Raw genomic sequence first — 40,608 nt, 5'->3', positions numbered from 1 at the left:
AAATGATACTCTTAGGGCATGACGGAGAACGATGGTTCGGGCCGGGCAGAGCAGGTAAACCCGCAGGTCGCGGACGTGGCGACCGCTCGGGAGGCGGTGCGCGCGGCGATCGGCGAGGCCGTCGAGGTCGGCGCGCTCACGGCCGAGGCCGCCGAGCAGGTGACGGCGGAGTTCGGCGAGCAGCAGGGCGACCTGTTCGGGCTGCACGAGTGGATGCGGACGACCCAGCCCAAGGCGGTGTGGTCGCGCTTCTGCGGCTACCCAGGCTGCTTCGAGGCGCCCCGGCCGCGCAAGCCGGGCGCGAAAGGCGGACCGGCGCCCGTCTACTGCGACGTGGTGCGCGACGCCGAGGGCAAGCCCGCGCACTCCGGGATGACCGCGTTCCGGCTCAAGGAGCGCCTGGAGGACGTCGGGCCGCGCGAGGCGCTGGCCACGCCGGTGCCCACCGACCCGAGCAACGAGCGCCCGGTGCAGCTGGCCCGCGAGACCGTGCCCGTCATCGTGGAACGCGTCGTCCAGCTGTTCGCCGACCAGCAGGCCGTCAACGCCCGTCACATGGACCAGCTGCGCAGCGCGATCTCCCGCATCGGCGACGATGACGCCCGGCAGGCCGAGTTCGAGTCGGTGCAGCACGACGCCGACAAACTCGTCGGCCAGGCCCGCGAGGTGAAGCTGGCCGCCGAGCAGCGCGCCCGCGAAGCCGCCGCCGCCGCCGACCGGGCGCGCGCCGGCGAGGAGGAGGCCCGGTCCGCGACCCTGGAAATGGCCGAGCGGCTGGAGCAGGTCGAGCGGGAGGCGGGCGAGCGGGTGGCGGCCGCCGAAGCCGCGCAGCGGGAGCAGGCCGAGCTCGACCAGGGCCGCGTCGAGAACGCCGAGTCCGCCGAGCGGGCCGCCGTCGAGGCGATGGGCGAGACTACGGCGCGGGCCGAACGGCAGGTCCGGGAGGCCGAGCAGGCCGCTGCCGAGAGCGTCCGGCTCGCCGAGGAGGCCGCCGAGGCGAAGGTGACCGAGGCCCGGGAGGAGCGCGACCGCGCGATCGTCGAGCACCAGGCCGCCGCCGACGAGCAGATCCGGCTCGCCGAGGAAGCCGCCGAGCAGGCGCGCCAGGACGCGGACCAGCGTGTTCGGGTCGCCGAGGAGACCGCCGCCCGCGCCACGCAGGCCGCCGAGGATGCCAAGACCGCCCAGGGCCAGGCGCAGGCCGAGCTCGGTCAGCTGCGCACGAAGATCGAGGCCGACGACGAGCGGCACCGCGGGGAGCTGGAGGCGCAGCGCACCCGGCATGAGGCCGAGCGCGCCACGCTCGCCGACGAGCTGCGCACGGCCACCGAGCGGGCCGGGCAGGCCCGGGAGGAACTGGCGGGCGTGAAGGCCCAGCTGGAGACCGAGCGCGGGGCGCACACCCGGGAGCTGCAGGCCGCCGAGCAGCGGGTGACCGACGCCCGGACCGCGGGCACCGAGGAGACCGAGCGGCGCCTGGCCGACCTGCGCACGACCTACGACCGGCAGCTCGCCGACCTGCGGACCCAGCTGCAGGCCGCTACCCAGCCCGGTGAAGGTTCCGGGAAACGTCGGTGACCGGCGGTACGCTGACCGGTTTTCCGTTGCACGCCAACCGATCGGACGACGACCGGCCCGCCGGGTCGACGAGGAGGAAGTCATGACCGATGCCGTCGAGGGCTACGCCGTGCTGCACACGGACGGGCGCGTGACGTACGGGCAGATCCCGGCCGGGGAGAGCGCCTACGAGGCGATCCGGCGCGAGATTCCGGATCTCGGCTCGCAGGGCATGGGCCGGTTGCGGGCGTGGTTCACCGATAGCTTCGCCGGGCAGCGGAGCAACCCGCTCGCCGACACGGTGCTGTCCGCGGTCGGCTACCACCACCCGACCGGGTGGGCCGGCCCGGTCGCCGTCTCCATGGAAGAGGTGGGCGAGGACTGCGTGGTTCCGCCGCTGACGTCCGAGGTTCGGGCGATGATCGACGAGCTGTCCCGGCAGCACGCGCCCAGGAGCTGACCGGCGGTGTCACTGACGACCGAGCTGCGCGACCCGCGTAGCAAACTGGCGGCCTGGTGCGCCGAGACGCTGGTCCGGACCCCGGCCGTGGTCGAGCAGGTCGCGGCCGCCATCCGCGACGTCGAACCGGTCCGTCCGCAGGTCCGGGAGGTCACCGGGCGCCACTGGGCTGAGATCGGCGGGGCGTTCGGGCAGCGCGTGGCCGACCTGGTGCAGCCCGCGCCGCCGTACTACGCCCTGCTCGGGATGATCCGGGCCGGGTGGGCGACGTGGGGATGGGCCCACGAGCAGGCCGCCCGGTACCCGACGCACCGCGACCTCCCGCCGGAGTACCGGGCCCGCGCGCTCGGCATCCGCCCGGGAGCGACGTCGTGGCTGGACCTCGGAGGCATCGGGGTCGACCGCAGCGGCGCCGTCCCGCCGGCGGCCGCGGGCGCGTGGGCGGAATTGCTCGAGCGCAGCCGTTCCTACCTCGCCGCGCACGCGCCGACCGGGACGCTGGGCTCGGCAGGCGCCGAGGCCGGGCTGGCGAGGTCGAGCTGGCTGCTCTCCGCCGCCGAGGACATCCACCGCAGCGGGCAGGTCGACGATCGGCTTGGCGCACTGTTCACCGGCGCCCGGCGCCCGAGCGTCGAGCAGCTGCGCGGCCTGGTCGACGAGCGCCAGGTGGCCGAGCTGGTCGCGCTCTCGGCGAAGCTGCACGCCACCGGCGCACACTGGGACCTGCGTAAACTCGGCGGGAACCCCGCCAGTGGCCAGCCGCTCGGCATCGCTGCGCCCACGATCGTGCCCCAGTGGGCCGACGCGGACATCCTGCTCGGCGCGGTCGACCCCGAGACCGGCATCGGCGAGCAGGGCAGCACGCTGATCGACGTCAAGACCGTGATCAGCACCCGCGACGCCGAGAAGGTCGGCCGCTGGGTGTGGCAGATCCTGCTCTACGCGTGGCTGGACACCGCCGACCTGTACCGCATCCGGCGCGTGGGCCTGCTGCTCGCTCGCCACGGCGTGCTCATCACCTGGCCACTGCACCGGCTGGTCGACCAGCTGCTCGGCCGCCGCGACGTCGGCGACCACCACCGCGACACCGCCCGCGAGATCGCCGGACAGATCATCACCCGCAACGGCCTGCAGTTCCCCATCGCCTGACCGAAAAGGACCCGATCATGAAGCTGTACGCCGTCGTCACCACCGACCGGGACACCCCGGACGAGCCCGAACTGATCGCCGCGTGGCCGGCGCGCTGGATCGACGACGAGCCCTCACCGCCGCGTGACCTCGACGAGAACGGCGACCCGTGGAGCTGCCTCGACATGGCCCGTGGCGACCCGTCCACGCTGGCCGCGGCCATCGTTGCCATCGACATCCCCGACGACCAGCTGCTCCCGCTGCTGACCCCCGCCGTCCCGACCGTGACCGGGACTGCCTCCGTCGTCGACTGACCCGGGCGTCCCGCCCGGGGTCTGAGTAGAAACCCGCTGGCCAAGATCCGTCCCAGGTGGACTATGGAGTCATGGTGGGGAGATTCGGCAGCGGCGGCCAGCAGGTACTCAGCGTCTTGGCCCCGGGGCAGGCCGGGCAGAAGATCCAGCGGCGCGTCCTGCTCGGCGTGGGCCTGCTGGCATTCCTGCTGTTCTGGTGGAGCGGGTGGGACTGGTGGCCGACCGTGGTCTACGCGGTCGTGCCGACCTTGATCGTCATCCTGCCGGGCGTCCGGCGCCTGGTGGACGAGTCGTGGGGCCTGATCGTCGGGCTGACCCTGGCCGCTTTCGTGCTGATGCCGCAGGTCCCGGGCTCGCTGGTTGCGACCGCGTGGGGCCTGGCGCTCGGCGCCGTCGCCGCGTCGACCATCAGGCGACACCGGTTCGGCTGGCGCAAGTGGGTCCCGCGCGCTGCGCTGGTGCCCGCGGTCGCGCTGGTCGTGCTCGGCGGGCTCGCCTGGTGGGCCGGGGCGCAGGACCGCGCCGCCGAGCAGGCCCGCCAGGCCGCCGAGGCGCACCAGCACAACGTGTCGAAGCTGCTGCCGACCAGCCCGCGCAGCGCCGTGTTCGCTCTCGTCGAAGCCGTTGCCGTGCCAACGAAAGCCGACCGGGTGTGCTTCGCGTTCAGCCCGACCGCGGCCGCCGAGTTCGCCGCCGCGCACCAGGCCGCGGACTGCATGGGCGCGCTGGCGAAGCTGCGCACGCAGGTCCGGACGTTCTACGACTACGTCAACCAGCTCGGCATCCCGACCCAGGCCGAGGAGACCAGCCCGCCGCCCGCCGGCGCCCCGCTGCACCTGGACGCCTGCCACCTGACGTTCACGAACTTCATCAGCGGCGGCGACGAGCACGCGGGTCCGCAGATCGGGATGCTGACGTTCGAGCGCCAGTTCGGCAACGGCTACCTCATCACCGACTACCAGCCGTGCCGTCCCTGACCGTGCCGCCGGCGTCGCCGTCGCGCACCGGGCGCAGGTCGGCGGCGGGCACCAGCTGGCCGGGCAGCACGACGCGCAGCTGGCCGCGCCGCGAGCCGAGTTCCATGCTCACGACGCCGTACCAGTCGTTCGTCTCCGAGCGGACCCAGGCGTAGAGCAGGCCCCGCACCGGGTGGAGGTCGATCCCGGCGACCCGCAGCCAGATCGGCCGCTCGGCCCACCGGGGTTTGCGGTCGGGCAGGAACGACGAGACCCTGATCTCGACCGGGACCGGCGGCTCGACGAGCCGCAGGGCCTGGCGCGGGTGCGGGCCGGTCTGCTCCTGTTCGTCGAGGAGGACCCGCCCAGTAATCTCGAACACGTGTTCGAGGGTAGTTCACGGGTAGCCGGGGAGAAAGTCCAGGTGAACGCGCCACGGCCCCGGCAGCTGGGAGGCGAAGCTGTGCGGGGCCGTGGCTTGCGGGCGCCAGGTGGTCAGGGATTGCCGCGTCGAGCGTGGTACTGCTCGCGCAGCCGTTCGAGGACGGCGTCCGCGTCCTCGGGCCGTGTGTCCGGGTCGGCGATGTAGGCCATCAGCGCACGCTCGGCCTGCTCCTTGCTCAGCGGCTGCGGTTCGTGCGGCACGAGTTCGTCGCTCACGGCTTGTCCCCGTCCTCGTTCTTCGGTGCCGCGGTGAACCAGATGTTGCTGTCCCACTTGGACAGTGCCGAGTCGTCGTCGGCGTCGCTGCCGACCCACATCAGCGCGAGCTGCAGCGGCACGACGTGGCGCCACACCTCGGTTCCGGTGGCTCGCAGGTCGCCCGGCGCGGGCCCGCCGGCGAGCCGGACGACCGTCGACCAGCCCGTCAGGGGAATGGTCACGATGTCCGTGCACGAGCCCGAGCTGCGGACCAGCGCGTTGTCGTTGCCCCGGTACAAGATCTGCGGCACGACGCGCCAGCCCAGTCGGACCGCCGTCTCGATCAGCAGGTCGAACTTCGCGGTCACGGTCGATCACCGCCGGGCTGGTCCTCGGCCTGCTCGACCCGGGCGAGCACGGAGTCGGCGGCGCGCTCGGCGACCTCGGCGGCCGCGATCGCCCGGGGTTCCCCGGTGGCGCGCAGCTCGAAAGCACGGTGTCGCAGGCGCAGCGCCGACTCGACGATGTTGTCCCGGCTCACCGCGAGCTCCGCCCGCTGTGCGACAGCAGCGCCTGCAGGCGGCCGGGACGCCGGTGCCGGGCGCGGCCGCGCGACTGCTCCGGGACCGTGACGTACACCGGCCGCTCCGGAGCGAGCCCGCGCGCGACGAGCAGCAGCTGCAGGCAGGCCGGGCAGGTCCGGCCGATCGGCGCGGTGCAGGGCGTCGGGCGGATCTCGGCACCGCACAGCGCGACGTAGTCCCCGGTCGTCGACTCGGCGAATGCTTCGTCCGTGAGTTCGTGCGCCAGCCCGTCGAACGCGCTGGTCATGGGCACGGTGTAGATCCGGTCAGCCACGGCGGCCACCTCGGGCGTCTTCACCAGGGGCGCGGAAAGAGCGGGCGATGTCCCAGCAGGTCCAGGTCCCGAGGCCGAGCGCGACGACCGTCAGCGGCGCCAGGCCGAGCAGTGTCTGCCACATCGGTGCCTCCAGTGGAAAGCGGCAACCCGCTCAACACGAGGGGGGTCGAACGGGTTGCCGCCGCTTGGGTCCCTGGTGGACCGAAAACGCAGGCCCGCGCCCCGCAGCGCGGCGTGCTCACCAGGGAGTTAGTGCTGGTCCTGGCGGTGCGGCTTCGATCAGGGGACAGACCCGCGCCCGAGCTCGCTACCCGGGAGGGGAAGGCCGTTCCGACTCACCGCACCGCCAGGGGCTACCGTTGTAACTGGTTCGGTTGGTAACCGTCTCTGAATGTAGACGCTCACATTGTGAACGTCTACATTCAGCGCATGGCCTATCCGGGTGAACCGTTGTCGCCGTTCGTCGAGGAGTCCGGAGGAGGTGACCCTGTGGGCACGCCAGGGCCTACCGCACTCAAGAACTACATCGCCATTGAGCTGCGACGACTACGCGAAGCCGCCGGGTTCAAACCCGATGACGCGGCGCGCAGGATCGGCAAGGCGAAGACGGTCATCTTCCACATCGAGACCGGCCGGAATCTGCCCGCTCCCGCCGATCTTGAGGTACTGCTGAACCTCTACGGCACACCGGAGCGCGTGCCGTTCTTCCGCGAGCTGATCAAGACCGCGAAGAAGGGCACCGACTGGTGGATGGGTTTCACCAGCACGGTTCCCGAGTGGTTCAACCTCTACTTAGGACTTGAGTCGGCTGCGGCCCGGATCAGCAGCTTTGACGCGTTGTGGGTACCCGGGCTGTTCCAGAAGCGTGAATACGCCGAAGCGCTCTACCGCGCCGGCGAGCAGCGGATGACCGACGAACAGGTGAGCAAGGCCGTCGAGCTACGCCTGGCCCGACAGGCCATCATCACCCGGGACGACGAACCACCCCGGATCTGGTGCGTGCTCGACGAGAACGCTCTGCGACGTCAGGTCGGCGGCCCCGAGGTCATGCGGTCGCAGCTCGATCACCTGATCAAGCTCAACGAGTTGCCCAACGTCGACATCCAGATCCTCACGCACCGCTCCGGCGCGCACGCCGGCGCCGAAGGCACCTTCGCCCTGCTCGACTACCCGACCGAGTTCGTCGGTGCCTCCGGCACCGCCTACGTCGAGAGCCGACAGCAGGGCATCTACTACGACCCACCGGACCAGGTGGAGGACTTCCGGCGCATCTTCGAGCGCCTGCAGGTTCAAGCCGAGAAGCCCGAGCGGACACCGGAACTGATCAGCATCGCAGCAAAGGACACGACGTAATGGACGCGGACGCGGCACGGGCCGCCCTCAGCACCACCGCCACCGGGTGGGGCAAATCCAGCTACAGCAACGGCGGCGCCAACGGGTGCTTCGAGTTCAATTTCTCCGTCCCCGGCTGGGCCGGGGTGCGCGACTCGAAGCTCGGGGACGCCAGCCCGGTGTTGGTGTTCAACGAACGCGAGCTCACGGCGATGTTGGCCGGAGCGAAGGACGGCGAGTTCGACAACAGGATCATCTGACGACGCCTGGCACACGAGAACGGCCCCGCTTCACTGCGGGGCCGTTCTCGTTGTGCCAGCTTGGGTTTAGCCGATCGACCGGTCGGTCACGGCCAGGGCGTCTCGGATGATCCGCTCGTGGTCGAACGCCAGCTGCTCGCGCAGCGCCTCGGCTACCGGCCACCAACGCGCCTGCCGGACCATGTCGCCAACCTGCACCGGGACCGGTTGCGGCAGTAGCACCGCGTACGACACGGTCACGTAGCGGCCTGCTGTGTCGCGACCTTCGTCCCGCGAGGAGGCATGCACCAGCTCGGCGCCGGTCAGGTCGATGCCGGTTTTCTCCCGGGCTCGCCGCACCGCGACCTCGGCCGGCGACTCCCCGGGCTGACACACCCCGCCCGGCAGCCCCCACTGCCCCGCGTGCGGCGCCTGGTCCCGCTCGACCAGCAGAACACACATCTCCCGGCGCGCGCTCGGCGCGAGCACCACGGCGTTCGTCGCGTGGTGCACCGGCTCACCCGTGCCGGTCTCCATGGCGCTGCTGGTGGCGGCCGCGGTGGTCTTCATGGCGTTCATCGCGTTCCTCGATTCTCGCTGGATTCCCGGGCTGTCCGGTGCTTCCAGCGTCGAGGCGACGGGCCCGAATGTCAGCAGGGTTGCGGTTGCACGTCCCGGCGTTTCCTGATGAAACAGCCCTGACCAGGGCGGCAGCGTCGTACTTGGAAACACGCAGCACCGGGCGCGGTCGAGCCCACCGGACAGAACCGCGACAGTGGCTTGGCGTGGTTCTGTCGTAGGGGTGAGCGGACTACCTCCCGCTTCGCGCCGCCAGGGTGAGCTCGTCGAGGACGGCCGTCTCGTCCATTTCGCGGACCTGGCTCACCTGGCCCAGCAGCGTCGTGGCCACCAGGGCGAGGCTGGCCACCAGCTCCTGAAGCCCGTCGACGCCGTGGCGCCGGGCGAACCCGTCGTAGGTCTCGATCATCTCCATGACGATCGGTTCGTCCGCGGGCATGGTCCCCGTGCAGGCAGCGCGGTTGCGCACCAGCGACAGGGCAGTGAGGTACGCGTCGTCGACAGTTTTGGTCACACGCAACAGTGTCCGGCACGTTCCCGAACGAGTGACGGCCTGCCTTGGGTCACTCAGCGGCGCCGCGCCACAGGGTCTCGGCCTGCCTGCCATCGAGCGAGGGCGGACGCCGAGACCTTCGAGTACCGGCCCAGTGAGTTGACGTTCGTGTGCCCGGACAGGGCCATGAGCATAGGCGTGCTCGCGCCGTCCTCGGCCGCGTGCGTCAGCGCGCTGTGCCGCAGCCAGTGCAGGTTCCACGGCCCCGACTGCAGGTCCGCGGTCCACTCGCCCAGCAGTTCCTCCGCGCGGCGGTAGGACAGCCGGGCCCGGCCGCTCGCCGGGTCGATGTCGCCCGACGCCAGCTCGACCCGGGCTCGCCGGTGGGTCAGGAACAGCGGGCCCTCGGTCCGTCCCTCGAGGAGCCGGGGCAGGAGCCGGGCCGTCTTGGTCTGCCAGGCGATCGTGTCGGCCGCGCCGCCCTTGCGCCGGACCGGGGCTCGGCGGTTCGGCCGGTCGAGGTCCGGGACGTCGAGCGCCAGGACTTCCTCGGTGCGGGCGGCTGACTCGTACAGCAGCTGCCACAGCGTCCGCTCACGCAGCGGCAGGTCCGGCCGCGCGAGGAACCGGCCCAGCTCGGCCCGGTCGATGGACTGGTCCCCGGGTGCCGGCGCCCCGCGACGCTGCAGCCGCCGCGTCGGGTCGCCGTCGAGCCACTGCTGGTCCTGCCACCAGGCCGACGCCGAGCGCAGCGCGTCCATCCGGGCGTTGAACGTCGTGGGCGCTGCCCCGCCCCACCGTTCGGTGAACCACTTCGCAAGCTCGTCGACGCCCTGCTCCGTGTCGAGCACGCCGATCGGCGTTTTGATGCCGAACTCGGCGGCCAGGCCGCGAACGGCGATGGCGTACGCCTTCGCGGTGTTCGGGTTGGTGACGCCGTTCAGGAACGCGTCCGCCGCGCGGCCGAGCTCCGGACCGGTGGCCACGATGCCGGGCAACCGGTGGATGGTTCCCATCAGCGCGCGGCGTCGTCGAGCGTGGTATCCGGCAGCACCCCGCCGGGGCCGAACAGCGGCTTGCCCCAGGCGCGGGCGATCTCATCCGCGCGGCGCAGCCAGCCCAGCCGGGTGTCGGGCCCCTCCATCGGGGTGCCCCAGATCTCGGCCACTTCGTCGGCGCGCAGCCGCCGGTTCCAGTCGTCGACCCCGATCTGCTCGGGCCGCGGGGCTTCGTCGAGCAGCTGCTGTACCAGCGCCGGATCCTCGGGCGGGAGCGTCGACATGCCGGGGAACATCGGTTCCGGGGCGAACACGACCCTCACGAGCGACTGAATCCGGAGATCGTCGGGGTAGGAGGGCCGGACGTGCTCGCCGAAGCGGCCGCCACGGCGAAGGTCGGTAGCGGCGGGTCGTCGGCGCGCCGGCGGGGTGCTCATGGGGCGAACATCTCCTATCGCAGATAAGCGAGCCGAGTCACCCCGGCCGCCGGGAGGCGTCCGCGCAGGTCCCCGCGGCCGCTATCGCAGATAATAGGGAACTATCTGCGATAAGGTGCGCCGAGGCCGCGACGCCGAATCTCATCCCGCGACGGGATGCCCGGCTCGATGATCAGGAAGGGTGAGCGCATGGCCATCTTCAGCCGCCGCCGAAGTGAGCCGCCGCAGCTGGTCACGACGCCGGCGCGCGCTGACGCGCTGGCGATCCGGATCAGCCAGGCCGAGCTCGAGCAGATCGAGCGCATGCTGGACGCCGCGTGGAACCTGACGCACCGGTACGGCACGCACGAGGAACGGAACGCCGAGTCTCCGGTCTCGGCCATGATGAAGGCCCTGCGCATGCGCGCCGGCGCCGCCGTGGCCGCCGCGGAGCACGCCGGCGTCGAGGCCGACGGCGCCATCCCGTTCTTCGAGCACGAGGTCGAGACCGTCGAGACGGCGTACCGGACACTCGTGGCCGACCGCGGCGCGGGCATGTTCACCGAGCACGAGAAGCAGCTGGTCGACCAGCTGCACGCCCGCCTCGGCTACGCCGCAGCCGTCTGCCACCTCGGCCCGCTTCCCGTCTTCCGCGAGCAGCTGCCGCGCTGACTCGCGCTACCGTCATCACCATGGCCGCCGAACCCGTCACCGCCGAGCAGTACCCCGACCTGGCCACCTTCGAGCTGACCAGCGAGCGCGGCGGCCACGGTCACTTCCTCGGCCGCGTCGTCGACCAGGATGTCCGGTGCGGGAAGTGCCGCACCAGCGGCAGCGCCACCGTGTACCGCGGGCCGCAGTACGGCCTCGCGTTCGACGAACCGGTGACACCCTTCGAGGTCGCCCCGGTCGAGCTGGAGCTGACGTGGTGCACCGGGTGCGGGCGCACCGGGATGACCCTGCGGAACCAGGACGGTTCCGAGCACACAGGCCTGTAGGCCCGTGCCCGGCTCGGCCACGACGCGGCCCGTACTTTCCTTGCGGCGCAGGCGAAACCGAGCACATCCAGCTCGGTCACTGCGGGCGGGCCGCCGCCCGGGCGAATCGCGGGACAACGCACGATCCACCCCGTGCGGGGCACCCTCCGGCCCAAGCTGGCCGTGCTTTCGCCAGCGGCACGCCGCAACGAGAGGACCAACCCGCGCGACGAAGTGACCTCGCCCGGCGATGACGAGCGGCCCCGCCTCGGCGAAGGCCTCCGCCGGCGGCGTGCCTGGCCGCGAGTCCCCGGGCACCGGCCCGGAGGCCGGACGGGGCCAGCCCGAACCCGCCGGGGCTCCGCCACCGGACCCCGACACCGCTGCGGAGAGGGGAAGGTCGCCCGTCGGCGCGCGAAAAAAGCGCTCGGACCTGCGGAAACTACTTGACTCTTAAGAGTCAAAAATCTAGACTGGAGGTACAACGCACCGGCCGGGAGCGGCCTCACCTCTCACAGTTCGACGCTCCCGACCGGGCTTCCCCACGAAGGAGGAGATCCCATTGTCGCTCACGTTCACGGACATCTTCTGTGGCGCTGGGGGTTCGAGCATCGGCCTGACGGGCGCGGGGTTCGAGCTCAAGCTGGCCGCCAACCACTGGGCACGCGCGATCGAGACCCATGAGCTGAACTTCCAGAACGCGCGCCACCTGTGCGCCGACGTCTCGAACTACGACATGCGCCGCTTGCCACGGACCGACATTCTGTGGGCGTCGCCGATCTGCACCGAGATCAGCCCGGCTGGCGGGCGAAAGCGGAAGAAGGCGCAGCTGGACCTGCTGGACATGCAAGGGCTCGACGAGGAGGAGAAGCCGCGCGACGACAGCGCGTTCGAGCGGACCCGCGCCACCTTCTGGGACGTCATCCGGGCGACCGAGGTGCACAGGTACCGCGCGGTGCTGGTCGAGAACGTGGTTGACGTGATCGACTGGGAGCTGTTCGACGTCTGGGTGAGCGCCATGAAGGTGCTCGGCTACAACTGCCAGTTCACCAGCGTCTCCTCAGCGCACATCGGTGACGAGACGAACCCGCACGCCCCGCAGTGGCGGGACCGGCTGTACATGACCCTCACGCGCACGGGCATCCGGTTGCCCGACGTCGCACCGAAGCCGCTGGCCTGGTGCTCGGAGTGCGCCGAGCAGGTCCGCGCGCGGCAGTCCTGGCGCGACCCGGACCCGACCCGCCGCAAGATCGGCAAGTACCGCCAGCAGTACGACTACCGGTGCCCGAACCGGGCGTGCCGTCACGCGCTGGTCGAGCCGTACGTCCTCCCGGCGGCCGCCGCGATCGACTGGTCGAACCTCGGGGTGAAGATCGGCGAGCGCCACCTGCACAAGCTGCCGGAGCTCAAGCCGAACACGCTGCGCAAGATCCGGCTAGGGCTGGAGATGTTCGCCGAGCCGACCGTGGTCACGCTGACCCACGGCACCGACGAGGACGGCCGCACGTTTCCGGCCAGCGCAGCGCCGTTGTACGCGCGGACGGTGAAGGTCGGCGACGGACTGACCGTGCCGCCGTTCGTGACGGTGCTGCGCAGGAACGGCACCGCCACTGGCCTCGACGACGCGCTGAGCACCGTGTCGGCGGGTGGCAACCACCACGGACTGACCATCCCGCCCGGCACGGAGGGCGCGTTCTACGTCAAGAACTTCGGCGGCAACCTGGACCCGAAGCACGCGGTGAAGGACGTCCGCGACGAGCCGTTCGGCGCGGTGACCACCCGCGATCACCACTCGCTGGTCATCCCGTACCGGCGCGGCGCGAAGCCGCACCGCCCGGACCGGCCGCTCTCGACCGTGGCCACGCGCGATGCGCACGGCCTGGTCCAGGACGTCGCGGTCGACGTCAACGAGGTCCGGTATCGGATGCTGCAGCCCCGCGAGCAGCTGCGCGCCCAGCGGTTCCCCGACTCCTACGAGGTCACCGGCAACCGGGGCGAGCAGACCATGCAGGCGGGCAACGCCGTCAGCTCGAACGTCGCCCAGTGGCTCGGCCAAGCCATCGCGAAGGTCTTGTAGTCCGCGCCCACACCGGGCCGCTCTTCCTGAAGGGGCGGCCCGGGGTGGGTGCAAGACCGGAGAAGCGGCGCAATACTGGCGGGCATGACCGATGATCAGCTCGGCGAGCCGTGGGAGCGCTTCGATGTCCTGCAGAAACATCAGCGCCTGATGATGGACCCGGACCGCAATCCGTGGACGAACACGGGCACGTCCATTCACGGCCCGCTCGTGATCACCGGGCCGGATGGACAGGACCGCACGGTCACGTGCCCGGAGTGCGGGCGCACCGAGGGACTGAGGATCACGCTGCTGGCGGAGGTGCGGTGCCCGTGCGGCGCGGACTTCAACGACCCGGACGTGACGGTCCCGTTCGCCACCGCGCTGTACAACGTGCCGAAAGCGGTGCGGCACCCTGGTGAGGACCAGGTGCTGAGTCTGCGCGAGGGTGATAAGGGCCTCGAGGCGACGCTGGCGCCGAGGACATAGGTCCGCGGCCGCCAGTCAGTCGAGCCAGCCGCGCCGCTCGAGTTTTTCCACCGGGACGTTCGTGAGCTCGTACCCGTTGTCGAACTGGACGGTCGCCCGCTCGCCGCCCAGCAGGCCACTGCTCGTCTCGACGATCCGGCCCGTCGTGCCGCGCTGCACGCTGGAGATGAAGTCCCCACCGAGCGCGCCGGTCGCACGCACCTTGTCGCCGCCCTGCAGCTTCCGCGGGTTGGCCTCGGTCCACCACGAGCCCCGGCGGCCGCCCTGGTCCGCGACCGCGCCCGGATTCCCGCTCTGCTGCTCCTCGGCCGGCGGGGCGGCCCGGCCGTCACCGGAACCCGGCCGGTAGATCTGGTCATCGAGAGCGTTCCCGCCGTAGTAGCTCGGCGGAGCTTCCCCGGCCGTCGAGGGATCACCTGGCCGCCAGGGCGTGAATTCCTGCCAGGCGTCGCGGTCGAAGTCGTCCGGGCCCCGGTCGTTGTAGCCGCCCCCGGTTGCTTCCGGTCGTCCGCTCACGTGTCCGTCCTCCCCGTCCCCATCCGTGATTGTCGAGCGTAACCGAGAAAACCCGCAGGTCCCAGGGGTTCCTGATCACTACCCCCACCGCGCGCGGCCCGCCGTTCGACCATCCCGGCGACGTGATCGTGTTCTCCCGCGAACAGGGCACACGGCGTGGCAGCATCCACCCATGTCTCGACGTCGATCACTGCCCGACTGGCGCGTCCTGTTCGCGGGAGCGTGCGCGCTCGGCGTGTTCGTGGTCTGCCAGGGCCTGAACTTCGGGTTCTTCGTGTCGGTGTTCCTGGCCGTGCTCGGCGCTGCGTTCGTGTACGCCGGCGTCCGGGCGCGTGGCCCGGCCCGGCCGAGCGTCGGCCGCGGGCGCGGGCCCGCGCCGCTGCCCCAGATCGCCGCCGGGCACGAAGTGATGACCGTCCGGAACCTCGGCGGTGGCTTCAGCGAGTTCGTACCCCAGGGCAGCAGGGGAGTGGTGACCGGCACCGGGTGGGGCAAGGTCACCGTCTCGTTCACCATCTACTCCCCGCTGGGCACCCGCCAGGTGCAGGTTCAAGCCAACCCGGACGACGTCCGCCGGATCTGACCGACCGGAATCAGCTCGCCGACGTCGTCGACACCAGCGCCGACGCGTCCACCGACGCGGCCATCCTGGACAGCATCAACGCCAGCCGGTCCGGAGTGCCCGGTGCGAAGCACGGCACGAGACGGCGGGTGCGTGGGTCCAGCTGACCACGCCACTGCTCGGCCAGCGGGCCGATCACCACCGACCGCGCGGCCGCCCGGTTCGCCGTCAGGTTCGAGTCGACGTCCGTCTCGACGTACCGGTCCATCACGGGAGACCAGGCCATCTCTTCGCGCTCACTCGGGTACCCGCCGTCCGGGTCGACCTGGCGCAGCCCGGCGAGGTCCGCATGCGACCAGGCCACCAGCCGCCGATCGGCCAGCGCCCGGCGAAGGCGGGGCAGTACCTCGGCCGGGTCGAGCGCGCCGGCGGGCAGCCACTGGGAACGCGGACCGACCAGCCGCACCGTCACGTCGAGCAGCCGCCGCCCGTCGAGCTCGCAGGCCCGGACGCGTCCGGCCGTGACAGGGCGACGTCGACCCGCGTCCGTCATCGGCGGTTCGTGCAGATCCACCTGGACCACCGCCACCGGCAGCCCGGCGAGCAGCGCGGCCACGTCGCCCGCGGTCCGTGCTCGCTTCCGTGCGAGCGTCGCCTGCTCGGCACGGATGAGCGCGATGTGCCGACATGCCGGACACAGCGGCCGGGCGTCGATGCCCTCACGACCGGTGCCGAGGGGACGCTGGCAGTGCGCGCCGCAGTCCTCGCACAACCCTCGCCGATGCCCGCTCGGCACGTTGCGCGGCCGAGCGCAGCTGGCCACCGGTCGAGCCGGTCGGCGCGCAGGACTGTGCGTCGTACAAGCGCGAACGTGTCGTCCTTGCCGCGCCACGCGTCGCGCGCGTCGACCCACCCCGCCGGTTCTGAGCCATCGGCCGTGCGTGGGTACTCCAGGTCCGCGAGGCTGGACTTCGTCATCAGGTGCGCGGGCACCGACGACCACCCCTGATAGCTGGTCACCGGACATCACCACGAGCCCGCACCGCGCGCCGACCGGACGGCAACTTCCTGCGGTCCATCCGGGCGGCCGTCGCCGACACCGGTCCCGACGACGAGCTCAGCGGCCGCACTTCGGCGTACACCCGCACGCCGAAGCCGCCCCGGTTCGGGTACGTCCGGCCGTTGCTCGCCATCTCCAGTACCGAGGCCAGCAGCTCGACGACCGCCGCCACCTCGTTCTCGTCCCCGTTCAACCGCAGACCCACACTCATGAAGTCAACGGTACGGCATCGCGTCAAGCGCAAACAAGCAGCTCAACGGGTGTTTCGAGGACCCGCAGCTGTCTTTTATCTGCCCAGATTTCATGCGTGCCAGCGTGTCAGGATCGCCGTTTCAAGAGCGGGGGAGAAGCTGGTCGGCGGCTTCCCGGATCAGGTCGCCGGTGGTGATGACCTGCGTGCGCAGCCGGGTGCGCTCGGCGAGCTGGTCGGCGGACAGGGTGCGGTACCCGGCGAGCTCCTGCAGCCGGGTCGTCGCCGGTGCCGACGTCCACCAGGTCGCCCGCCGCATGAGTTCGGCCAGGTCCGCGGGCAAGTGGACCCGGAGTCGGCCGCTCAGGTAGCCGCGCGAGTTCGGCGCGACACCCCATCGGCGGCCGGGCAGCTCACCCTCGCCGTGGGGGATCGGCCGCCAGCGACGGCCCCGCCAGCCCTTCCCGTCGAGCACGGCGAGCAGCTGGTAGACGATGACGGACGACATGGTGTCGAAGTGTTCCCCGGCGGCCCGCCGGCGGTCGCGCTCGGCGCGGAGCTTGGCGAGCTCTGCCCGGCGCACCGCCGGTTTGCCGATGGCGTGCACCGCGGCGAGCTGGCCGGACCACCAGGCCGTCGACTCTTCGATGTGCGCCTCGACCACGGCGCCCACCCGCTCGGCGACGTGGTCCTCCACGGCTACCTCGAACTTGGTCACGCCGACCAGTGTCTCTTATCTGGGCAGATAAGCAACGCCGGTTCGCGCCGGGCATTCGGGCTAGGCTTGTGGTGATCACTGTCGGACCAGCAGGAACGGACTTGGAGCACGAGATGGCGCAGCAGGGGCAGGGCAAGCCGGGGACGTTGGCGGAGCTGAAGGCGCGGCGGGACGCGGCGGACAAGGCGGCGGCGGAGCGCAAGACGCGCGAGGACGCGGCGCTCGCTCGGTACGCGTCCGCAGTCAAGGCGGGCGATGGGGTCGACGCCAAGCTCGCCAAGGACTTGGCGGCACTGGAGGCGAAGGCGGAGCAGCTGCGGACGGCCGCCGTGTCTCGGCGGGTGGCGAGCGAGCGCGACGCCGCCAGGTCGCTGGCCGAGCTGACCGAGCTCGGCCGGTCGGTCGAGGAGGTTGCCGGGTGGGTAGGCCTGTCGGTGAAGCGGGTGCGCCGGATGGTCAAGGACGCCAGGGGCGAGGGGGAGGCGAAGGGCACGGCTGCGTCGGAGCCGAGTCCGGTCGGACGTCCTGTCGCGAGCGTTCCATCCGCCGCCGTGGCGGGCGTGACCGAGCCGCCTCCGGTGGAGGACGTGCAGCAGCGTCCCGTCTCAGACGGGCTCGCCAGCGGGGGCACTGCATCCAAGGAGGATGCCGCCAGCGCGTGACCTCCCGGTGCGAGCGAGGGTCGGCTGCGGTCGGCCCTTTTTCGCGTTCCAGGGCCGCGTGTGAGCGGCCGGGGACGAGCGTCACTGGCCGCGAGACGACGGCCACCTTGTGTCTGGCTTTGGTGCACGATTTTCGGCCGGAGATCGGTCAGCGAAGGGCGCCGAGCAGGAGGGCCGGCGGGGCGGAAGCGGTAGAGCAAGATATGCCAGAGAGTTACTCTCTGGCCGCGCTCAGCCGCTGGGCCGGTAGAGCAAGATATGGCAAAAGGTGCCCTTTTTCGCTGAACCCTTGGTTCAGTCCTCGGGCCGGACGGCCGCCGAAGCTGGCCGGGGGCGGGGGAGGGAAGAACCGACCCGGGACCGTTGCCGCCCTCCGGTCAAGCGGGGGCTCTGCTCGCGGTCGAGGCACGCGACTGGGGGCGGGGCGAGCTGGCGCGGGCCGCTGCATTGCGGATGCCGTGTCTGGGTTGGGGAGCAGCAGGCGGCGGCTCGGGGGGAGGCCCGGCCCAGCCGCGCGGGGCGCGTCCGGGCCGGAGGTGCGGGCCAACCGGGGTGCCTTCCGCCCTGCCCTGCTGTCACCCTGTGTGTTTATGTCCACTTTCTGTCCCTCACCTGTGTGTCCGCCTGTTTTGTGCCCTGCTAGTTCTCGATTGCCGTTCCGGTTGTCATCTGCTCACCCAAGAGATAAAAGGATTCAAGATCGTGTGCCAATGCATCAGCGATGCGCCTGGTAAGATCGCTTCATGCTCCGCATGACCGCGATCTCGGCCGGGATGGCAGGTGCCGAATACCTGCTGCGGGCCGCCGGCTGCGCGGAGCACGATCACGCTGCGCATTCACGGGACGCGTCGAGCCACGGTGCGGAGTACATGCTCAAGGGTGCCGAGCTCGGCGAGCCGGACGGCGTTTGGGCTGGTAACGGCCTGGAAATGCTCGGGTTGGCCGATGGCCAACAAGTTACGGCGGAGCAGATGCGCGCCGTGTACGGGCGCCTGGAGCACTTCGACAAGACCGACGCCGAGGGCAACGCGGTCCCGCTCGGCCGCAGGCCGCGGACCTACGCGAGCCAGGCCGACCGGCTGGCCGCCGCGCTCGCCGCCGAGCCGAACGCGGGCGAGGAGCGGCAGGAGCAGATCCGCCGGGAGGTGAGGGCGACCAAGCGGCAGGCCGTGAGCTACTACGACCTGACTTTCTCGCCGGTGAAGAGCGTCAGCGTGTACCGCGCGGCGCTGGAGGCTAACGGCCAGCACGAGCTCGCAGCGAAGGTCACCGAGGCACACAACCGCGCGGTCCGCGAAGCGCTCGACTTCATCCAGAGCGGGGTGACGACGACCCGCGTCGGCCGCCACACCACGGTCACGCGCGAGGATGGAACCCGCGCGACGGTCGGCGAGTACGCCAAGGTCAAGGGTCTGGTCATGACGCTGTGGGAGCACTCCTCCAGCCGTGAGGGCGACCCGCACATCCACACGCACGCCGCGATCCTGAACCGCACGATGACCGAGGACGGCCGGATCTACGCGGTCGACGGCCAGCAGTTCAAGCCGCTCAAGGGCGCGGCGGACGTCGTGTACGAGCGCCGCGTGGAGGAGCTGGTCACCGAGGCGACCGGTGCTCGGTTCGCGTGGCGCGCGGACGGCAAGACCCGCGAGATCGTCGGCGTCGACCGCGTTCTGTGCGACGAGTCGTCCGGCCGGCGGGCCGCGATCGACAAGCGACTCGAGACCCTGGTCGAGGACTACCGCACCGAGCACGGCCACGAGCCGGGTCGTCAGGCGATGGCCGCGATGCGGCGCGAGGCGTGGGCCAACACCCGCAAGGCGAAGAGCGTCGAGTCGCCTGCGGCGCTGGCCGAGCGCTACGCCCGTCGCCAGGGCGAGGACGTGCTGAAGGACCAGGTCGCCAACGTCGCCGCCGCTGCCGAGAAGATCGCGAAGGACGGCCTGCCCGCCGGTCAGCCGAAGTTCGCGACCGAGGACGAGCTGATCGTCGAGGCCGTGAACCGGACGCAGGGCATGCACGCCACGTGGGACGAGACGGCCTTGGCGTTGGAGTTGAACAAGCTGATCGGCGAGGTCTCGTGGGGCCAGGCCGCGCCCGAGGAGATCAACCGCCTGGTGGCCCGCGCGGTGTCGCCGGAGGGCCCGGCCGACGTCCTCGCGCTCAGCGGTCGCGACCGGGTGCGCGTCCCCGACGCGCTGCGCGAGGGTGGCGTCGCTGAGGGCCAGCCGATCTACCGGGCCGCGTCGTCGCTGCGCTACGCCACGCGTGACCAGATCTCGGCCGAGAAGGCGCTGGTCGCCGAGGCGCACACGGTCGCCGGTCCGCAGCTGGTCGCCGAGCGGGTCGCCGCGGTGCGGGCCGACCTGCAGGCCGCCGGACTGTCGCCGGACCAGCTGAACGCCGTCGTCGGCATCCTCACCAGCGGCAAGGCCGCCGACACGTTGATCGGCCCGGCCGGGACCGGCAAGTCCACGACCGTGGGCCAGCTGGACCGGCTGTGGCGCGAGCAGTTCGGCGCGCCGGTGATGGGCCTGGCGACGAGCCAGCGCGCTACCGACGTGCTCGAAGGCGAGGGCCTGGAGGCGCTGAACACGGCCATGTTCCTGGCGAAGTACATGCCCGAGGACGGCAGCGCACCGAAGGAGGCACTGGCGCGCGGGACCATGATCGTGGTCGACGAGGCCGGGATGGCCGACACCGACAAGCTGGCGAAGATCGCGCGCCTGGTCCGCCAGGCGGACGGCAAGTTGCTGTACACCGGGGACCACCACCAGCTCGCCGCCGTGGGCACCGGCGGCCTGCTCGACCTGATGACCCGCGACGCGACCCCGTTCGAGCTCGCGCAGGTCTGGCGCTTCCGTAACCAGTGGGAGCAGGACGCCAGCCTGAAGTTCCGCGTCGGCGACGCCGAGGCGCTGACCGCCTACGAGCAGCACGGTCGACTGCGTGGCGGCTCGAAGGTCGAGATGGGCGAGGCCGCGGTGCGCGGCTACATGGCCGACGTCCTCGAAGGCCGCGAGTCCGTCCTGGTCGTCAAGTCGAACGAGGACGCCGCCGAGCTTTCCCGGCGCGTTCGGGATGAGCTGGTCGCCCTCGGGAAGGTCAGCGGCGAAGAGATCGCGCGGCTTAGCGATGACAACGCGTGCGGTGTCGGCGACGTCATCCAGACTCGACTCAACGACCACAACCCGGTCAGCGAAAACGGGCGGATGGTCGTTAACCGCGAGCTCATGACCGTGCTCGGGGTCGACGAGCGCGGCCGCCTGGAGGTCGAGCGCCACCGCGACGGCTCGAAGGTCTGGCTGCTGCCCGACTACGTCGAGGACCACGCGACCCTCGCATACGCGGGCACTGTGCACTCGGTGCAGGGCCGCACCACCGACACCTCGCACTCGCTGGTCGAGCGCGGCATGTCCCGCAACTCGGCCTACGTCGAGGGCACCCGAGGCCGGGACGCGAACTACTTCTACGCGGTTACCGAGTCCGACGCCGACCAGCACGACCCGGAGACCTACAGCGTCGCCGCGACCGACGTGCTGCGCGAGGTTCTGGGCAACGACGGCGCGCAGGTTTCGGCCACCGAGACCTACCGCGCGGCGCTGGAGTCGGCCGACTCGCTGCAGGAGATCGGCGCGGTGTGGACGCTGGCCGCGCGCGACGCGATGGCCGACCACCACAACGACGTCCTGCTCGCCGGGCTCGGCCCGGACCGGCTGGACTGGATCAGCAAGGAAGAGGGCCACGAGCGGCTGATGACGTCGCTGCAGAACGCCGAACTGCGCGGGTTCGACGTCGAGCGCGTCCTGACCGCCGCGCTGGCCGCCGACGAGCGCTCGCTGGACAACGCCACGTCGATGAGCGCCACGCTCCGCTCGCGGATCGAGAAGATCGTGGCGGCCGCCGGCGACCGGCCGGTCCCGGGCCGGTGGACGCGCCGCCTGCAGTCGGCCGCGGGCACCGTCAGCGAGTACGCCCAGGAGCTCGGCCGCAAGATGGACGAGCGGACCGAGATGATGGCCCGCGCCGCCGTGCTCGCGCCGCCGGACTGGGCACTGATGGAGCTCGGCCCACTGCCCGACGAGACCGACATGGCCGCCCGCCAGGACTGGGCCGCGCGCGTCGCCGCCGTGGGCACGTACCGCGAGATGTACGGGATCGACGACGACCAGATGACCATCGGCTCGGCGCCGTCGCGCGAGCAGGACCCGGTTCAGCACATCACGTGGCACCGGGCGTGGGAGGCGCTGGGACGGCCGGAGCAGCAGGCCGACCACCAGACACTCTCGGTCGACGAGCTGCGCGCGCAGGTCGACCGCTGGGAGCGCGAGCAGGAGTGGGCGCCGGTCTACGTCGCCCGCGAGCTGGAGCAGGCCGAGATCCTGGCCGAGGAGTACCGGCGCGAGTCGGTGACCCGCTGGGCCCAGGTCGAGGCCGAGGCCGCGGTGACCGAGGGCGAGATCACGCCGGAGCTGCAGCAGCTGGTCGACCGCGCCGAGCGCGCCGACCGGCTGCGCGAGCGGCACGCCGCCGCGGCCGAGCGGTACGAGCGCCTGGAGGAGGCCCGCGAACGGTGGGCCGCCCACACCACCGAGGTGGCCGACAAGGCCGCCATCGCGACCGAAGAGCTGGACCGGCGGGGCGAGCTGCAGGTCGAGCAGCCCGACGAGGCCGAGCAGATGGCCCTGCTCGGCGAGCGCGGCCGCGCGAACACCGACTACGCCCGCGTCGCGGCCGCCGAGTACGACGCTTCGGCCGTCGAGGGCGAACTGCTGCCGATGGATGAGGACCGCCCCGTCGTCGAGCCGCAGGTCGAGGTCGTCGACGCCGAGGTGGTCGAGCCCGAGGCCGTCGAGGCCGAGCAGGACACGGCGGCAGGTCCGGACGTCGAGGCCGACGAGCCGACGCTGTTCGAGACCGAGGTCAGCACGGACCCGGCCGTCGACGCCGACGCGCCGGTCGCGGGGACGGAGCTGGCGGTCGACGACGCGCTCGACGGCGAGCTGCTGCCCGCCGAGCCCGAGTCCGCCGACGAGCGCCAGGTGCAGGCCGAGGCCGACATCGAGGACGCCGACGTCGTCGAGGACGTCACGTGGGACGAGCTGGACCAGCAGCGCGAGGACGCCGAGAAGGCCAGCAAGCCCGCCGAAGCGGACCGCGAGGACGAGCGGGGCGACTACGGCACCCGGTACCGGCTCGACGAGATGGCCGAGGTCGACGAGGAGCGGTTCCCCGCGCCGGTCGAGGTCGACCCGGCCCAGGAGCAGCTGTTCCCGATCGAGGCCGAGGCCTCCGACCGGGTGGCGCTGGGCAAGGTCCGCGACGACGTGGACCTGACCATCAAGAACGCCGAGACCGTCGCGAAGCTCTCGGACGAGACGATCGCCGGGCGGGACCTGCGCAGCGGGTGGGACACCGACCGCGACGAGGCCGCCGAGCAGGAGCGCCGCCGGGCCGACCGCGAGCGCGTCGACCGCGAGGCCCAGCAGGAGAACCAGCAGCAGCGGCTGCGCGACCTGGCCGCTCAGCAGGCCCGCGAGCAGTCCCGGAACGCCGAGCGCGAGATGCACCTCTGACCGGTCCGGCGCAGGTCCGGCCGGTCAGAGGGCTGGTGAAGAAGGTCCGAGCAGCGGGTCAGCTGGCGCGCCGGCGGCGCTGTTCGCGCTCCCGCCGGTGCAGCTCGACGATCGCCTCGTAAGCCGCAGGTGGGTCGTGCCGACCAGTCGCGTCACGGTAACCGCGTTCGATGCCCGCCTCGCGCCGCAGAAGCCGCTGCTGACGTTCAAAGGCGCGCACGCAGGCGTCCGCTTCGACTTCGTTGCGCGAGACCGTGCCTTCGATCCGGCGGGCGTTGTCCATATCGTCGCCGCTGTAGGGCAGGCCGTCCGGCAGGAGGCCGGCGGGCATCACCAGGGGTGGGCCCGGCCAGTTCCGATGAGGGCCCGGACCTGCGATTTCGTGCTCTTTCGCCACGGTGCTGTAGTCCGGCTCGACCCACGGAGACGGGTCCTGCAGGGCGCCGGCGGCCGCGATCGAGTCCGGGCTGGCGAGACGACGAAAAGCGCCGTCCGGGTCGTCCGGATCGACGCTGTGCTCGCTGAAGCTGACCGGCATGGCCGCGCCCTTTCGCCGCTGGCTTGCCCTTCAGGATACGGCGGACGTCCAGCGCGCGGCACCAGCCGAGCCGTAGCGCCGGAGTGAACGGTCGATACCTCCCGCTGAGACGGCAGTTTCGCGTCGCTGTGCCGTGGAGTACATCCGTGTGCAGTCATGTGCAGTGACGTGCTAAAGTCTTCTTGCGGACCTGCCCCACACATGTGGATTGGCAGGTCTAGCTTTATTTCGGGGGTCTTTCAGACCTCCACCGGGCCGCCGTTGACGTCGCAGGCCCGCAGGTACCGGTCGTACCAGTCCCAGGTGAACCGCTTGCCCGGGTGCCGCTGCAGGCCCTGGTACGTCGTCCAGGCCACGAAGTCCGCCATCTGGACCCAGGCCGAGCGGTGCGCCGGGACGAACAGCGGGTCCTCGATCAGGTTGCGCGAGCTCAGCTTGAGCCCGCGGTGCGCGGCGTAGTAGGCGCCCGACGCGGTGCCGTTGCCGTCCATGATGATCATTCCGTTCTCCCCCGCCGCGCCGAGCCGGGTGTCGAGGTGGTCGACCAGGCCCACGTAGGTGGCGTCCCGCTCGGTTGCGTACGCCTTCCTGCGAGCCGGTGTCTGGCGGTAGACCGCGCCGACGTGCAGCTCGGCGGACGCGCAGATCGTCGCCAGCGCCTGCTCGGCGACCGCCTGGCGCGCTCGCTTGGACATGTTCACCCCGGGGTTCTGCGAGGGGTTCCCGCGTCCGTTGATGAACTGGGTCGCGTGCAGCTCGGCGGATGGCGGGATCTGGTACTGCGCGTACAGCGATTTCCGCAGGTCCAGCCACGCCCGAAGGCCGTTCGACCAGTTGGGGAACGTGCACTCGATCCAGGCGAACACCGCCCATCCGGTGTCTTCCGCGCCGGAGTCGTCGATGTAGAACAGCCGCACGGGGGCAGCGGGCGGCAGCGCCGCGGGCGGGGTGCCGGCGGATCCGCCGGGGGGCGGGGTGCTCATGCGGTGGTCTTCTCTCTGCTCGGATCGGCGGGCGCCGGCGCGTCGAATGTCGCCAAGGCCTGCGCCATGAAGTCTTCGGTGGTCGGCGCCGTGCGTGCTTGCGCGAACGGGCCGAGGAGGTAGTACTGGTTGACCTCGGTCAAGCCAGTGGGGCTCAGCGGTGCCTTCTTGGACCGCATGAACACCTGCAGCAAGCCGAGGTCCCGCAGCGTCTTGAACCCGCGCTCGGCGGTATCGGCCGACCAGCCGTACCAGTGCAAAGGACCATACCCGGCTGCAGGGTGATCATGGAGAACCCGGCGGCGCCGTGGGTCTGGTCCGGGCGGGACCAGGGCCCGCCGGTGCCACTTCACCCCGCCGACGTCCCCGCCCCGGCCCGGATACGGAAAAGGCCCCTGGACCAGCGGATACGCCGGTTCAGGGGCCTTAGTGGCCGGTGATTCAGTTGTTGGCGGCTTCCTGCTCGGCGGCCTCCTTGGCCAGCCGTTCGGTCTCCCGCCGCGCGGCGACGTCGACCTCCCGGGCCCGCACCAGCTGTGGCCACCAGAACTCCCGCCGGGCCAATTCCCCCGCCGGGTCGTCCTGCGTGTAGTTCGGACCCGAGGGCTGCCCGCCCGGCGGAACCGGGAGCGGAGCGGTACCAGGGCGCGGCTCGAACTGCGGCGGACCCTGCTGTTGCCAGGGCGCCGGCGTTCCGGGCATCGGCGGAGGTCCGTACGGTCCGGGGCCCTGCTGCTGCCCCGGGGCGTGCCCGACCGGAACTCGAGGAGGGACCTGCCCGCCCGGCTGCGGCGCCCCCGGGACTCCGGGCAGCGGCTGGTCGAAGTGCATCCCCAGCGAGCACTTGCGCAGCCCTCGGGTGGAAGTGTCCCGCAGCACCGACGCCTGCAGCTCGGCGAGCCCGTCGCCGTGCCAGCGCACGTTCCACTCGGCGGCCGGGTTCGGCCCGGCCGCCTGGTCGTAGGCGGCCTGGTACGCCGTCCACAGCCACGACAGGTGCCGCACCGCGGCGGGGTGCAGTGGCCAGCAGTCCGGCAGCTGCGCCCGGCTGGCGCTGTAGACGTCGACCAGCTCGGCGGAAACCCATTCGCCGAGCTCGACCCACAGCACCTCCGCCTCCTCGGCGGTCAGCGCCCGCCAGTCGATCGGCTGGTACTTCGCCTTGCGGCGCAACTCCTTGAGGATGGCGTTGATGTCTTCGCGCAGGCCCGCCAGCAGCTCGGTGTCCTTCTCCAGCTGCTCGGCGTGCTCGGCCAGCGCGTCGGTGTGCGACTCGATCACCGGGCCGGTTTCCCCGGCCCAGCCGGACACCTGCCGAAGGTCGTCGGTGACCTTCGTCAGGTGCCCGTTGACCTCGGCCGCGAACTCGCGGTGCTCGGCCGTGAGGTCTTCGACTTCGCTCACGCCGTCACCTGCGCGTTCACGGTGCCCGGGTCGTCGGGCCGAGCCTTGGCCTTGGCCGCCCGCAGGCCCTCGGTCATCTTCTTGGCCCGGATCTGGCCGTGCTTGAACTTCGTCACGACCGCCTTCGACTCGTTGATCATGATCAGCGCGTGCATCGGGGGCAGCATCCGGATGTCCTCCGGCGGCAGGATCAGCTCCTTGCGCTTGCTGCGGTTGCGCGACTTCGACCGGCCCGAGGCGCTGTCGGTCTCGCCCTCGCTCACGGCGTCGACCTCCCGGGTGCCGACCAGCTTGGACAGCTCCTCCAGATCCTGCAGATTCTGGATGCCGGGCAGGATCACCTTCGAGAACAGGCCCTTGATCGCGGCCAAGCCTTCCTTGCCCCAGCGGTCCTCGATCTGCGCGAACGACTGCGTGATGGCCGTGATGTAGCCGCCGTGGCTGCGGATGTCCGCGGCCCAGTCGGCCAGCGGCACGGGCGTGATCTTGGTGACCTCATCGAGGAAGAACCCGAACGGCGGGTCCAGGCGCTCGCCGGGCTGGACCTGTGCCAGCGCCTTGAAGTCGCGGTACACGTAGTCGGTCAGGGCCGCCAGCAGCGGCGCGATCGTCTCGTCGGAGCTGTCGCCGAGCAGGTACAGCGTGCCGCGCGAGAGCGCGAATTCCTTGACGTTAAAGGATTCCCCGGCGCCCTTGGTGCACGCCTGCGCGATCACCGGGTTCGACATGAACGACACCGAGCCGCGCGCCAGGCTCCAGATCGAGCCCTTCATGCGGTCCGCGCTGGAGCGCATCTCCGCCTCCAGTGACGCCGCCCAGCCGTCCGGGACGTGGCTCGGGAACTGCTGCAGGATGCGGACCGCGGTCTCGTCGTCCGGGTGCGCCAGCCAGTATGCGACGGCCCGGAGGTCCTGTCCCCACAGCCGGGCCGCCATGAGGTACTTGCTCATGATCTCGACGCACTTCTCGCCCCAGCTGGCTTCCTGCATGGCGGTGATCGCCCGCGTGCCCTTGACCAGGGCCGTGGCCCGGTCCTGCGCGACCTGGTAGTGCTCGCACCCGATCAGCGGGTCCCACCCGAAGGTGCTCAGCAGCCCGCCGACGTTCTGCGGGTTGAACAGGTACACCGGGCCGAGCTCGGCGCGCAGCTCGGAGGTCAGCGTGTAGATGTCCGGCTTCGTCGAGGTCGCCAGCACCGAGCCGGGGGCGTCCATCAGCGAGTGCAGCATCAGGGCCGTCTTGCCCGCGCCCGGCGGGGCGACGAAGAGCAGGGACTTCTGGAAGTCGGCGAAGACCTCGGAGCCGCGGGCCGGGCGGAAGCCCGTCACCGCCTTGCCGAGGAACTGGCCAAAGTCGGAGTTCGTCGCCTTGGCCGCGCGCCGGTCGGCCCGGTTGGCCAGCGAGGGCCGGGTCTGCTGCCCGGCCCGGCGGATCGCCTTCGCGCCGAGATGGTCGGCGAAGCTGTGTCGGTTGGCCCAGCCGGGCGCGTGGAAGACCCGGCGCCGGTGGGCGGTGCGGCTGTTGCCGTAGAAGCCGTGGGCGACCGATCCGGCGACCAGCAGGCCGCCGGCGACCCCGCCGACCGTGAGCGCGGTGTCGACGACGTGCGCGACGGGCTGGTAGATGCTGTCCACGCTGTCGTAGGGCAGCTGGCCGATGCCGATGGAACCGGCCAGCAGCGCGGCCCCACCCAGTCCTGTCTTGACGTCACGGGACGTGTCAAACTCGTTGCTAGACATACGGAGGTTCACTCTCCTTGTGTCGAGTGGCGGGGGCCGGAGGCCGAATCCAGTTCCCGCCACGCCAAAACCACGTCGGTGTCTCCGACCTGGTGCCTTCCAGGGTAAACATCAGTTCGACCTTCGCGCGCGAGGTTCGGTTCCGCGTCGCTGTTCGTCTTGCCGCACTGCCGCCGGACGTAGGTCCTGGTCAGCCCGAACCGGCCCGATCGCTCGACCGTCCAGCCGCTGCGTTCGGCGTGGTGATCCATTCCGTCGCTGAGACGTTCGTCGAGGACGTCCATTACGTCCTGCAGTCGCTTGATCACTTGGCTCCGCCTTCCGCGATCTTCGAGCCGGTCTGGAAGAGGAAGCCGAGGACGTCGTGCCCGACCGGCGTGATCATCAGCAGCACGATGGTCAACGCGGTGAAGAACATCCCCGGGGCCGCTGCTCGCGAACGGACGCAGACGAGCGCCGCAAGTGCGAAAGCCCCGGTCAGCCAGTAGATGATCGCCATCGTGTCCACCCTCGTTCTGTGTTCCGTGTCCCTCTTGCTGTACCAGACTGTAACAGTCTGAATCAGTGCTACGCAAGTGGGTATTTCAAGATTCCTGCTGGTCCGGAGATTTCCACCAGCTGGGGAGCGGTTCACACTGCCGATCACTGGTCCAGCCTGTTACTATCTGATTCAGACTTGTTCCACTAGTTGACGGAGAGTGCCGTGACCGGACCCGGAGATCTGCAGCGAGGCAGCAGCGTCCTGGAGGTCGCGCGCGCCTTCCGCACCGACATCGAGGCCGGGAAGTACCGGCACCAGGAGCAGCTGCCCACCACGCGCGTGCTCGCCGACGAGTGGAAGACCTCCGTCGCCACGATCACCCGCGCCATGGCGCAGCTGGCCGACGAGGGACTGGTCATCAACCGCGACCGCGCGGGCCGCCTGGTGAACTACCCGGGCCCGGACCAGCACGAACGCGGCGGGAGCCGCCGTCCGGAGCCGATGGTGATCGTCGTCGGCGGCTACGCCGGGTCCGGCAAGACCGAGACCGGCCGGATCATCGCCCGCGCGACCGGGTGGGCGATGCTCGACAAGGACTCGATCACCCGGCCGGTCGTCGAGTCGATGCTGCGCTCGCTCGGCCTGGACCCGCGCGACCGCGAGAGCGAGACCTACCTGACCAAGATCCGCCCGGCCGAGTACGAGTCGCTGCGCGAGGTCGCGTTGGAGAACGTCGCCTGCGGCAACAGCGTCATCGTGACGGCGCCGTTCACCAAGGAGCTGAAGGACCCGGCGTGGTGCCAGCGGTTCATCGCGGACTTCAGCGCGCACTCCGCGCAGGTCCGGGGCCTGTGGGTGCGCTGCGACGAGGAGAGCATGCGGACCTACCTCCGCCGGCGCGGCGCCGCCCGCGACGACTACAAGCTCGAGAATTGGGACGCCTACGTCGCCGGGCTGGACATGACGTACACCCCGGCCATGGCCCAGCACGTCATCCTGAACAACTCGATCCAGGACCCGCCCCTGCACAAGCAGACCGAGCAGGTGCTGGAACGGTGGGGAGTGCACGCCCACCGATGAACCGGCGGGCCACGAGAAAGGGCCCGAATGCAGGTTCTTGTCAGCCAGGAGCACGACGACGAGGTGGGCGCCCAGCTGCTCGCCGACGTCGACGGCGTCGAGGTTGTGCGCTACGCCCCGGCCGCGCCGGAACTGCCCGCCGAGCACCGCTCGGCGGGTGTTCTCATTCCGCCCTACCGCGGTAGCCACCGCCCGATTCCCCTGCTGGCGCAGCTCCCGGACCTGCAGCTTGTCCAGCTACTCACCGCCGGAGCCGACGAGTGGTCCGGCGACGTCCCCGCCGACGTCCTGCTCGCGACCGCCCGCGGGGCCGTCGCCGGGCCCGTCTCGGAATGGGTGCTCTCGGCGATCCTCGCGCTGTACCGGCAGTGGCCCGCGCTGGTGCGCTACCAGGACCGCGGCACGTGGGCGCACCGCAAGGTCGACGCGGACACGCTCGCGGGCAAGCGCGTCCTGATCGTGGGCGCCGGCGCCATCGGGATGGCCGTCGCCAGGAGGCTGCCCGCCTTCGAGGCCGAGGCCACGCTGGTGGTCCGCAACGCCCGCGCCGGCGTCCACACCGCCGACGAGCTGCCCGCCCTGCTCCCCGAGCACGACGTCGTGGTGATCCTCGCGCCGCTCACACCCGAGACCGAGGGCCTGGTGGACGACACGTTCCTGGCCGCCATGCCGGACGGCGCCCTGCTGGTCAACGCCGCGCGCGGCCGGATCGTCGACACGGACGCGCTGGTCGCCGAGCTCAAGGCCGAACGGCTGCGGGCCGCGCTCGACGTCACCGACCCCGAGCCACTTCCGGCCGATCACCCGCTCTGGACCAGCCCCGGGGTGATCATCAGCCCGCACATGTCCCGGACCGTGCCCGGGACGTCCGCGCTCTGCTACGGCGTCGCTGCCGAGCAGATCCGCGCGGTGCTCGGCGGCAGCACGCCGTCGAACGTCGTGGTCGAGCGCCGGACGAAGTAGCCGCCCTCCCCCACGACAAAGCCCCCGGGACCGAAGTCCCGGGGGCTCTTGTTCGTCCTGCTGGTCAGGCTACGGCCGGTGCGTTTCCGCAGGTCCGTACATCTGCCACCAGCCGTCGACACCGGCCTGCACGGCTTCCTTGCGGATGCCGAGCACGTCCTGCACGGCCTTCACCGAGGGACCCGCGGACTTGTCGGCCGGGTCTTCCGGGTTCGCCGAGCGAAGCTGTCCGGCGACCCACAGCGTGTTGATCGTCTTCACCCGCTGCAGCAGGTTGACCTCATCGGACCCGAGGCGCTTCGTGTCCACCCCGGCCTCGATGTACACCGTGGTCAGCAGCCGCGACATGAACGCCGAGGCCATCGGCTGCAGCGTCACCGCGAGCACGATCAGCGCGGGCGGGAACAGGTGCGTGATCAGCAGCGTCGCGCTGTTCGCTCCCGCGGACGCCAGCTTGGGCAGCACCGCCGAGACCTGCAGGCCGATCGTGATCGCGAACAGCGCGATCTCGACCGCGCGCACCTTCCACGCCTGGATGTCCTCCAGGAACGTGGTGCGGTTCTGCGCGGCCAGGGCGTGCAGCGCCATGATCACCAGCAGCGGCACGGAGAACAGCGGCTCGATCGTGTACGAGAGCCCGCCGCCGAGCGACTGCCCCACCGTCACCGAGCACCACACGATGCCGATCGCCGCGAGCAGCATCAGCACCGTCGACGTCGCCAGCTGCGACCGGTAGATCGTGGCCAGCCGCGACGTCGGATCCATCAGCCGGACACGCCGCGCCTTCGCCCGCGCCTGCCACACCTGCTCACTCTGCGCGTCGCCCGCCATCTTCGCCTCAGCCTTGAACGCGCTGGTCCGCTGGCTGACATCGGTGGACTTCTGGAGCAGCTGCAGCTTCCTCTCGGCCGCGCGCAGCTTCTCCGCCTGCTTCCGCTCCGCCTTCCGCTCGCCCGGCGAGAGCTTGTCCAGCCGTGCGGTGTCGGCCTGCAGCTCGACCATGCTCCGGTCCTTGTGGACCTGCAGCTGCGCGTCGGCCAGGTCCCGCTCGACCTGCTCGGCCGCCGAGAGCTTCGCGGCCTTCGGGAGCTTCGACGGCTTCGCCGCCGGCGAGCTCGGCGCGGCGGGCGGCTCGACGGGCCGCTCCCCCGTCTTCGCCCTGGTCTCGGCCGCGAGCGGCAGCAGCTTCGCGAAGCCGTTGCGCTTCAGCATCGCCGTCCCCCCATTGGTGCCGTTCGTGCTGGTAGGCAAGGCCGTACCATTGGTCTCGGACATAGTCGGTTCCAATCTGTGTCCATCGCCCCGGCTGGTGCCCTACACCACCCGGGGCTTCTTTTATTGCTGGAAGTCGTCAACGCGGGGCAGCAGCCCGCGGTTGATCAAGTACTCGTCGAGCATCTGGTCGACGACCGCTTGCATCGTGGCGCCGTGCTTGTGCTGGTACTTCTTCAGCAGCTTGAACCGGTCCGTCAGCACGCGTGCGTTCATCTGCGTGCGTCCAATCGGCTCTTTCGTCGGAGGCGGGGGTGGCGTGGCCACCGTCTCCTCCATAGTCGTCGACACCGAAGTCCCCTCCTTACCCTTGCCTGCCCCAATGCTAGCAGAGTTGCTAGCATTGTTGCTAGCAGAGTCGGAAGGGGATTCCTGCTGGTCCGGAGCTTCTTTGTCATCCGGCGGAGGAGGCGGCGGCAGGAACGATCCGGCGGCCGCAGCGCGGCGCGCGAACGGGTCGACGTCGTCGGGAAGGCCCTTGTCTTTGGTCATGACGCGATCCTCGAAGCGATTCCTCGGCCGATGGCCATGTAGTCCTGCGCCGCCGTCGAGTCCGGGAACTCGATCACCAGCGGGCGCTTCCGTGCCTTCGCCTCGCCGACTCGCACCGTCTTCGACACCTCGCCGAGATACCGCTTGCCGTATCGCCTGCTCAGCCTCTTACGGATGTCCTTGTGCAGCTCGCTACTGCCGGAGTACTCCACGGCAAGTACGCCGCCGAGTACCAGGTACTCGTTGACTTCGTTGGCCACCAGCTTCTCGATCGTCCCCTCCAGTCTCGCGAGCGCTTCGAGCTCGTCGGGGCCTGGCTTAACCGGGGCGACCGCAACCTGGGCTGCGATCAAGGACATGGTGGTGCAACGGCCGAGGGAAGGCGGGCAGTCGAGCAGCACCACGTGCGGCATGTCAAGCCGCGCGATCGCCTTCTTAAGCCGGTACTCCCGGCCGGGATCGTCCGCGCCCTGCTCGATCTCGATCAGCGCTTCCGAGCCCGGAACGACCATGACGCCGTACGGCGTCTCGACGACCGCGTCCATCAGCGAGCACCGCACGGCCGGGTCGCGGTGCAGCACTTCGTAGATCGTGCGCGCCGCGGTTCCGCTATCGATGCCGAGCCCAGAGGTCGCGTTCGCCTGCTGGTCCATGTCGATAACCAGCGTTCGGATGCCGAACGACCGAAGGGCAACGCCCAGGTTGATGGTCGACGTCGTCTTGCCCGTGCCGCCCTTCTGGTTGACCACTGCGATTACCAGAGAGCTTGCTATCTCTGTTATTGGCTCCATCACAAGCACTGATCCTAAACCTGTTGGCAACTTATATGCTAGCAACGTTGCTAGCATAGTTGCTAGCACGTATGATCAGAAGGTGCCCCGGGCGGCGATTAGAGCGCTGACCGGGGCGGGACCGTCCACTCACCGTCTACGAAAGGGACGAATCCGTGTCCAGTATCCCAGCAAGGGCAGTATGGAAGTCGACCGCCTATTCCGCACTGATCGACGCGCCGAATCTCCTGCTCGGCGGCTCCCTGGTCGCCATCGGAGTGGAGGTCCTCCCGATCGCCGCTGGCCTGGCGGCCGTGCCGCTCGGCCTGGCGTTCGGCCGGATGTACCGGGCACATGACCGCGCGGTCGAGGTGCGCGACCACCTCGCGCAGCGTGCCCGCCAGGTCGAGCGTGCCCGTCTCGCCGAGCTGCCCGCACCGCTGCAGGCCGCCGCGGTCCGCGAGGACGTCGAGCCGATCGCTGTACTCGAAGAGCAGGCGTCATGAGCGCCGCCGGCGGGTACGTCGCCGTGATCGAGCTCCCGGGCGGCCGGATGGTCGCAACGGCCACCCGAGCCAACGTCGCCGAGGCATTGGCGGCCGCATCCGCGCTGGTCCCGGCCGATGTGCCCGCCGCGACCCGGGCCGTGCTGCCCGTCGTTGAGTCGGCCGACGAGCTGAGCGGCGCCTTCGCCGAGGCGGTGACGGCGTGAGCCGCAAGACCCAGCGTCGCGGGGCCCAGCGCGAGAACACCGTCGACCTGCACGCGCCGATCGGCGGCCAGCTCGACCTGTTCGTCCCCAGCGCCGAGACGCCGGTGCCGAAACCTCGGGCTCAACGCGACGACACCGAGCCCGAACCCCAGCGAGCCGTATAACGACCTATACCGCTCGACGTCGATCGGACCGGTGCCCGGCCTGCTTGCCACGCAGGCCGGGCACCTTTTTCTGCGCAAGCGAAGCTTGGGCCAAACGGGCTACCCTGACTGGGCGGCGGAGTGCAAATTCGGTCCACGCCGCCGCCGGGATGGTGGCCCACTTCGCCCAACCACCTTCCTGTTCCGCCTTGGGGGGACCCATCAGGGTCGTGGTGGAGATACCGAGGATCGACGCCCGCCGTCGAGCGTGCTGACCCGTCCAGCAGCTCGGCCGTCCTCCCGGCGGGATGTCGAAACCGGCCAGGACCAGCAGGAATGCCCCGGGAACCGCTTCGCGGCCCGGGGCATCGCCGTGTCCACCGAAGAACAACCCCTGACCCGAGCCGCGAGTATCCACCGCGCGAGCGCGCCGTCCAGGGCGAACCCCGCCGGGCCCCTGCACCCACCGGGAACCGTCGCTACGCGATGCCCCTTCGGCACCCAGGAGCAGCACCCTCGCACGGCTTCGGCGGCTTCGTATCGGGTCAGGGGAGGCCCGGTCAGTGCCGAACCAGCAGGCAGGAGGGCCACGCCGTGCGCATCCTCATTACCGGCTCCCGAACATGGACCGACACCGCGACCGTCCGCGACGCCCTGACCGCGGTCTGGCACCCGAAGAACGTCCTGCTGGTCGGCTGCGCCGCCGGCGCCGACACACTCGCCGAAGCGTGCTGGACCCACTGGGGTGGTGACGTCGAGCAGTGGCCCGCCGACTGGACCGGTTCGTGCGGCCGCAGCTGCCCGCCCGGACACCGCCGGGTCCGTCGAGGCCGCTCGATCTGCCCGCGCGCGGGGCAGATCCGGAACCTGGCCATGGTTTCCGCAGGTCCGGACCTATGTCTCGCCTTCATCCGTGACCGCAGCCGAGGCGCGACCCACTGTGCCGGATGGGCCGAGCTCGCCGGAATCCCGACACGCGTGTGGCGAGTCTGACGTCCTGGAGTGGACGGTTTCCCCAGGAGGATATTCCGGCCCGAAAAACCCGGTTGATCACGGCGTGTCGACCACACCCACCCACGCGCTTACCGATAGAACATGCGCATGGCTACAGGACGAGGACCCGGCAGGCCGCGCACAAACCGCGATGCTGAGATCAAACTCCCGGTCAAGTCGGAGCTGAAGAACGACTTGGTGGCCTACTGCAAAGCCCGCAAGATTCGGCCCGTTGATCTCTTCGAGCAGTGGATCACCCGCGAGCTTGCAAACCCCAGCCAGCCGACGCTCGCCGAGAGCGCCTAGCTCGTAGATCGGCGAGCAGAAGAAGGAGGACGGCCTGAAAATGGCCTAGACATGCGAAAACGCCCTCAAGAGGTGCGAACTCTGAAGGACGTTTGCCGCAGTACCACTAACTGAATATTCGATTTTTCACCACTGGTCCCGATCTCGCTTTGAAGGGGGAGGTCACGGGCTTTGTGGTGTCCTGCTCAAGCTGGAGCCAACCATACCAAAGGAGCCCCGGCGCGGTACCCCTTTGCCTGCCCACGACACGCAGGCCGAAGGCGTCGCGCCGATCACATCACCCGTTCTGTCCAGCCCGGTCGAGGTCGCCGAGCTCGACGAGCGCCTGTTCATCGGCCCGTTCGTGCTGGTCCGGGCCGATAACCGCAGCGTCCGCAGCGTCGCCAGTATCGAGCTCGCGCGCGCCAAGCTGGAGCACGAAACCGACGTCGTGACGATCGTGGGCACGCTCGCCGGAGACGCCTGGTGTGTCGACGTCGACCCCGCCGACGTCGTCGCCGAGCCCGAGGCCGGGGAGGCCGTCGCCGACGCGCTGCGCACCTGGTGCGAGGACCACGGATGCCCGGTCATCGTCCGGGCATCCGGCCGACCCGGCGGCCGCCACGTCGTCGCGGTGCTGCCCGATCAGCTGCTGGGCCAGTTCCGCCAGCTGGCCGGCGAGCAGGCCGACCACCACGGCGTCCCGGCGACCGTCCGCAAGAGCCTGCGCTTGCTCGGCGCACCGCACCGGCTGGGCCTGCCCTGCCCGATCCTCAGCTCGACGCTGCAGGCCGCCGACCTTCCCGAGCAGCCCCGCGCCAAGCGGCGCCGGGACTCAAAGCCGCAGGTCCCAGGCTCGCGCACCGACCGCCGCCGTAAGTCGAGGTCGGGCCGGGCAGTGGCGGACAGCCGCTCCGAGGGCGAGTTCGGCGACGCATGCGCGTGGGCGCGGGCCGGGTGGGGACCGGGTCGCGCGTGGGCCGAGGCGAACCAGCCCGAGACGAAGGCCGCCGAGATGGGCGAGGCGAACTGGCGCCGGTGGCTCTGGTGCGTCGCGGTGACCATCGCGGCCGCCGAGGAACACGTCACCGAGGCCGAGGCGTGGCGCCGTTTCGCCCGCGCCAGCCCGCAGCGCGGCCGCCACCTCGGGCTCGAGTGTTGGCGCCGCGAGTACTGGCACAAGGCGATCGCCGAGAACGGCCGGACGCGCCGCCGGCGGAAGAAGACCCGCCGCGCGGCCGTGTCGCTGCCGCCGCGCACCGACGAGCAGAAGGCCGCGGACCAGCATGAACAGGCCCTGATCAGCGAAGCGTTGCGCCAGGCCGCCGCGCACGAGGTCGCCCTGACCGGACGGCGGCCGCAGTTCGCCCGCAGCCTGGACGCCGTGCTTGACGTCCTGGCCGAGCAGATCGTGCGCCGGGAGGGCTCCCTGTCGGTGCGTTCGTGGGCCGAGGCCGCGCACACCGACACGAAGACGGTCCGGCGAGCCCGTGATTTCGCCGCTGAGCGCGGCATCCTTTACCGCGCACGCTCCTACGGAGACGGTGCGAACGACTGTGACGCCTGGCTTCCAGGGCCCGCAGCCGCTGGTCGGATCGAGAAGTTGCGGGAAACTTCCCCCACTAGGTGGTACACCACCCCCCCAGCCCAGCGCGGGCTCGCCGACCCGGCCGAGCTGCGTTCCCGGCACAGCCGGGAACGGCGGTTGTGGCGGCTGCGCTGCCAGCTGGTCGAGCACACGAAGGCGACGGGGGAGCAGTTCGCCGACTCCCAGCACCCGGCCGCCCGGACCCTGCGGAGCTTGCACGTGCAACGCACCTGGTGGGACCAGCTTTCCGAGGTCCAGCAGGCTGCCCGCGTCGAGCTGTGCCAGGCCCGCCTGGGGGCCATGCACCGCACGGAACGCCGCGCCTGGCTGACCTGGCTCAACCACCGCGCCCGGATCACTGGAGCCGCTGAGCGCTTCAGCGCCAGCACCAGCTGGACCAGCGATGAGAAGACCCTGACCGCCGCACCCCTGACTGTCCATTTAGGACGCAGAGATCCACTGTGGAGGACAGGGGGAAGCCCCCGGACTTCCCTTGCGGTTCAAGGGGAATTGGGCGCAGCATGATCGTCGCGACGCCGTATAGATCGTTATACGGCGTCGGGTGATTCGGCGGTTCCGGTACTGGTCCGGACCGAGTTGTCGTGGTCGACGCCAGCGGGCCCGGTGCGCCACATGATCGAGCGGACCCGCTTCGCGGGACAGAAACCTCTCGACGTCGCACCGGGCCCGGTCGTCGAGCGAGGCGCGGCCGGGCGGTCCAGGTGCCCGAGCAGCGCCAGGACCAGCACGAACGTGGACCTGGCGGTCCGCTGGCGCGGCGGCTGCGAGCCGCGGGGCCTGGCGCGGATACCGGCGCCGGTGGCGTCGAAGAACGAGCGCGAGAAGGTGGTCCGCCAGTCCGCGGAGGCGGTGCACCTCGTGTGGGTGGGCGAGGCGGGCTGGAGCCGGGACTGCTGGCCCCTCTCGTCACGGCGCAGGCAAGCCCAGCACGGCGTGGGCGGGCCTCCGGCACATCCGGACAGGTGAACCCGGCAAAAAGCGCGCCGAGTCCACCCGTCCGGACGACCTCCGACCCACCCACGCCGTGCAAGCCCTTCGGGTACGCCGCAACGAGAGGAACCAGCAGGAGCCCCGGCTCCTGCCCGCCCTCGCCTGGTTTCAAGCACCGGCCGCGGGCGGCCGGACGGGGCCAGCCCGAACCCGCCGGGGCTCCGCCGCCGGACCCCGACACCGCTGCGGAGAGGGGGAGGGGCACCTGCCGGCGCGCGAAAAAAGTGCCCGGACCTGCGGAAATGCCTTGACTCTTAAGAGTTAAAACGTGTAGACTGAAGGTACACCAAGAGCGAGGGAGACGAAAATGGCGAAGCGGACCGCGAGCGTGTCGGACCTGGTGGAGCAGATGGCGGGCCTGGCCGAGGAGATCAAGACGGCGGCCGTCAACGAGACGCGCAAGTACGTCGCCATGGGCATCGAGGACCACCTGATCAAGGCCACCGACCGGCAGACCTACAGCGGGATGACCCCCGACGAGTCGATCGTGGAGGCGCTGCGCGAGTTCCCGACCCTGCGCGAGGCCCGACTGCAGGCCGCACTCAAGCGCTTCGAGGCCAACGAGGACGAGGTCACCGACGACTTCCGCGCGGGCCTGCTGATGGCCATCCGGCTGTTCGCCGACCCCGAGTACGACTACTGACCGCCCCGGCGGGGGTCGGCCGATCTGGCCCCCGCCCCCACCCGTAAAACCGTTGCGAGGAAAGGAAAATCACGATGAAACTGCCGGAGCACGCGACCGCCACCGACGTGATCGACGCGCTGTCGGGGGAGGTCATGGAGCTGGTCGACGAGGTGAACGCCGGGCGTGAGCTCACGCAGGCGCAGTACGCGGCGACGTTCAGCCGGACGTTCGCCGAGGCGCTGCCGCGGTTCCTGGCGGGACTGAAGGCCGAGCGGCCCGAGCTGGCGGCGCAGCTGGTCGAGCAGTTCATGGCCGAGCAGGAGGACCGGATGGCGGCCGAGCAGCCGCCGGCGCGGGTGATCCCGTGGGCCGAGCGGTTCAAGCAGGCCCTGGCCACCGTCTACGCGCCCGAGGACGTCCGGTTCCTGGCCGACGCCGAGGGCGCCGGCGCGCTGTCGACCGTGCTGAGCAAGCGCTGCAGCGAGACCGGCGAGGACCCGGCCGCGGTGCTGGGCCAGATCACGCGCAGCGACCGCGAGTACGCCCTGTCCGCCGACGCTCCCGGCGCCTTCCTGGCCAGCCGGGTCCGCCAGATCCCCGAGCCGTGAGCAGGAAGGCCGCCGAGGTCGAGCCCGAGCGGGAGGCCCGGCCGTGACCGCCGAACCGGCGTGGGCGTTCCACGACACCGTGACCCGGCAGCAGGACGAGATCAACGAGGCCCGCAACGCCCGCAGGCAGGCCGAGCCCGGCCGCACGGCCGAGCAGGAGGACCCCGAGCCGGAACGCGAATTCGGGGGGAGGTGAGCGTCATGCACTGCGACCCCGCGAACGGCGACGGACATTACTTCGTCCGCGTCAACGGCAAGTGGGTGTGCGTCAAGGACGGATGCGGCGCAACGCAGTAGAGCAGCACACGAGGTGGCGGACGGGCCAGTTGATACCTGGCCCGTCCAGCCGGAAGCCTACGGCTCCGGCGGGCGGGCGACCACCGTCACCCCGGAAACCCAAGCAGCACAACGGAAATCCGAGGAGAGATCGACATGGCAGGCGACACCGTAATCAGCGTGGTAGGCAATTTGACCGCCGAGCCCGAGCTGAGGTTCACCCCGTCCGGCGCGGCCGTCGCGAACTTCACCGTGGCGTCCACCCCGCGCACGCTGGACAAGGCGTCGGGGGAGTGGAAGGACGGCGAGGCGCTGTTCCTGCGCTGCAACATCTGGCGCCAGGCCGCCGAGAACGTGGCCGAGTCCCTGACCCGCGGGTCGCACGTGGTCGTGCAGGGCAGGCTCAAGCAGCGGTCGTTCGAGACCAAGGAGGGCGAGAAGCGCACCGTGGTCGAGCTGGAGGTGGACGAGATCGGCCCCTCGCTCAAGTACGCCACGGCGAAGGTCAACAAGGTCAGCCGCTCCGGCGGGGGCGGCGCGAGCTCGGCGGCCGCGAGCCCCGACCAATGGGGCAGCGCGCCGGCGCCGACGTCGTTCCCGGACGAGCCGCCGTTCTGACGGACGCGTTTCCGCAGGTCCGAGCCCCAGAACTGAAAGGATCATGTCATGGCTGAAGCAGGAGACGCGCAGGCCGAGGCGGACGAGTACGACCCGGACGCCGCCTACGACGCCTGGATGCTCAAGCGCGAAACCGAGGCTGACCGGGAGGTCGACGCCGCCGCCGTCGCGGCGATGGACGCGCAGCCGTCCGCCACGGCCGTGCAGTTCACCTACGAGGGCGAGCACTGCTGGGCGATCCGGACCGGCCCCAGCGAGTTCGTGATCCGGGCGGACCACGAGTACGACCCCGCCGAGCGCGAACTGCGCCCCTGACGGACGCGTTTGTGCAGGTCCCGGCGGGACCGCCGACACGGTGGCCCCGCCCCTGTGGGCGGGCAACCGCCGACCGAGAGATGATCCACCGCAGCAGGAGCACGAGGGAGAGCAGGACCGATGAGCAGCACCGAGACCGTAGCGATCCCCGAGGGCCGCCAGCAGCTGCTCGACGCGCTGGCCGCCCTGTGGCGGACGATCCGGCGGCTGCACGACGAGGTCCCCGACGTGTCGATCACGTGGGGAACCAGCGGCCGGCGGGGCAGGACCGCGGGCGTCTCGCACCTGCACGGCGGCACCTGGTCCGGGGAGCTGACGATCGTCGACGAGCTCGCGGGCGAGTGGTTCGAGCTGTTCGCCGCGGTGTTGCACGAAGCCGTGCACGCCCTGGCCGCCGCCCGAGGCATCTCCGTGACCAGCAACAACGGCCGATACCACAACACCCGGTTCAAGCCGCTGGCCGACGAGCTCGGCCTGACTACGACCGAGAGCGAGCACTGGGGCTGGTCCCAGACCCAGCCGACCCCGAAAACGGTCAAGGTCTACGACGCCGAGCTGGCCGCCCTGCGCGTCGCGTCGAGCCGGTACGTCGTCCCCGAGGCGCCGCCGGCGCCGAGCGGCCGCGGGCGAAACAACGTCGTGGCGGTGTGCGGCTGCACCGGCTCGGCGGCCCGGCCGTTCCGCATCGCGCCGTCGAAGCTCGCGCTCGGCCCGATCACCTGCGGGGTCTGCGGCGAGCAGTACCGCGAGCGCCCCGACACCGGCGGCTGACCGGCCGCCGCGCCACGTAGTCCCAGCTCAGGAGCCCCCCCTCTGCCCGGTCACGGCGGAGGGGGCTTTCGCATGTCCGCAGAACGATCGGCGCACTCGCAACTGAGTTAGTTTAATTTCATTTCTTTCATTCGTTACCAAATGAATGAAACAGTTGCAA

General features: G+C 70.7%; 53 protein-coding genes. 29 read left to right on the top strand and 24 right to left on the bottom strand.

All coding sequences use genetic code 11. The features are described from left to right. The first annotated feature begins 18 nt into the window (after positions 1–18). The 5 genes from OG371_RS47280 (at position 19) to OG371_RS47260 (ending at position 4,436) form a co-directional block, all read left to right on the top strand. Positions 19–1,578 carry a hypothetical protein gene (locus OG371_RS47280; protein WP_329073500.1) on the top strand — a complete coding sequence of 520 codons (1,560 nt, stop codon included), beginning with the start codon at positions 19–21 and terminating at the stop codon, positions 1,576–1,578. A gap of 82 nt (positions 1,579–1,660) precedes the next feature. Continuing rightward, positions 1,661–2,017: a hypothetical protein gene (locus OG371_RS47275; RefSeq protein ID WP_329073499.1), complete on the top strand. Its 357-nt coding sequence runs from the start codon at positions 1,661–1,663 to the stop codon at positions 2,015–2,017. Positions 2,018–2,023: 6 nt separating this feature from the next. Then, entirely contained in the window at positions 2,024–3,166 is a 1,143-nt protein-coding gene (locus OG371_RS47270) for a hypothetical protein (RefSeq protein ID WP_329073498.1), read from the top strand. Positions 3,167–3,183: 17 nt separating this feature from the next. Beyond that, positions 3,184–3,459, top strand: a complete 276-nt coding sequence (locus OG371_RS47265) for a hypothetical protein (protein ID WP_329073497.1) — start codon at positions 3,184–3,186, stop codon at positions 3,457–3,459. 71 nt (positions 3,460–3,530) lie between these two features. Continuing rightward, positions 3,531–4,436 carry a hypothetical protein gene (locus OG371_RS47260; RefSeq protein WP_329073496.1) on the top strand — a complete coding sequence of 302 codons (906 nt, stop codon included), beginning with the start codon at positions 3,531–3,533 and terminating at the stop codon, positions 4,434–4,436. Here the strand turns inward: OG371_RS47260 and OG371_RS47255 are convergent. The 6 genes from OG371_RS47255 to OG371_RS47230 all read right to left on the bottom strand — a co-directional run bounded on the left by OG371_RS47255 (position 4,408) and on the right by OG371_RS47230 (position 6,039). After that, the gene (locus OG371_RS47255; RefSeq protein ID WP_329073495.1) at positions 4,408–4,797 is read right to left on the bottom strand and encodes a hypothetical protein; all 390 of its coding nucleotides are present in this window, start codon (positions 4,795–4,797) and stop codon (positions 4,408–4,410) included. The two genes, OG371_RS47260 and OG371_RS47255, sit on opposite strands and share 29 nt — an antisense overlap. Before the next feature lie 113 nt (positions 4,798–4,910). Beyond that, positions 4,911–5,075, bottom strand: coding sequence for a hypothetical protein (locus OG371_RS47250; protein WP_329073494.1), 165 nt, complete (start codon positions 5,073–5,075; stop codon positions 4,911–4,913). Further along, entirely contained in the window at positions 5,072–5,425 is a 354-nt protein-coding gene (locus OG371_RS47245; RefSeq protein WP_329073493.1) for a hypothetical protein, read from the bottom strand. The genes OG371_RS47250 and OG371_RS47245 overlap by 4 nt, the downstream gene beginning before the upstream one ends. Continuing rightward, positions 5,422–5,598 carry a hypothetical protein gene (locus tag OG371_RS47240; RefSeq protein ID WP_329073492.1) on the bottom strand — a complete coding sequence of 59 codons (177 nt, stop codon included), beginning with the start codon at positions 5,596–5,598 and terminating at the stop codon, positions 5,422–5,424. Before OG371_RS47240 ends, OG371_RS47245 begins: the two co-directional genes overlap by 4 nt. Beyond that, on the bottom strand, positions 5,595–5,915 hold the full coding sequence (locus OG371_RS47235) for a hypothetical protein (RefSeq protein WP_329073491.1): 321 nt from the start codon (positions 5,913–5,915) through the stop codon (positions 5,595–5,597). Before OG371_RS47235 ends, OG371_RS47240 begins: the two co-directional genes overlap by 4 nt. After that, on the bottom strand, positions 5,908–6,039 hold the full coding sequence (locus OG371_RS47230) for a hypothetical protein (RefSeq protein WP_329073490.1): 132 nt from the start codon (positions 6,037–6,039) through the stop codon (positions 5,908–5,910). The genes OG371_RS47235 and OG371_RS47230 overlap by 8 nt, the downstream gene beginning before the upstream one ends. Positions 6,040–6,368: 329 nt before the next feature. On the opposite strand from OG371_RS47230, the gene OG371_RS47225 reads away from it, so the two are divergent. Both OG371_RS47225 and OG371_RS47220 read left to right on the top strand, forming a co-directional pair. Beyond that, a complete protein-coding gene (locus OG371_RS47225; RefSeq protein WP_329073489.1) occupies positions 6,369–7,271 on the top strand; it encodes a helix-turn-helix domain-containing protein in 903 nt (300 codons plus the stop codon). Next, positions 7,271–7,510, top strand: a complete 240-nt coding sequence (locus tag OG371_RS47220; protein ID WP_329073488.1) for a DUF397 domain-containing protein — start codon at positions 7,271–7,273, stop codon at positions 7,508–7,510. The genes OG371_RS47225 and OG371_RS47220 overlap by 1 nt, the downstream gene beginning before the upstream one ends. Before the next feature lie 66 nt (positions 7,511–7,576). Here the strand turns inward: OG371_RS47220 and OG371_RS47215 are convergent, their stop codons facing one another. From OG371_RS47215 to OG371_RS47200, 4 genes are all read right to left on the bottom strand, one after another. Further along, positions 7,577–8,068 (bottom strand): NUDIX hydrolase, encoded by a 492-nt coding sequence (locus tag OG371_RS47215; RefSeq protein WP_329073487.1) that lies wholly within the window; start codon positions 8,066–8,068, stop codon positions 7,577–7,579. A gap of 232 nt (positions 8,069–8,300) precedes the next feature. Continuing rightward, the gene (locus OG371_RS47210) at positions 8,301–8,582 is read right to left on the bottom strand and encodes a hypothetical protein (protein WP_329073486.1); all 282 of its coding nucleotides are present in this window, start codon (positions 8,580–8,582) and stop codon (positions 8,301–8,303) included. Between the two features lie 53 nt (positions 8,583–8,635). Continuing rightward, positions 8,636–9,559: a tyrosine-type recombinase/integrase gene (locus tag OG371_RS47205; RefSeq protein WP_329073485.1), complete on the bottom strand. Its 924-nt coding sequence runs from the start codon at positions 9,557–9,559 to the stop codon at positions 8,636–8,638. A gap of 17 nt (positions 9,560–9,576) precedes the next feature. Then, entirely contained in the window at positions 9,577–9,996 is a 420-nt protein-coding gene (locus OG371_RS47200; RefSeq protein WP_329073484.1) for a hypothetical protein, read from the bottom strand. Between the two features lie 189 nt (positions 9,997–10,185). On the opposite strand from OG371_RS47200, the gene OG371_RS47195 reads away from it, so the two are divergent. The 4 genes from OG371_RS47195 (at position 10,186) to OG371_RS47180 (ending at position 13,497) form a co-directional block, all read left to right on the top strand. Beyond that, positions 10,186–10,647: a hypothetical protein gene (locus tag OG371_RS47195; protein WP_329073483.1), complete on the top strand. Its 462-nt coding sequence runs from the start codon at positions 10,186–10,188 to the stop codon at positions 10,645–10,647. Positions 10,648–10,667: 20 nt separating this feature from the next. Continuing rightward, complete coding sequence (locus OG371_RS47190) at positions 10,668–10,973, top strand: hypothetical protein (protein ID WP_329073482.1); 306 nt, start codon at positions 10,668–10,670, stop codon at positions 10,971–10,973. A 541-nt stretch (positions 10,974–11,514) separates the two neighbouring features. Then, the gene (locus OG371_RS47185; RefSeq protein WP_329073481.1) at positions 11,515–13,029 is read left to right on the top strand and encodes a DNA cytosine methyltransferase; all 1,515 of its coding nucleotides are present in this window, start codon (positions 11,515–11,517) and stop codon (positions 13,027–13,029) included. Positions 13,030–13,113: 84 nt separating this feature from the next. Beyond that, a complete protein-coding gene (locus tag OG371_RS47180) occupies positions 13,114–13,497 on the top strand; it encodes a hypothetical protein (protein ID WP_329073480.1) in 384 nt (127 codons plus the stop codon). 15 nt (positions 13,498–13,512) lie between these two features. Here OG371_RS47180 and OG371_RS47175 read toward each other — a convergent pair whose 3' ends face one another. Then, positions 13,513–14,013: a hypothetical protein gene (locus OG371_RS47175; protein WP_329073479.1), complete on the bottom strand. Its 501-nt coding sequence runs from the start codon at positions 14,011–14,013 to the stop codon at positions 13,513–13,515. Between the two features lie 172 nt (positions 14,014–14,185). On the opposite strand from OG371_RS47175, the gene OG371_RS47170 reads away from it, so the two are divergent. Beyond that, positions 14,186–14,596 carry a hypothetical protein gene (locus tag OG371_RS47170; protein WP_329073478.1) on the top strand — a complete coding sequence of 137 codons (411 nt, stop codon included), beginning with the start codon at positions 14,186–14,188 and terminating at the stop codon, positions 14,594–14,596. A gap of 10 nt (positions 14,597–14,606) precedes the next feature. Here the strand turns inward: OG371_RS47170 and OG371_RS47165 are convergent, their stop codons facing one another. The 3 genes from OG371_RS47165 to OG371_RS47155 form a co-directional block, all read right to left on the bottom strand. Further along, a complete protein-coding gene (locus OG371_RS47165) occupies positions 14,607–15,398 on the bottom strand; it encodes a hypothetical protein (RefSeq protein ID WP_329073477.1) in 792 nt (263 codons plus the stop codon). A gap of 193 nt (positions 15,399–15,591) precedes the next feature. Beyond that, positions 15,592–15,846 carry a hypothetical protein gene (locus OG371_RS47160; protein ID WP_329073476.1) on the bottom strand — a complete coding sequence of 85 codons (255 nt, stop codon included), beginning with the start codon at positions 15,844–15,846 and terminating at the stop codon, positions 15,592–15,594. A 121-nt stretch (positions 15,847–15,967) separates the two neighbouring features. Beyond that, positions 15,968–16,543: a hypothetical protein gene (locus tag OG371_RS47155; protein WP_329073475.1), complete on the bottom strand. Its 576-nt coding sequence runs from the start codon at positions 16,541–16,543 to the stop codon at positions 15,968–15,970. A gap of 101 nt (positions 16,544–16,644) precedes the next feature. Here OG371_RS47155 and OG371_RS47150 point away from each other — a divergent pair, with 101 nt between their 5' ends. Together OG371_RS47150 and mobF are read left to right on the top strand one after the other, a co-directional pair. Beyond that, on the top strand, positions 16,645–17,205 hold the full coding sequence (locus OG371_RS47150) for a hypothetical protein (RefSeq protein ID WP_329073474.1): 561 nt from the start codon (positions 16,645–16,647) through the stop codon (positions 17,203–17,205). A 743-nt stretch (positions 17,206–17,948) separates the two neighbouring features. Then, entirely contained in the window at positions 17,949–22,781 is a 4,833-nt protein-coding gene (gene mobF / locus OG371_RS47145; protein ID WP_329073535.1) for a MobF family relaxase, read from the top strand. A 58-nt stretch (positions 22,782–22,839) separates the two neighbouring features. Here mobF and OG371_RS47140 read toward each other — a convergent pair whose 3' ends face one another. The 7 genes from OG371_RS47140 to OG371_RS47110 all read right to left on the bottom strand — a co-directional run bounded on the left by OG371_RS47140 (position 22,840) and on the right by OG371_RS47110 (position 27,944). Next, positions 22,840–23,319, bottom strand: coding sequence for a hypothetical protein (locus OG371_RS47140; RefSeq protein WP_329073533.1), 480 nt, complete (start codon positions 23,317–23,319; stop codon positions 22,840–22,842). A gap of 239 nt (positions 23,320–23,558) precedes the next feature. After that, positions 23,559–24,302: a DUF3800 domain-containing protein gene (locus tag OG371_RS47135; protein WP_329073531.1), complete on the bottom strand. Its 744-nt coding sequence runs from the start codon at positions 24,300–24,302 to the stop codon at positions 23,559–23,561. Next, the gene (locus tag OG371_RS47130; protein WP_329073529.1) at positions 24,299–24,562 is read right to left on the bottom strand and encodes a hypothetical protein; all 264 of its coding nucleotides are present in this window, start codon (positions 24,560–24,562) and stop codon (positions 24,299–24,301) included. The genes OG371_RS47135 and OG371_RS47130 overlap by 4 nt, the downstream gene beginning before the upstream one ends. Positions 24,563–24,743: 181 nt before the next feature. Further along, the gene (locus tag OG371_RS47125) at positions 24,744–25,706 is read right to left on the bottom strand and encodes a hypothetical protein (RefSeq protein WP_329073527.1); all 963 of its coding nucleotides are present in this window, start codon (positions 25,704–25,706) and stop codon (positions 24,744–24,746) included. Then, a complete protein-coding gene (locus tag OG371_RS47120) occupies positions 25,703–27,445 on the bottom strand; it encodes a type IV secretory system conjugative DNA transfer family protein (RefSeq protein ID WP_329073526.1) in 1,743 nt (580 codons plus the stop codon). The genes OG371_RS47125 and OG371_RS47120 overlap by 4 nt, the downstream gene beginning before the upstream one ends. 8 nt (positions 27,446–27,453) lie before the next feature. Further along, entirely contained in the window at positions 27,454–27,753 is a 300-nt protein-coding gene (locus OG371_RS47115; protein WP_329073524.1) for a hypothetical protein, read from the bottom strand. Continuing rightward, positions 27,750–27,944, bottom strand: coding sequence for a hypothetical protein (locus tag OG371_RS47110; protein ID WP_329073522.1), 195 nt, complete (start codon positions 27,942–27,944; stop codon positions 27,750–27,752). Before OG371_RS47110 ends, OG371_RS47115 begins: the two co-directional genes overlap by 4 nt. A 204-nt stretch (positions 27,945–28,148) precedes the next feature. Here OG371_RS47110 and OG371_RS47105 point away from each other — a divergent pair, with 204 nt between their 5' ends. Continuing rightward, positions 28,149–29,006: an AAA family ATPase gene (locus tag OG371_RS47105; RefSeq protein WP_329073520.1), complete on the top strand. Its 858-nt coding sequence runs from the start codon at positions 28,149–28,151 to the stop codon at positions 29,004–29,006. 27 nt (positions 29,007–29,033) lie between these two features. After that, on the top strand, positions 29,034–29,969 hold the full coding sequence (locus OG371_RS47100) for an NAD(P)-dependent oxidoreductase (protein ID WP_329073518.1): 936 nt from the start codon (positions 29,034–29,036) through the stop codon (positions 29,967–29,969). A gap of 69 nt (positions 29,970–30,038) precedes the next feature. Here OG371_RS47100 and OG371_RS47095 read toward each other — a convergent pair whose 3' ends face one another. The 3 genes from OG371_RS47095 to OG371_RS47085 form a co-directional block, all read right to left on the bottom strand. After that, on the bottom strand, positions 30,039–31,220 hold the full coding sequence (locus OG371_RS47095) for a hypothetical protein (RefSeq protein WP_329073516.1): 1,182 nt from the start codon (positions 31,218–31,220) through the stop codon (positions 30,039–30,041). A gap of 84 nt (positions 31,221–31,304) precedes the next feature. Continuing rightward, complete coding sequence (locus tag OG371_RS47090) at positions 31,305–31,733, bottom strand: hypothetical protein (protein ID WP_329073515.1); 429 nt, start codon at positions 31,731–31,733, stop codon at positions 31,305–31,307. Continuing rightward, complete coding sequence (locus tag OG371_RS47085) at positions 31,730–32,482, bottom strand: ParA family protein (RefSeq protein ID WP_329073514.1); 753 nt, start codon at positions 32,480–32,482, stop codon at positions 31,730–31,732. Before OG371_RS47085 ends, OG371_RS47090 begins: the two co-directional genes overlap by 4 nt. A 197-nt stretch (positions 32,483–32,679) precedes the next feature. On the opposite strand from OG371_RS47085, the gene OG371_RS47080 reads away from it, so the two are divergent. The 13 genes from OG371_RS47080 (at position 32,680) to OG371_RS47020 (ending at position 40,448) form a co-directional block, all read left to right on the top strand. Further along, positions 32,680–33,009, top strand: coding sequence for a hypothetical protein (locus OG371_RS47080; protein ID WP_329073513.1), 330 nt, complete (start codon positions 32,680–32,682; stop codon positions 33,007–33,009). After that, positions 33,006–33,215: a hypothetical protein gene (locus OG371_RS47075; protein WP_329073512.1), complete on the top strand. Its 210-nt coding sequence runs from the start codon at positions 33,006–33,008 to the stop codon at positions 33,213–33,215. The genes OG371_RS47080 and OG371_RS47075 overlap by 4 nt, the downstream gene beginning before the upstream one ends. Further along, the gene (locus tag OG371_RS47070; RefSeq protein WP_329073511.1) at positions 33,212–33,379 is read left to right on the top strand and encodes a hypothetical protein; all 168 of its coding nucleotides are present in this window, start codon (positions 33,212–33,214) and stop codon (positions 33,377–33,379) included. Before OG371_RS47075 ends, OG371_RS47070 begins: the two co-directional genes overlap by 4 nt. A gap of 573 nt (positions 33,380–33,952) precedes the next feature. After that, positions 33,953–34,351, top strand: a complete 399-nt coding sequence (locus OG371_RS47065) for an SLOG family protein (protein WP_329073510.1) — start codon at positions 33,953–33,955, stop codon at positions 34,349–34,351. A gap of 108 nt (positions 34,352–34,459) precedes the next feature. Next, positions 34,460–34,657, top strand: a complete 198-nt coding sequence (locus tag OG371_RS47060; protein WP_329073509.1) for a RepB family protein — start codon at positions 34,460–34,462, stop codon at positions 34,655–34,657. Between the two features lie 232 nt (positions 34,658–34,889). Continuing rightward, positions 34,890–36,749, top strand: a complete 1,860-nt coding sequence (locus OG371_RS47055) for a hypothetical protein (RefSeq protein ID WP_329073508.1) — start codon at positions 34,890–34,892, stop codon at positions 36,747–36,749. Positions 36,750–36,857: 108 nt separating this feature from the next. Next, the gene (locus tag OG371_RS47050; protein WP_329073507.1) at positions 36,858–37,211 is read left to right on the top strand and encodes a hypothetical protein; all 354 of its coding nucleotides are present in this window, start codon (positions 36,858–36,860) and stop codon (positions 37,209–37,211) included. Positions 37,212–37,542: 331 nt separating this feature from the next. Continuing rightward, the gene (locus tag OG371_RS47045; protein ID WP_329073506.1) at positions 37,543–37,878 is read left to right on the top strand and encodes a hypothetical protein; all 336 of its coding nucleotides are present in this window, start codon (positions 37,543–37,545) and stop codon (positions 37,876–37,878) included. A 74-nt stretch (positions 37,879–37,952) separates the two neighbouring features. Further along, positions 37,953–38,468, top strand: coding sequence for a hypothetical protein (locus OG371_RS47040; RefSeq protein WP_329073505.1), 516 nt, complete (start codon positions 37,953–37,955; stop codon positions 38,466–38,468). Positions 38,469–38,511: 43 nt separating this feature from the next. Then, positions 38,512–38,664, top strand: a complete 153-nt coding sequence (locus tag OG371_RS47035; RefSeq protein ID WP_329073504.1) for a hypothetical protein — start codon at positions 38,512–38,514, stop codon at positions 38,662–38,664. 236 nt (positions 38,665–38,900) lie between these two features. After that, positions 38,901–39,362 (top strand): single-stranded DNA-binding protein, encoded by a 462-nt coding sequence (locus OG371_RS47030; RefSeq protein ID WP_329073503.1) that lies wholly within the window; start codon positions 38,901–38,903, stop codon positions 39,360–39,362. 48 nt (positions 39,363–39,410) lie between these two features. Further along, positions 39,411–39,677, top strand: coding sequence for a hypothetical protein (locus tag OG371_RS47025; RefSeq protein ID WP_329073502.1), 267 nt, complete (start codon positions 39,411–39,413; stop codon positions 39,675–39,677). A 120-nt stretch (positions 39,678–39,797) separates the two neighbouring features. Continuing rightward, complete coding sequence (locus OG371_RS47020) at positions 39,798–40,448, top strand: hypothetical protein (RefSeq protein ID WP_329073501.1); 651 nt, start codon at positions 39,798–39,800, stop codon at positions 40,446–40,448. Positions 40,449–40,608 lie beyond the last annotated feature (160 nt).

The sequence above is a fragment of the Amycolatopsis sp. NBC_01480 genome (genome assembly GCF_036227205.1).
Classification (GTDB): domain Bacteria; phylum Actinomycetota; class Actinomycetes; order Mycobacteriales; family Pseudonocardiaceae; genus Amycolatopsis.
This window is presented reverse-complemented; position numbering and strand designations above follow the sequence as displayed.

What these genes read in the sequence shown, in the direction of transcription:
- OG371_RS47030 (WP_329073503.1), top strand. Translation starts at nt 38,901, where the DNA reads ATGGCAGGCGACACCGTAATCAGCGTGGTAGGCAATTTGACCGCCGAG.
- OG371_RS47190 (WP_329073482.1), top strand. Translation starts at nt 10,668, where the DNA reads ATGGCCGCCGAACCCGTCACCGCCGAGCAGTACCCCGACCTGGCCACC.
- OG371_RS47160 (WP_329073476.1), bottom strand. Translation starts at nt 15,846, where the DNA reads ATGAGTGTGGGTCTGCGGTTGAACGGGGACGAGAACGAGGTGGCGGCG.
- OG371_RS47100 (WP_329073518.1), top strand. Translation starts at nt 29,034, where the DNA reads ATGCAGGTTCTTGTCAGCCAGGAGCACGACGACGAGGTGGGCGCCCAG.
- mobF (WP_329073535.1), top strand. Translation starts at nt 17,949, where the DNA reads ATGCTCCGCATGACCGCGATCTCGGCCGGGATGGCAGGTGCCGAATAC.
- OG371_RS47050 (WP_329073507.1), top strand. Translation starts at nt 36,858, where the DNA reads ATGATCGAGCGGACCCGCTTCGCGGGACAGAAACCTCTCGACGTCGCA.
- OG371_RS47140 (WP_329073533.1), bottom strand. Translation starts at nt 23,319, where the DNA reads ATGCCGGTCAGCTTCAGCGAGCACAGCGTCGATCCGGACGACCCGGAC.
- OG371_RS47060 (WP_329073509.1), top strand. Translation starts at nt 34,460, where the DNA reads ATGGCTACAGGACGAGGACCCGGCAGGCCGCGCACAAACCGCGATGCT.
- OG371_RS47280 (WP_329073500.1), top strand. Translation starts at nt 19, where the DNA reads ATGACGGAGAACGATGGTTCGGGCCGGGCAGAGCAGGTAAACCCGCAG.
- OG371_RS47215 (WP_329073487.1), bottom strand. Translation starts at nt 8,068, where the DNA reads ATGAACGCCATGAAGACCACCGCGGCCGCCACCAGCAGCGCCATGGAG.
- OG371_RS47230 (WP_329073490.1), bottom strand. Translation starts at nt 6,039, where the DNA reads ATGTGGCAGACACTGCTCGGCCTGGCGCCGCTGACGGTCGTCGCGCTC.
- OG371_RS47110 (WP_329073522.1), bottom strand. Translation starts at nt 27,944, where the DNA reads ATGGCGATCATCTACTGGCTGACCGGGGCTTTCGCACTTGCGGCGCTC.
- OG371_RS47045 (WP_329073506.1), top strand. Translation starts at nt 37,543, where the DNA reads ATGGCGAAGCGGACCGCGAGCGTGTCGGACCTGGTGGAGCAGATGGCG.
- OG371_RS47025 (WP_329073502.1), top strand. Translation starts at nt 39,411, where the DNA reads ATGGCTGAAGCAGGAGACGCGCAGGCCGAGGCGGACGAGTACGACCCG.
- OG371_RS47275 (WP_329073499.1), top strand. Translation starts at nt 1,661, where the DNA reads ATGACCGATGCCGTCGAGGGCTACGCCGTGCTGCACACGGACGGGCGC.
- OG371_RS47180 (WP_329073480.1), top strand. Translation starts at nt 13,114, where the DNA reads ATGACCGATGATCAGCTCGGCGAGCCGTGGGAGCGCTTCGATGTCCTG.
- OG371_RS47170 (WP_329073478.1), top strand. Translation starts at nt 14,186, where the DNA reads ATGTCTCGACGTCGATCACTGCCCGACTGGCGCGTCCTGTTCGCGGGA.
- OG371_RS47220 (WP_329073488.1), top strand. Translation starts at nt 7,271, where the DNA reads ATGGACGCGGACGCGGCACGGGCCGCCCTCAGCACCACCGCCACCGGG.
- OG371_RS47040 (WP_329073505.1), top strand. Translation starts at nt 37,953, where the DNA reads ATGAAACTGCCGGAGCACGCGACCGCCACCGACGTGATCGACGCGCTG.
- OG371_RS47260 (WP_329073496.1), top strand. Translation starts at nt 3,531, where the DNA reads ATGGTGGGGAGATTCGGCAGCGGCGGCCAGCAGGTACTCAGCGTCTTG.
- OG371_RS47075 (WP_329073512.1), top strand. Translation starts at nt 33,006, where the DNA reads ATGAGCGCCGCCGGCGGGTACGTCGCCGTGATCGAGCTCCCGGGCGGC.
- OG371_RS47135 (WP_329073531.1), bottom strand. Translation starts at nt 24,302, where the DNA reads ATGAGCACCCCGCCCCCCGGCGGATCCGCCGGCACCCCGCCCGCGGCG.
- OG371_RS47090 (WP_329073515.1), bottom strand. Translation starts at nt 31,733, where the DNA reads ATGACCAAAGACAAGGGCCTTCCCGACGACGTCGACCCGTTCGCGCGC.
- OG371_RS47195 (WP_329073483.1), top strand. Translation starts at nt 10,186, where the DNA reads ATGGCCATCTTCAGCCGCCGCCGAAGTGAGCCGCCGCAGCTGGTCACG.
- OG371_RS47020 (WP_329073501.1), top strand. Translation starts at nt 39,798, where the DNA reads ATGAGCAGCACCGAGACCGTAGCGATCCCCGAGGGCCGCCAGCAGCTG.
- OG371_RS47120 (WP_329073526.1), bottom strand. Translation starts at nt 27,445, where the DNA reads ATGTCTAGCAACGAGTTTGACACGTCCCGTGACGTCAAGACAGGACTG.
- OG371_RS47200 (WP_329073484.1), bottom strand. Translation starts at nt 9,996, where the DNA reads ATGAGCACCCCGCCGGCGCGCCGACGACCCGCCGCTACCGACCTTCGC.
- OG371_RS47265 (WP_329073497.1), top strand. Translation starts at nt 3,184, where the DNA reads ATGAAGCTGTACGCCGTCGTCACCACCGACCGGGACACCCCGGACGAG.